General features: G+C 60.3%; 49 protein-coding genes and 1 pseudogene (1 of these 50 running past the window's edge). 24 read left to right on the top strand and 26 right to left on the bottom strand.

Translation table 11 applies throughout. The annotated features are described in order from the left end of the window. The first annotated feature begins 169 nt into the window (after window positions 1-169). Complete coding sequence (locus FXO12_RS07585) at window positions 170-1,249, top strand: 3-deoxy-7-phosphoheptulonate synthase (RefSeq protein WP_057978359.1); 1,080 nt, start codon at window positions 170-172, stop codon at window positions 1,247-1,249. A gap of 124 nt (window positions 1,250-1,373) precedes the next feature. Here the strand turns inward: FXO12_RS07585 and FXO12_RS07590 are convergent, their stop codons facing one another. The 9 genes from FXO12_RS07590 to FXO12_RS07630 all read right to left on the bottom strand — a co-directional run bounded on the left by FXO12_RS07590 (window position 1,374) and on the right by FXO12_RS07630 (window position 13,653). Then, window positions 1,374-1,796 carry a hypothetical protein gene (locus tag FXO12_RS07590; RefSeq protein WP_057978362.1) on the bottom strand — a complete coding sequence of 141 codons (423 nt, stop codon included), beginning with the start codon at window positions 1,794-1,796 and terminating at the stop codon, window positions 1,374-1,376. A gap of 134 nt (window positions 1,797-1,930) precedes the next feature. Continuing rightward, the gene (locus FXO12_RS07595) at window positions 1,931-5,545 is read right to left on the bottom strand and encodes a transporter substrate-binding domain-containing protein (protein ID WP_057978365.1); all 3,615 of its coding nucleotides are present in this window, start codon (window positions 5,543-5,545) and stop codon (window positions 1,931-1,933) included. Between the two features lie 6 nt (window positions 5,546-5,551). Beyond that, window positions 5,552-6,178: a response regulator transcription factor gene (locus FXO12_RS07600; RefSeq protein WP_034127079.1), complete on the bottom strand. Its 627-nt coding sequence runs from the start codon at window positions 6,176-6,178 to the stop codon at window positions 5,552-5,554. 288 nt (window positions 6,179-6,466) lie between these two features. Further along, window positions 6,467-7,183: an MgtC/SapB family protein gene (locus FXO12_RS07605; RefSeq protein WP_003190369.1), complete on the bottom strand. Its 717-nt coding sequence runs from the start codon at window positions 7,181-7,183 to the stop codon at window positions 6,467-6,469. Window positions 7,184-7,346: 163 nt separating this feature from the next. Then, a complete protein-coding gene (gene mgtA, locus FXO12_RS07610; protein WP_060772661.1) occupies window positions 7,347-10,052 on the bottom strand; it encodes a magnesium-translocating P-type ATPase in 2,706 nt (901 codons plus the stop codon). Window positions 10,053-10,861: 809 nt separating this feature from the next. Further along, entirely contained in the window at window positions 10,862-11,461 is a 600-nt protein-coding gene (locus FXO12_RS07615; RefSeq protein WP_057978368.1) for a GNAT family N-acetyltransferase, read from the bottom strand. Between the two features lie 11 nt (window positions 11,462-11,472). Further along, entirely contained in the window at window positions 11,473-11,817 is a 345-nt protein-coding gene (locus tag FXO12_RS07620; protein ID WP_034127076.1) for an FKBP-type peptidyl-prolyl cis-trans isomerase, read from the bottom strand. A gap of 168 nt (window positions 11,818-11,985) precedes the next feature. Beyond that, a complete protein-coding gene (locus FXO12_RS07625; protein ID WP_034127075.1) occupies window positions 11,986-12,606 on the bottom strand; it encodes a lipoprotein in 621 nt (206 codons plus the stop codon). Window positions 12,607-12,684: 78 nt separating this feature from the next. Continuing rightward, the gene (locus tag FXO12_RS07630; protein ID WP_019821429.1) at window positions 12,685-13,653 is read right to left on the bottom strand and encodes a hypothetical protein; all 969 of its coding nucleotides are present in this window, start codon (window positions 13,651-13,653) and stop codon (window positions 12,685-12,687) included. Between the two features lie 203 nt (window positions 13,654-13,856). Between FXO12_RS07630 and FXO12_RS07635 the strand changes: the two genes are divergently transcribed. Together FXO12_RS07635 and FXO12_RS07640 are read left to right on the top strand one after the other, a co-directional pair. After that, window positions 13,857-15,353, top strand: coding sequence for a PAS domain S-box protein (locus FXO12_RS07635; RefSeq protein ID WP_014717983.1), 1,497 nt, complete (start codon window positions 13,857-13,859; stop codon window positions 15,351-15,353). Between the two features lie 102 nt (window positions 15,354-15,455). After that, the gene (locus FXO12_RS07640; RefSeq protein WP_003190355.1) at window positions 15,456-15,728 is read left to right on the top strand and encodes a DUF1652 domain-containing protein; all 273 of its coding nucleotides are present in this window, start codon (window positions 15,456-15,458) and stop codon (window positions 15,726-15,728) included. Here FXO12_RS07640 and FXO12_RS07645 read toward each other — a convergent pair. The 3 genes from FXO12_RS07645 to FXO12_RS07655 form a co-directional block, all read right to left on the bottom strand. Further along, complete coding sequence (locus FXO12_RS07645; protein WP_034127072.1) at window positions 15,691-16,884, bottom strand: MFS transporter; 1,194 nt, start codon at window positions 16,882-16,884, stop codon at window positions 15,691-15,693. The genes FXO12_RS07640 and FXO12_RS07645 overlap by 38 nt on opposite strands. A gap of 88 nt (window positions 16,885-16,972) precedes the next feature. Next, window positions 16,973-17,281 (bottom strand): RcnB family protein, encoded by a 309-nt coding sequence (locus FXO12_RS07650; RefSeq protein WP_054895758.1) that lies wholly within the window; start codon window positions 17,279-17,281, stop codon window positions 16,973-16,975. Window positions 17,282-17,498: 217 nt separating this feature from the next. Beyond that, window positions 17,499-17,990 (bottom strand): transposase, encoded by a 492-nt coding sequence (locus FXO12_RS07655; protein ID WP_256678944.1) that lies wholly within the window; start codon window positions 17,988-17,990, stop codon window positions 17,499-17,501. A gap of 254 nt (window positions 17,991-18,244) precedes the next feature. On the opposite strand from FXO12_RS07655, the gene FXO12_RS07660 reads away from it, so the two are divergent. The 4 genes from FXO12_RS07660 (at window position 18,245) to FXO12_RS07675 (ending at window position 23,287) form a co-directional block, all read left to right on the top strand. After that, window positions 18,245-18,802 (top strand): helix-turn-helix domain-containing protein, encoded by a 558-nt coding sequence (locus FXO12_RS07660; RefSeq protein WP_057978391.1) that lies wholly within the window; start codon window positions 18,245-18,247, stop codon window positions 18,800-18,802. Between the two features lie 11 nt (window positions 18,803-18,813). Then, window positions 18,814-20,160: a glutamine synthetase family protein gene (locus tag FXO12_RS07665; RefSeq protein ID WP_057978393.1), complete on the top strand. Its 1,347-nt coding sequence runs from the start codon at window positions 18,814-18,816 to the stop codon at window positions 20,158-20,160. Between the two features lie 19 nt (window positions 20,161-20,179). Next, entirely contained in the window at window positions 20,180-21,280 is a 1,101-nt protein-coding gene (locus FXO12_RS07670) for a DNA alkylation repair protein (RefSeq protein ID WP_057978395.1), read from the top strand. Between the two features lie 147 nt (window positions 21,281-21,427). Then, window positions 21,428-23,287 carry a DUF3857 domain-containing transglutaminase family protein gene (locus tag FXO12_RS07675; RefSeq protein WP_057978397.1) on the top strand — a complete coding sequence of 620 codons (1,860 nt, stop codon included), beginning with the start codon at window positions 21,428-21,430 and terminating at the stop codon, window positions 23,285-23,287. 132 nt (window positions 23,288-23,419) lie between these two features. Here the strand turns inward: FXO12_RS07675 and FXO12_RS07680 are convergent, their stop codons facing one another. Continuing rightward, window positions 23,420-24,313 carry a LysR family transcriptional regulator gene (locus FXO12_RS07680; protein WP_034127066.1) on the bottom strand — a complete coding sequence of 298 codons (894 nt, stop codon included), beginning with the start codon at window positions 24,311-24,313 and terminating at the stop codon, window positions 23,420-23,422. Between the two features lie 128 nt (window positions 24,314-24,441). On the opposite strand from FXO12_RS07680, the gene FXO12_RS07685 reads away from it, so the two are divergent. The 6 genes and pseudogenes from FXO12_RS07685 (at window position 24,442) to FXO12_RS07710 (ending at window position 32,347) form a co-directional block, all read left to right on the top strand. Then, window positions 24,442-26,109, top strand: a complete 1,668-nt coding sequence (locus FXO12_RS07685; protein ID WP_057978399.1) for a GMC family oxidoreductase — start codon at window positions 24,442-24,444, stop codon at window positions 26,107-26,109. Window positions 26,110-26,203: 94 nt separating this feature from the next. Further along, on the top strand, window positions 26,204-27,826 hold the full coding sequence (locus tag FXO12_RS07690; RefSeq protein ID WP_054895765.1) for an MFS transporter: 1,623 nt from the start codon (window positions 26,204-26,206) through the stop codon (window positions 27,824-27,826). A 221-nt stretch (window positions 27,827-28,047) separates the two neighbouring features. Beyond that, window positions 28,048-29,997 carry a DNA topoisomerase III gene (locus tag FXO12_RS07695; protein WP_057978404.1) on the top strand — a complete coding sequence of 650 codons (1,950 nt, stop codon included), beginning with the start codon at window positions 28,048-28,050 and terminating at the stop codon, window positions 29,995-29,997. Between the two features lie 129 nt (window positions 29,998-30,126). Further along, window positions 30,127-30,567, top strand: a complete 441-nt coding sequence (locus tag FXO12_RS07700) for a CBS domain-containing protein (protein WP_034127063.1) — start codon at window positions 30,127-30,129, stop codon at window positions 30,565-30,567. A gap of 9 nt (window positions 30,568-30,576) precedes the next feature. Next, window positions 30,577-31,421, top strand: a pseudogene (locus FXO12_RS07705) (NAD-dependent protein deacetylase). Between the two features lie 596 nt (window positions 31,422-32,017). Then, on the top strand, window positions 32,018-32,347 hold the full coding sequence (locus FXO12_RS07710) for a hypothetical protein (RefSeq protein ID WP_003190335.1): 330 nt from the start codon (window positions 32,018-32,020) through the stop codon (window positions 32,345-32,347). A 58-nt stretch (window positions 32,348-32,405) separates the two neighbouring features. Here the strand turns inward: FXO12_RS07710 and FXO12_RS07715 are convergent, their stop codons facing one another. Continuing rightward, window positions 32,406-33,308 carry a LysR family transcriptional regulator gene (locus FXO12_RS07715; protein ID WP_034127061.1) on the bottom strand — a complete coding sequence of 301 codons (903 nt, stop codon included), beginning with the start codon at window positions 33,306-33,308 and terminating at the stop codon, window positions 32,406-32,408. 133 nt (window positions 33,309-33,441) lie between these two features. Here FXO12_RS07715 and FXO12_RS07720 point away from each other — a divergent pair, with 133 nt between their 5' ends. From FXO12_RS07720 to FXO12_RS07730, 3 genes are read left to right on the top strand one after another with little or no spacing between them, the layout of a single operon-like run. Continuing rightward, window positions 33,442-34,140, top strand: a complete 699-nt coding sequence (locus FXO12_RS07720) for a CoA transferase subunit A (RefSeq protein WP_003190329.1) — start codon at window positions 33,442-33,444, stop codon at window positions 34,138-34,140. 31 nt (window positions 34,141-34,171) lie between these two features. Further along, window positions 34,172-34,831, top strand: coding sequence for a CoA transferase subunit B (locus FXO12_RS07725; RefSeq protein ID WP_005786928.1), 660 nt, complete (start codon window positions 34,172-34,174; stop codon window positions 34,829-34,831). Between the two features lie 11 nt (window positions 34,832-34,842). Beyond that, window positions 34,843-36,024, top strand: a complete 1,182-nt coding sequence (locus tag FXO12_RS07730; RefSeq protein WP_057978401.1) for an acetyl-CoA C-acetyltransferase — start codon at window positions 34,843-34,845, stop codon at window positions 36,022-36,024. A gap of 241 nt (window positions 36,025-36,265) precedes the next feature. Here FXO12_RS07730 and FXO12_RS07735 read toward each other — a convergent pair whose 3' ends face one another. Beyond that, window positions 36,266-36,688, bottom strand: a complete 423-nt coding sequence (locus FXO12_RS07735; RefSeq protein WP_054895767.1) for a PaaI family thioesterase — start codon at window positions 36,686-36,688, stop codon at window positions 36,266-36,268. A 157-nt stretch (window positions 36,689-36,845) separates the two neighbouring features. Between FXO12_RS07735 and FXO12_RS07740 the strand changes: the two genes are divergently transcribed. Further along, a complete protein-coding gene (locus FXO12_RS07740) occupies window positions 36,846-37,640 on the top strand; it encodes a DUF4349 domain-containing protein (protein ID WP_057978402.1) in 795 nt (264 codons plus the stop codon). Here the strand turns inward: FXO12_RS07740 and FXO12_RS07745 are convergent, their stop codons facing one another. Next, the gene (locus FXO12_RS07745; RefSeq protein WP_034127058.1) at window positions 37,641-38,726 is read right to left on the bottom strand and encodes a DUF1615 domain-containing protein; all 1,086 of its coding nucleotides are present in this window, start codon (window positions 38,724-38,726) and stop codon (window positions 37,641-37,643) included. 273 nt (window positions 38,727-38,999) lie between these two features. On the opposite strand from FXO12_RS07745, the gene FXO12_RS07750 reads away from it, so the two are divergent. Both FXO12_RS07750 and FXO12_RS07755 read left to right on the top strand, forming a co-directional pair. Beyond that, window positions 39,000-43,739, top strand: a complete 4,740-nt coding sequence (locus FXO12_RS07750; protein WP_160049801.1) for an RHS repeat-associated core domain-containing protein — start codon at window positions 39,000-39,002, stop codon at window positions 43,737-43,739. 1 nt (window position 43,740) lies between these two features. Then, a complete protein-coding gene (locus FXO12_RS07755) occupies window positions 43,741-44,154 on the top strand; it encodes a hypothetical protein (protein WP_034125790.1) in 414 nt (137 codons plus the stop codon). Window positions 44,155-44,213: 59 nt separating this feature from the next. Here FXO12_RS07755 and hemB read toward each other — a convergent pair whose 3' ends face one another. The 3 genes from hemB to FXO12_RS07770 all read right to left on the bottom strand — a co-directional run bounded on the left by hemB (window position 44,214) and on the right by FXO12_RS07770 (window position 46,849). Beyond that, entirely contained in the window at window positions 44,214-45,188 is a 975-nt protein-coding gene (gene hemB / locus FXO12_RS07760; protein WP_057976639.1) for a porphobilinogen synthase, read from the bottom strand. A 116-nt stretch (window positions 45,189-45,304) separates the two neighbouring features. Continuing rightward, window positions 45,305-46,147 (bottom strand): PhzF family phenazine biosynthesis protein, encoded by an 843-nt coding sequence (locus FXO12_RS07765; RefSeq protein ID WP_038449690.1) that lies wholly within the window; start codon window positions 46,145-46,147, stop codon window positions 45,305-45,307. Window positions 46,148-46,150: 3 nt separating this feature from the next. After that, the gene (locus FXO12_RS07770) at window positions 46,151-46,849 is read right to left on the bottom strand and encodes a glutathione S-transferase N-terminal domain-containing protein (RefSeq protein WP_057976636.1); all 699 of its coding nucleotides are present in this window, start codon (window positions 46,847-46,849) and stop codon (window positions 46,151-46,153) included. A 250-nt stretch (window positions 46,850-47,099) separates the two neighbouring features. Between FXO12_RS07770 and FXO12_RS07775 the strand changes: the two genes are divergently transcribed. Then, window positions 47,100-47,801 carry a hypothetical protein gene (locus FXO12_RS07775; protein WP_034125794.1) on the top strand — a complete coding sequence of 234 codons (702 nt, stop codon included), beginning with the start codon at window positions 47,100-47,102 and terminating at the stop codon, window positions 47,799-47,801. Window positions 47,802-47,859: 58 nt separating this feature from the next. Next, the gene (locus FXO12_RS07780; RefSeq protein ID WP_057976633.1) at window positions 47,860-48,915 is read left to right on the top strand and encodes a permease; all 1,056 of its coding nucleotides are present in this window, start codon (window positions 47,860-47,862) and stop codon (window positions 48,913-48,915) included. A gap of 109 nt (window positions 48,916-49,024) precedes the next feature. Here the strand turns inward: FXO12_RS07780 and mnmH are convergent, their stop codons facing one another. The 4 genes from mnmH to FXO12_RS07800 all read right to left on the bottom strand — a co-directional run bounded on the left by mnmH (window position 49,025) and on the right by FXO12_RS07800 (window position 52,288). Then, on the bottom strand, window positions 49,025-50,128 hold the full coding sequence (mnmH, locus tag FXO12_RS07785) for a tRNA 2-selenouridine(34) synthase MnmH (RefSeq protein WP_054922271.1): 1,104 nt from the start codon (window positions 50,126-50,128) through the stop codon (window positions 49,025-49,027). After that, window positions 50,128-51,162, bottom strand: a complete 1,035-nt coding sequence (gene selD / locus FXO12_RS07790) for a selenide, water dikinase SelD (protein ID WP_019817516.1) — start codon at window positions 51,160-51,162, stop codon at window positions 50,128-50,130. The genes mnmH and selD overlap by 1 nt, the downstream gene beginning before the upstream one ends. Window positions 51,163-51,255: 93 nt before the next feature. Further along, window positions 51,256-52,005, bottom strand: coding sequence for a TerC family protein (locus FXO12_RS07795; RefSeq protein ID WP_014717958.1), 750 nt, complete (start codon window positions 52,003-52,005; stop codon window positions 51,256-51,258). A gap of 31 nt (window positions 52,006-52,036) precedes the next feature. Next, entirely contained in the window at window positions 52,037-52,288 is a 252-nt protein-coding gene (locus FXO12_RS07800; RefSeq protein ID WP_054898810.1) for a hypothetical protein, read from the bottom strand. A gap of 134 nt (window positions 52,289-52,422) precedes the next feature. Between FXO12_RS07800 and nhaR the strand changes: the two genes are divergently transcribed. Continuing rightward, window positions 52,423-53,325, top strand: coding sequence for a transcriptional activator NhaR (gene nhaR, locus FXO12_RS07805; protein ID WP_034125797.1), 903 nt, complete (start codon window positions 52,423-52,425; stop codon window positions 53,323-53,325). Between the two features lie 4 nt (window positions 53,326-53,329). On the opposite strand, the gene FXO12_RS07810 is transcribed toward nhaR, so the two are convergent. Next, window positions 53,330-54,484, bottom strand: a complete 1,155-nt coding sequence (locus FXO12_RS07810; protein ID WP_057976631.1) for an MFS transporter — start codon at window positions 54,482-54,484, stop codon at window positions 53,330-53,332. A 241-nt stretch (window positions 54,485-54,725) separates the two neighbouring features. Here FXO12_RS07810 and sstT point away from each other — a divergent pair, with 241 nt between their 5' ends. Continuing rightward, a complete protein-coding gene (gene sstT, locus FXO12_RS07815; RefSeq protein ID WP_057976629.1) occupies window positions 54,726-55,946 on the top strand; it encodes a serine/threonine transporter SstT in 1,221 nt (406 codons plus the stop codon). Between the two features lie 68 nt (window positions 55,947-56,014). Here sstT and FXO12_RS07820 read toward each other — a convergent pair whose 3' ends face one another. Then, on the bottom strand, window positions 56,015-56,524 hold the full coding sequence (locus FXO12_RS07820; RefSeq protein WP_003190292.1) for a DUF1993 family protein: 510 nt from the start codon (window positions 56,522-56,524) through the stop codon (window positions 56,015-56,017). A 116-nt stretch (window positions 56,525-56,640) separates the two neighbouring features. On the opposite strand from FXO12_RS07820, the gene FXO12_RS07825 reads away from it, so the two are divergent. Next, entirely contained in the window at window positions 56,641-57,291 is a 651-nt protein-coding gene (locus FXO12_RS07825; protein WP_054898808.1) for a YceH family protein, read from the top strand. Window positions 57,292-57,438: 147 nt separating this feature from the next. Here the strand turns inward: FXO12_RS07825 and FXO12_RS07830 are convergent, their stop codons facing one another. Further along, window positions 57,439-57,671: the 3' end of a shikimate 5-dehydrogenase gene (locus FXO12_RS07830; RefSeq protein WP_054922283.1), read on the bottom strand. It continues 586 nt past the right edge of the window; 233 of the gene's 819 nt are visible here — the last part of the coding sequence; its start codon lies off the right edge, out of view; its stop codon occupies window positions 57,439-57,441.

A 57,671-nucleotide genomic window follows, 5' to 3' on the forward strand; every position in this document is an offset into this window, starting at 1 on the left:
CTTGCACTGCATGGCGATTTAGCCAGCTCCGTTCGGGACAGCCTGCCGCCTCCGACCGGTCACCCCGTGGTGGCAAGCCAACACACGTAGCCGATACTGCCAATTGTCGAACACCCCAGTAGGCCAAGCGTGCGGGAATCGCCCGCCGCTTGCCCAGGAAGCCTTGAATATGAACTCCTCCGTCGCCGCTTTGCCCGTCTCTACCCTCAACAGCGCCAATGAAGCCTTGACCCAGCGTTTGCCCAGCGCTCTTGAACTCAAGCACCAACTCCCGCTCAGCCCGTTCCTCAACGAACAAGTCCACGCCCATCGCCAAGCCGTGCGCGCCATCCTCAATGGCGAAGACTCACGCTTGCTGGTGATTGTCGGCCCGTGCTCTATCCACGACCCGGAATCGGCCATGGAATACGCGCGCAATCTGAAGAAGCTCGCGCTTGAAGTCAGCGACCAGATGCTGCTGGTGATCCGTGCCTACGTCGAGAAACCGCGCACCACTGTGGGCTGGAAAGGCTTGGCCTACGATCCACACTTGGACGGCAGCGATGACATGGCCGCCGGCCTGACCCTGTCCCGCGAACTGATGCGTGAAATGCTGCGCCTGGGCCTGCCGGTGGCCACCGAGTTGCTGCAACCCATGGCCGCCGGCTACTTCGATGACCTGCTCACTTGGGTCGCCATTGGCGCACGCACTACCGAGTCGCAGATTCACCGCGAAATGGCCAGCGGCCTGGGCATGCCCGTGGGCTTCAAGAACGGCACCGACGGTGGCGTCGCCATTGCCTGCGATGCGATGCGCTCAGCCTCTCACCCGCATCGCCATTTCGGCGTGGACAGCCAGGGCCACCCGGCGATCATCCAGACTCCCGGCAACCCCGACACCCACTTGGTGCTGCGCGGCGGCCACCGTGGGCCCAACTACGATGCGCAAAGCGTGGCCGGCGTAAAGCACGACCTGGCCAAGTCCAAGGTGGCGGCACGGATCATGGTCGATTGCAGCCATGCCAACAGCGGCAAGAACCCGCTGCGCCAACCGGCGGTATTCAATGACGTGCTGGAGCAGCGCCTGCAAGGTGATACCTCGCTGGTCGGCATGATGCTTGAAAGTCACCTGTTCGAAGGCTGCCAGCCGCTGAGCGCGTCGATGAAATACGGCGTTTCGGTGACCGATGGTTGCCTGGGTTGGGACGGGACCGAGCAGTTGTTACGCAGTGCCGCCGAGCGGTTGCGGGAACACCGCAAAGCCGACTGATCGGTGAAAATCAAAATCCGGGAGGGAGCTTGCTCTCGCTGGACGGGGTGCAGGCCCCGTCATTTTAGACAAAAAGCGGGTCCGCTTCGCGCCCCAGCGGGGGCAAGCTCCCTAAGGGACGCGGCTAGGCCCTGGCCACCGGCATGCGGGATAACTCCCGCAGCCACGGCAACACTCGCAGGCCGTGGAAGACCTCCGAGGGGTCGACGATGCCCATGAAATGTTCAAGATTGACGTTGTCCGGCACGCCCGGCAGGCGCACCCGTATTACCGGCGTTACACCGCAAGGCGCACCCAGATCCAGGTGATCGTAGACCAGCACATGACGTACCTGAGGCTGAGCTTCGTAAGCCTGGGCCATCAGCGCCGCATTGATAATCAGCACATCGAATGGGTCGGCAGGAATAGCGGTGAGAATCCGTAACTCCTCGAACGTTTGCACCGGCACGATCCGGTAATAGCCCAACTGGTTGAGCATTTTCTCGATGTACAGGCGTTGCAGATGCTGTTCATCGGCAATCAGGATGGTCAATGCTTTGTTCGGCATGGCAAACCCCTGGGCAGGCAGTGCTCGACAGTGAGCGTCGCCCATTTTCCAGACATATGCCGACGAAAAAATCAGGCATATTCCCCCTTCATGTAAGAACTTTCCCAAATCCTCCGAAAGGCGATCAACCACAGTCAGAGCTGATTGCAATAAGCGCTTAAGCCATGATGCAAAACATCGATCGCCTCACCCACGCTTTCAACCGCTGGTCCCAATGCCTGACGGTCCCGCTGTTCACACGCCGCCTCCAATGCCTCACATACACTGATCAATGGGTTGGCCTTGACCATCCGCGCGCCTCCCTTGGCACGATGAGCCAGGTCGTGCAACTTGGCAAAGTCTGCCTGGCTTGCCAGCCGTGGCAGCAAGGCACGATCCGCCTCCAGGCTTTCGAGTAACGGCGCCAGCAATTCGACCAGCGCGGCATGATCATCCCCGGTCAGCGCAACCAGGGTGCTCAAGTTGAAGGTAACCAAGGGTCGCGGGCTCGTGCCAACTGAACGCGACGCCAATGCCGCCCGCAAGTCGTCCAGCCCGGTGGGCTTGAACAGGCAGCCATCCATGCCAGCCTGCCGACAGCGCTCGGCTTCCTCCGGCTGGGCGTTGGCGGTGAACCCGAGTAACAGGCAGGGCCCCAGACCCCGCTCACGCTCCTGTGCGCGAATCTCCTGGGCCAACTGATAGCCGTTCTTGAACGGCATATTGCAATCGGTAATGACGCCGTCGAACTGCCCCGTTCGCCACTGTTCAAGCCCTTGGACACCGTCTTCGGCCGTGATGATACGGTGGCCCAGAAAGCTCAACTGTCGGGCCAGCAGCAAGCGGTTGGCCGGGTAGTCGTCCACCACCAGAATGCTCAGCGCGCGCCCCTCAGGCGCCGCCTCTTGCACAGGCTCAATCGGGGCTGGCAGCGTGGCGGTCATGACCAGGGTCAACGTCACGTCCACCCGAGTGCCGTGCCCCAACACACTACTCAAGTGCAATTGGCCGCCCATCATTTCGCACAGGCTGCGGCTGATCACCAACCCCAGCCCAGACCCGCTGCGTGCCGATTGCTGGTTATTGCTGCCCTGGATGAACACACTGAACAACCGCTGCTGGTCGGTGACGCTGATTCCGATGCCGGTATCTTGCACCCATAACTGCACGGCCAAGCGATCGCCCTCGACCACCGCCTGCGCGACCAAACTGACCTGCCCATGGGGAGTGAACTTGATGGCATTGCTCAGCAGATTCGAGACCACCTGCTTGAATCGCAGCGGGTCGACCAGCACCGCCTGGTCAATCAACGGGTCCAGCTCAACCTGCAGTGCCAACCCCTTGGCTCGGGCCAGCCCCTCGAATACGCGTGCGACCGACGCCAACAACTCATGCAGGTTGGCGGGCTCCAGGGTCAGTGACAAATGCCCGGACTCGATCCGCGCTATATCGAGAATATCGCCGATCAGCTCCAACATACCCCGCGAAGCCACCGAGGCCACCTCCAGAGCATCGCGGTCGACCCGTCCCTGCTCGGCATTTTTCAAGGCCAGTTCGATCATGCCGATCACGGCGTTCATCGGCGTGCGGATCTCGTGGCTCATGGTCGCCAGGAAGGTCGTCTTGGCGCGATTGGCGGCGTCGGCATCGTCCTTGGCTTCCTGTAGCTGGCCGAGCAGCCGGTGCCGTTCGCTTACGTCTACCCAACCGGCAATCATGCCCACCACCTTCTCGTCGCCGTCGCGATACGGCAGCATCCACTGGTAAATGGTCAGCACATCGCCATTGGGCACCTTGAGGATTCGATCATGAATCTGCGGCTCGCCGCCGGCCATCAAGCGCAGGTAATCGTCATGAAACGACCGGGCCTGTGGCGGGTTTTCGATGTCGGTTTCCACTACGGTCCTGCCGATCACGTCTTCAAGTTTGTAGCCAAACACGTCGAGGTAGGCGTTATTGCAGGCCATCAATCGCCCTTGGCGATCACGCACGTAAATCGGGTGCGGCGTGCCGTCGATCAATACGCTCATGAACCGCATCTGATCGCTCAGCGCTCGCTCGGCCTGCAGGCGCTTGCGAATCAGGCTGCGCAGGTAAATCGCCCAGCCCAGCGTGATGGCCAACAACAACGCCGCCAACCCAAAGCCCTGAAGAATCACATTACGATAACGCAACCAATAGCTGTCCTCGATGATGACCTCGCTACGCCACTGGCCAATCAGTTCGTCCATTTCCTGAGGGGTGATGCTCAGCAGCGCCTTGTCGAGGATCGAATACAGCTCCAACTGACTGCGATTTACCCCAAAGGTCACGCGTGCAGGCTCAATGCCAACCGTGCTGCTGACACGCAAGCGGTCGCGGTAATACCGGGTGATCAGATAACGTGCGCTGATCAACGAGTTGACCGCGCCGTCGGCGTCACCATTGGCCACCAGCGCCATGGCTTGCTGGGGGTTCTCCACGTCGACAAACATCACACCTGGAAAATTTTTCGCTATGTCCTCATGCAGGCCATTGCCGACCACCATGGCCAGGCGTTTGCCGACCATGTCCTCCAGCGTGAGCGGGCTGTGGGGACCGTTACGGGTTACCAGCACAAAGGGATTGGTCAGGTAGGGCCGGGTAAAGCGCACTTTTTCAGCACGCTCCGCGCTAGGCGTGACGACCGCCAGCATGTCCGCCGTACCCGCACTGACGATATTGATCTGGCGCGGCAATGAGCCGCCCGGGACCACATCGAACTTCAAGCCGGTACGCAAGCTGATACGCGATAGTACCTCGGCACTCAACCCTTCGAACTGGCCTTGATCACCAATAAAAGATAACGGTAGAAAGTCATTGAGTACCGCGACTCTGACCCTTGGATTCTTTTGCACCCAGCGTTGTTCGCTGGCACTCAAATGCAACCGGTCAACGCCGATTATCCCCAGGTTACCTCCGCTCCAGCGGCGCAGGATTTCCATCTGCTCGCTGGCGGGAATCGCCTCCAGCGCGGCATTGAGAATGGGCAGTAAACGTGTATTTTCGCGGGCGACGGCAAACGCAAACGGGTTGACTTCCAAGCCGGAAAAATCCGCCATACGTACATTGTTGAGGTGATTGCGATTGATCAGATAGTTGCTGCTGATAGCATCCCCCAAATAGACGTCGGCGCGACCAAACGCTACGGCACCAATGGCTTCGAAAGTCGAGGCAAACAACTCCAATTGGGCCTGGGGGTAAAACGCCCGAACGGCGTCGGGCTGCATATAGTGATACAGCATCGCTACGCGCTTGCCCGCCAGGTCGTCGTTCAACACCTGGCTATCGCCGCTGCGAGTCACCAGGGTCGGTTGATCGTTGGCGTAGGAGCGAGACAAAAGCAGTTGTGGGTCGGCCGCTTCGTAGCCATTGGCGGAACCGAGAAAATCCACGCCCCCCTGCTTCAAGGCTTCGATCACTTCATCGCGGGTATCGTAACGCCGTACCTCTATGGAGATATGCAGGGCCTGACCCACCAGTGCGGCAAAATCGGCGGTGATACCTTCGAGCTCGTCGTTGTTATTGGTCAAGTCAAAAGGCGCGTAATCGGGAGCAGAAACCCCCATCAACAATGTGCGCCGCTCGCGCAGCCAGCGCCAATCAGACTCGTCCAGTGCTACCTGCGGGGTGTCAATACGTGAGTGCCCCAACAGCCGCAAAGCATGGGGCTCATCCAGGGCCACCGCGATCTGAGGTAACAGGCTCATCCAGAAGATCGTGGCGAACCTTATAAACGCGGTGGTGATCATCTCAATTCAGATCAGATGGTTGCGCTGGGCAAACTTGGATAAGTGCACTACCGAAGACATGCGTAACTTCTCCTTGAGTCGAGTCTTGTAAGTGCTGATGGTCTTGTGGCTCAGCAGCATCTGTTCGGCAATTTCCTTGTTGCCCAGCCCCAGGGCCAACATTTGCAATACGGTTAACTCACGGTCCGATAAGCACTCGATCATCTGCCGTTCCGTTTCTTGCAGATCATCGCGGCGCACCGAACTGGTCGGCAAACTGGGGAAGCAGCTGTAGCCCGACATGATCGCTTTGATAGCCTTTTGCAGCTCATCCAGCTCACCGGTCTTGGCGACGAACCCCATCGCACCGGAACGCATGCAACGGGTAGAAAAAAATACCGCCAGGTAGGAGGTCAGCACCAGAATCTTGCACGGCAAGCCCAACGCCTTGATGCGGCTGATAACCTCCAACCCGCCTAATTTAGGCATCGCCAGGTCGAGGATAATCAGCTCGGGACGTTGCTCCCTCGCCAACTGCATGGCGTCAGCGCCATCCCCCGCCTGAAAAATCTCATCAAACCCCTCCAATTGCAGGAGGTGTTTGACCGTTGCCCGGATAAACGGATGGTCATCCACAATTAATGCTTTGCTCATAAAACTTCCTTATGTGGACAAAATACCCTTACACATCACGCCGGACCTGGGTACCTGTGAGAAATGACAGTTCCGACAAGCGGCACTGCTTCCTTGAAGCGGTAACCAAGCAGTGTCTGGCCCTTTCAATTAACTCAACAGAGCGACGAACGCCGGGCCTCAACGGCGCAACAGCCGCAAGTACCCAACTTTAGCAATGCAATGATGTTTCAACCGAAGGGATAATCCGGACAACATGTAGGATTTTTCCACATGCAAGCTTAGCCAATCCTGGCCAGCCCATAAGGATCAGTCGGTGGTGCTCGGACTCCAGAAGGCCTGCACCACCAGGGTTGACGTTGAGAGGCGCGCCACCAGCGCGTCCAGTTCGTCGCCATCCACCGACGTGGCGGCCAGGATGGCCTCGATTTCCACTTCGTCACTGCCGAACGGTCGCACGTCGACGTCGCTGGCAGGGTAGTTGCAGCGTGCCAACTCGGCTTCCAGTAACACCATCACGGCCTGTTGCTGACTGCGGCGCGCAATGACATAGAGGATATTGGTGACCTCTGCCGACACCACGTCCAAGGGCTGACGATTGATGTTGTTGACGATCGGCCGCAGCAAGGTGTTGGCCGCCAGCACAAACAGCGTGCCCAGCAACGCCTCGAGGATCAGGTCGGCGCCGGCGCAGGCACCCACCGCGGCCGAAGCCCAGAGGGTGGCGGCCGTATTGAGCCCGCGCACATTGCCCTCCTCCCGCATGATCACACCCGCCCCCAGGAAGCCAATGCCCGACACCACGTAAGCGACCACGCGCACCGCGCCTTCCGCACCGCCCAGTCGGTTGGCCATGTCGACAAAGATCGCCGCGCCCACCGCCACCAGCACATTGGTACGTAAGCCGGCGGTGCGCTGGCGGTACTGGCGCTCGAACCCGATGAGGCCACCGAGAATAAACGCAGCGCTGAGGCTGACCACGGTGTCGACCAGGGAGTTGAGGTTGATGTTGTTGATTGCCTGCATAAGAAATCTCCATGAATGCAGCGGCACATTGGTAACTCGCAGGTCCCTGTAGGAGCTGGCTTGCCTGCGATAGCGGTACACCACCAATGAATCTGGCGACTGATACACCGTCATCGCGGGCAAGCCCGGCTCCCACAGGATTTGCGATGTTGCATGGAACCTGTTACTGCCAGCCAAACCTGCGAATGTAGTAGCCCTTCACTGCCTGAGTCAGCGCCATGTACGCCAGCAAAATCACCGGCAGGAACACGAAGTACAGCGACGGCAGCGCCTGCAATTTGAAGTAGTGCGCCAAAGGCCCCATCGGCAGGAATATCCCCACGGCCATGATCACGCCGGTCATCAACATCAACGGCAGCGCTGCGCGGCTTTGCAGGAATGGGATTTTTGGCGTGCGGATCATGTGCACGATCAGGGTCTGGGTCAGCAGCCCCACCACAAACCAGCCGGATTGAAATAGCGTTTGGTGGTCTGGAGTGTTGGCATCAAACACATACCACATGAGTGCGAACGTGGTGATGTCGAAGATCGAACTGATCGGCCCGAAAAACAACATGAAGCGCCCCACTTCCCCCGGCTGCCAGCGTTGCGGCGTGGCAAGCATCTCGTCATCGACGTTGTCGAACGGAATCGCAATCTGCGAGATGTCATACAGCAGGTTTTGCACCAGCAGGTGCATCGGCAGCATCGGCAAAAACGGGATAAAGGCACTGGCCACCAACACCGAGAACACGTTGCCGAAGTTCGAACTGGCGGTCATCTTGATGTATTTGAGCATGTTGGCGAAGGTGCGCCGGCCTTCCAGCACGCCCTCCTCCAGGATCATCAGGCTCTTCTCCAGCAGGATGATGTCGGCCGCTTCCTTGGCGATGTCCACCGCACTGTCCACCGAAATCCCGATATCCGCCGTGCGCAACGCCGGAGCGTCGTTGATGCCATCGCCCATAAAGCCGACCACATGTCCGTTGGCCTTGAGCAGCCGCACGATGCGTTCCTTGTGGCTGGGCGTGAGCTTGGCAAACACATTGGTGGTTTCCACGGCCAGGGCCAGTTCGGCGTCGCTCATCGACTCGATGTCGTTGCCCATCAGCAAGCCTTGTTGCTCCAGGCCCACTTCGCGGCAGATCTTCGCCGTGACCAGTTCGTTGTCGCCGGTCAACACTTTCACCGCCACGCCGTGGGCCTTCAGGGCCTTGAGGGCGGGCGCGGTGCTTTCCTTGGGCGGGTCGAGAAACGCCACGTAGCCGATCAGCGTCAGGTTGTTTTCATCGGCCAGGGTGTAGGTGTCACGTCCTGCCGGCATCGGCTGCGCCGCTACCGCCACCACCCGCAGCCCTTCTTCGTTAAAGGCCGCGGTCACCTGGCGAATGCGCGCCAGCAGTTCGTCGGTCAGTGCCTCATCGACGTCACCATGACGCACGCGATTGCACACCGACAAAATTTCCTCCACCGCCCCTTTGCAGATCAACAGGTGCGGTTGGTGCTCCTCGGCCACCACCACCGACATGCGGCGGCGGTTGAAGTCGAATGGGATCTCGTCGACCTTGTGGAACGCGGTACCGACTTTCAGCTCACGATGGATGTCCACATGCTCGAGCACGGCCACATCCAACAGGTTTTTCAGGCCGGTCTGGTAGTAGCTGTTGAGATAGGCCATTTCCAGCACGTCGTCCGACTCCTGGCCCCACACGTCCACATGGCGCGCCAGGAAAATCTTGTCCTGAGTGAGCGTGCCGGTCTTGTCGGTGCACAGCACGTCCATGGCGCCGAAGTTCTGGATCGCGTCCAGGCGCTTGACGATGACCTTCTTGCGCGACAGAAACACCGCGCCCTTGGCCAAGGTCGAGGTGACGATCATGGGCAGCATTTCCGGGGTCAAGCCTACCGCAATCGACAGCGCGAACAGCAACGCCTCGGTCCAGTCGCCCTTGGTGAAGCCGTTGATGAACAGCACCAGCGGCGCCATCACGAACATAAAGCGAATCAGCAACCAACTGACCTTGTTGACCCCCTGCTGGAACGAGGTGGTCGCACGGTCCGTCGCCGTGACGCGTTGCGCCAAGGCACCAAAATACGTGCTGTTGCCGGTGGCGAGGATGACCGCCGTGGCGGCGCCGGACACCACGTTGGTGCCCATGAACAGAATGTTCTCCAACTCCAGCGGGTTGCGCGTGTGGGCGTCCTGCTGGTGGGCGAACTTTTCCACCGGCATGGATTCACCGGTCATAGCCGCTTGGCTGACGAACAAGTCCTTGGCGCTGAGCACGCGGCAGTCCGCGGGGATCATGTCGCCGGCCGACAACACAATCAGATCGCCTGGTACCAGTTGTTTGATCGGCAGTTCAATGCGCTTGGCAGCATCGCGGCGCAGCACCGTCGCGGTATTGCTCACCATGGCCTTCAAGGCGTCGGCGGCCTTGTTCGACTTGGCCTCCTGCCAGAAGCGCAACAGGGTCGAAAGCACCACCATGGAGAAAATCACCGTGGCGGCCTTCATGTCTTCGGTCAGCCAAGAGATCACCGCCAACAGGGTCAGCAGCAGGTTGAACGGATTCTTGTAGCAATGCCACAGGTGCACCCACCACGGCAGCGGCTGTTCGTGCTCGACTTCGTTAAGGCCGTATTGCACGCGCAAGGCGTCGGCTTCCTGAGAGCTCAAGCCCTCGGCGTGGCTGCCCAGCACGCCCAGCAATTGCACAGTGCTGCGGTTGGCAGAGGCCACCAGTGTCTGCGCCAGGCTGGGCGGTACTTCGCGGCTGACGCTGGCATCGGTCACGGTCTCCAGCATCGCCAGGCGGCGAAAATGCCGGGCGATATGCCGGGTCCGCAGGAAACCGGCGAAGAACTCTTTGAGCAAAGTGAGGTTCATGGTGTAACTCCTGCGCGAGGAAAAACCGTCGTGCAGGTACTGCCCGTCCACACCGCGCCCGTCACACAGGCACAGCCGAACCTGGCCCGCCCGCCGTAACAGGCAGGCGCGTCCGTAGCATCCAGGCGTTACCCAGGTGCTGGTCAGCGTCGATGAGAGGGAATCAGGCAGGTGCCAGGACTGGCCACCGCCGGGATGCCGCTTCTCGCTTTATGAGGCGAGACAACGGCATCTGGAAAATGCGCGTTACCTTGCCAAGTAGAGGCCGGTTACCGAAACCGGCCGACGACTGTCACTCGAACAAGTACCCACTGAGGGTCTCCGCTATTGATGAAAACGCGCGAAGCTTACGCCCCGATGTTGGCGGAGTAAACCGTAGGAAAGTGGCAGGCTGGTGAATAAGAAGGTTCTTCAGGATGGGTTCAGGAAAGAGCGTTTTGCTTACTTTTGTCTGGGCCGGCAGTCCGGCTTTTCAAAAGTGAGCCGCTGTAAAAGCGGAACCCTGAGTAGCCGTTACCGCAGGAATGGATATGTACACGGTCCAACTGTGTTGACTGTCAGGCCGTCTTCGCAGGCAAGCCAGCTCCCACATTTGGATCGCGGTGCGTCAGCTCGATCAGCGTCGACTGCCAGGCCGTCACGGGAGCAAGCTCCCTCGCCACAGGTCCAGCGTCGCGCCGAAGTTGTGTAGATACCTATGCTGCGATAGCGGTGTGTCAGCTACAAATTCACTGCCTGGCACTCTGCATACGCAACGATACGGCAGCACGCCTAATCAGCGTCTACATGGGATTGATGTACATCCCTGGCTATGGCGTATCAGGTCGATCCCTTTCAACCAACGCCACGTAGTCTTCAATGCTCGCGCTGGCAACACCCTTTACCTGGATAGACACCTTATTCACCTGCCGACCCATCGTGATGCCCTCGCGGGTACGCACCTGTACATAGCCAAGTCTGGGCCAAAAACGCTCGGCCCTGGTATTGCCCACCACTACCGTCAGCCGCAGCCACTGGGCGCCCTTCGCCACCGCCCAGGCCTCAAGGTCCGCGTGCAAGCGCTGCGCCAGCCCGCTGCCGTGCCAGCGCGCATGCACCAGCAGCAACCCGATGTGCCACACCCCGGTGGCGAGCAAATCCGCGGCGATATTCACCACGGCGACCAGGTGGCCCTGCGCATCTCGGTAACCCAGCCAGTACAGGCGGCTGCAATGCCAGCCGGCGGGTAATTGGCCGCGTAATTCTTCCCGTGCTTCGGACGGGGTAGCCGGTTCGCCATTCACCGCGATGAAGTAAGCCGGCGCCTGTTCAAAAAACTGCTGCAGCTCAGCTTCATCGCAGCCAAGCAGCTCAACCACCCGAATGCCTTCGAGGAAACTGCCAGGCAACACCTGTGGATCAACGTCCATGTTCAACCTCTTCAATCATCCCGTGTCAGCACTTCCAGCAATTCAATTTCGAAGCGCAGATTACTGTTGGGTTTGATATGCGCACCCATCGAGCGCTCGCCATAGGCCAGGTGCGCCGGTACATACAACGAGCGTACACCGCCAACCTGCATGCCCATCAAGCCCTGGTCCCACCCCTTGATCACGCGGCCAGTGCCGATCACGCACTGGAACGGTTTGCCCCGCTCCCAGGAGGAATCGAACACCGTGCCATCTTCCAGGGTGCCGGTGTATTGGGTGGTGATCAGCGCGCCCTTGACCACGGCTTTGCCGTCGCCCAGGCGGATGTCGGTGACCTGTAGTTCGTCGTTGCTCATGGGGTTCTCATTGAAGGGGACAACGGCTGGGGTTTTCCCAGAATCGGATGGGTTTGGCAAGTGCAGGGGAATGGCCAGCGTGATGGTGGACCGTTCGCTGGAATGCATACAGCCGCGTCAGCTCCCACATTGAATCTGCATGCATTCAGAGGTCGCCGTGTCGACCCTTTACAACCAATGCCAGAACCGGCTCCAGAACCCGCGCCCCAACTCATCCTTGCACCCGGCATATTGGCGCGCATACATCTGCGAACGCGCCTGTACCTTGCTCGCTACCGGCGGCAGCCAGGCTTTGCTGGCATAGGTGCGCTGGCGGTAGCCGCCCCAGCCTTCGTGGTAGTTCAGGTACTGGCCGTAGGCATCGTATTTGTAGACGCCGTTGATGGTGTAGGTCTTGTCCATGTACCAGCCGATAAAGTCGATCGCGTCGTCGAAGTCTTCGCGATCAGCGCCGCTGCGGCCGGTGGCTTTGCGGTAGTCGTTCCATACTTCATCCTTGGCCTGGGCATAGCCGGAAGCGGTGGAGACGCGGCCCCATGGGATGATCCACAGCAGGTATTTACGCGGGGTCTTGGCGTCGTGGCGAAAGCCCGACTCCTGATACATGATGGCAAACGGCACCTGGATCGGTACGCCCCAGCGCTTTTGCGTGACCTTGGCGGCGTCGTACCAGTCGTCTTTTTCGCGGAAGATACCGCAGAGGTCGTTGGGCGTGCGTGGCGGCGAGGTGCCGCACGCCGCCAACAGGGAAGTGAGTAATAACAGTCCGACGGCTTTGCCTGCGCTCAAGGGTCACCTTTGTGGGATAAGGGTAAAATGCCAGCATTTTACCCCTTCACACAGGCGGCGTCCTTGCCGCAGACATCTTTAAGCCAAAGGCACGCGACGGGTAGTCAGCGCGATACGACCAATAAAGAAGCTCAATGCCGCACCCAACAGCAGCATGGCCAAGGTGCTCCAGGCCGCGCGGGACAGTTGCTTGGCAGCGACTTCACCGGCTTCACGGGCTTTCTGTTCAGCCTGCTTTTTCAGCTCATCGACCTTTTGCATGGCTTGCTGATAAGCCTGGGCATAGTTGTCGACGATCTGCGTGGCTTCTTCTTTGCTCTTGCCAGTGCGGGCCGCGACGATGTTGACCAGCGCCTCTTTATCCGCTGCATTCAATGCTGGCTCGCCGGACGCTTTCACACGTTCGAACCATTGCTTGAGCTCATCACCGGCCTGGGCAGGATTGGTCGCTGCATCGGTAGCCGACTGCTTGCCATCGGCAGCTGCCTGATCGGCTTTCTGCTCGACATTGGCAGGGTCCAGTTCAGCCTTGCCGCTCTGCTTGAGCAAGGTATCCAGTTGGCCTTGCAGGCTGTTCCAGTCCAGCTCGATGCCCTGCTCGTTCAACTGTTGCTTGATGCTATTGCCAATCCCTGGCGCGGCGGCAGCAATGCCACTGCCCGCAGCAGACAGACCTTTACCCACCACGTTGCCGGCCGTACCGACCACGCTGGAAGCCAGGCCCGCCAACAGCCAAGTGGTGAGCAAGGTGGTCAAGGTCCAGGTCAGCACCCCATGCAGGCCGCCACGATCCGGCGCGGTGCGGCCGGCCACGAACGCGCCCAACGCGATGGCGACCAGTGTCGATACAAACAGCCAGATACCCGCACCTGTGCCAAAACCGCTCAACGGGTTGCCCGCTTCCATCGGGTCAACGGCACTGGCGCCAATGGCGGTGCCCAACACACTCAAGACCAGGTAGGTGACCAGTGCGATTGCACTACCGGCCAATACCGAGCTCCACGACACTCGAAACAGCGATCGATTGGTTTCATAGACAGTGGTCATACAAAGGTCCTTTTCAAATTGAGGAGCAAGGCAATGTGCCTTGATGGGTGTGAGTGTGGCGAAACGACATACGTTCAGTCCTGGCCCATATGCACCAGGTGGTCTGGTGCATTCGCACTGCCCCGTGGGTAATTACTCTGCACTATCCTGAAGCCAGGATGTCGTAACCCAATGTGCCTTGCCCTGCCCTAATCGGAGACGTTATGACCCAGGATGTTCTCGCCAAAGAAACCAACCGCCGCCAACTGCAAACCATCATCTCCGGGCTGTCCGACGGTGTGATTCTGGCCGAGGTCGACCAGACCATTCTCTGGGCCAATGAAGCGGCGTTGACCATGCATGGGGTCAGCGAGGTCAAGGAACTGGGCGCCAATACCGAGGCGTACGCCAAACGCTTTGCCCTGCGCTATCGCAACAACCATCCCTTGCCACTGGACAGCTACCCCCTCAGCCGCGTGGCTGCCGGCGAAGAGTTCAGCGATGTGGTGGTGGAAGTCACACCCGCCGACGACGAACACCGCAGTTGGGTACATCGCCTGCGCAGCCTGGTGCTGACCGATGCCCAGGGTGAACCTGAGTTGCTGGTACTGATCCTCAGCGACGCCACCGAATGGGCCAGCGCCGAGCAACGCTTTGAGAAAACCTTCAACGCCAACCCGGCGCCCGCGGTGATCTGTCGCCTCAGCGACCTGCGCTACATCAAGGTCAACCAGGGTTTTCTGGAGATGACCGGCTACAACCGCGACCAGGTCATCGGCAAATCTGTGTATGAACTGGATGTGCTGGAACAGGCCGAGCGCAAGGACCTGGCGATCCAGCGCCTGGGCGAAGGCGCGACCATCCCGCAGATGCAGGCCGAACTTAGACTGCCCGAAGGTGGCAGCAAACTGGTGATCGTCGCCGGCCAACCGCTGGACATGAACGAGGAAGACTGCATGCTGTTTTCCTTCACCGACCTGGAGCCTCGGCGCAAAGCCGAGATCGCCCTGCGCCAGAGCGAAGAACGCTTCGCCAAATCCTTCCGCCTGACGCCCGTACCGACCCTGGTATGCAGTGCCGACAACCGCCAGGTGGTAGACATCAACGAAGCCTTCATGAGCATCACCGGCTACATCAGCGAGGAATTGATCGGCAAATCCATCGAAGACATCAACTTCATCGACAGCCCCCAGGCCGGCGCGCAGTTGTTCGCCACCCTGGAAAAAGCCGGCAACCTTGAAGGCCAGGACCTCAAGGTGCGCAAGAAAGGCAACGAGGTGATCGACTGCGTGGTATCCGCCGACACCGTGATTATCCAGGACGTGCCCTGCTACCTGATGGTGCTGATGAACATCACCGAGCGCAAACGCTCGGAGCTGGAACTGGTGGCGGCCATTGAGGAAGTCATGCAGGACGCGTCCTGGTTCAGCCAGACCCTGATCGAGAAGCTGGCCAACGCCAAGAGCGTCAACAGCCCCAACCTGCCGAATGTTTCCTTCACCGACCTCACCGCCCGCGAGCGCGATGTATTGGGCCTGATCTGCGAGGGCCTGGCGGACAAAGAAATCGCCTCGCGCCTGAAACTGGCGCCCAACACCGTGCGTAACCATGTGGCCACGGTGTATTCCAAGCTGGGGGTGCACAGCCGTAGTGCTGCGATCGTCTGGGCTCGTGAACGCGGGCTGTTTGCCGGTGATTTGCGCCTGAAAAACAAGCCCTGACCCTGCAAATGCACTAGTGCGTCTAGTGCGAATTCGCCTTATTGAGCGGCGGTGCAAGCAATAACCTTCAAGGGATCGTATTTATGCCTAGAAGGAACCCGCATGTTTACCCTCTCTCAGCTGCGCAACTGCATCGAAGAAGGCCTGTCACCGCTGACGTGCGAATTCACCCTGTGCCGGGACGCGTCCTTGACCCTCAAGGTCTACGATGCCGAGACCGGCCGCGTCGACCTGGTGGTTACTGGCATCAGCACCAACCGCCTGCAGACCCCGCAGGAAGTAGCGAAAATGGTGGATGAATTGCGCTACGAGCTGCAAAGCAACAACGTCGGCAAGCTCACGCTGGATGATTTGCCTTTATCGCCGCTCCCATGAAATAAAACACCCCGCCGGCAACGATAAACGCCCCCAGCATGTAGAACATGTAATGGGCCGGCAGGCTGGCCAACACCAGCCCACACAGCACCGGCCCCAGCGCCGCACCGAGGTTGGACAGGTTTTGCGCCCCGTAATACATGCCCCGCAGGTGGTCCGGGGCAATTCGGTCGATAAACATGTATTCGGCCGGAAACACGATGATCTCCCCGACGGTGAACACCGCCATCGCCAGCACCCAGCCCACCACGCTGGTGGACAGCCCGAAGCCAATCAACCCCAGCATGAACATGCTCAAGCCAGCGATCAGCCACTGGCTCAGGTAACGGTGCGAGATGCGCCGGCCAATCAAGTACTGCAAGGCAATCACTAGCACGGCGTTGGTGGTCAGCACCGCGCTGATCACCGTGTAGGTGTATTCGGCGGTCGTGGTGGTCACCAGGTATTGCGACAGATAGGCCGTGAACTGGCCGAACACCACCGCGCTGAGTAAACCGCCGAGGGTGAAGCACACTAGGCGACGGTCCTGCAGCAAAACGCGGGCGACGGCAAGGAACGGCAGCGGCTTTTGCGTGGCGTCCACCGTGGCCAAGTTACGGTCACCCCAGCGCCCGTACAGCAGAAAAAACCCCAGCCCCAACAGCGCCGACAGAATAAACGGCAGGCTGATATCCAGCTTGGCCACCATCGCGCCAAAGAACGGCCCCACGGCATAGCCGATATTGGTAAGCGTGTATTTGATGGAAAACACTTCGCTGCGCGCGTCTTCGGGCAGCAGGCTGGCGAAGCCGGCTTTCACCGCAATATCGATGACGGCGTAGGCCAGGTTGATCAGGATCAGGCAGCCATAGAACGACCAGATATTTTGCGCCAGCACCGTGCCGATAAACCCCAGCACAAACACCAGGCTCAAGCCGAGCAACAGGCGATAGCTATTGATGCGGTCGACCAGGAAACCACCGTAGACACTGAGTAGCGAACCGACGATCAGCGAACTGCCGATTACCAGGCCGACCTGGGTAATGTCCAAGGCGAAATGGCTGGTGAGGTAGATCACGAGATAAGGAAAAGTGATGGCCTTGGCCAGCGTAAGCAGCAACGTGGCGCACAGCAACAGGTTCACGGTGCGGGGGTAGTTTCTGATGGTGGCAAGCATCCTGCTCTCGTTCTTCAAAGGTAACGCGACTATTGCGGTCGGTTACCTTAACGCAAGAAACATGAAACGAGCAGATGCCCCGGCGGGATTATTTCTTGACTGGCGTAATCTCGAGGATGGTGCCGTTGGTGGTCTTGAGCAGGACGTACTTGTCGCCTACGCGCGCCCACTGGCTTTCTTCTTCGGGCTGCTTGAGGCCGCGCTTTTTCCAATCGCTGATGGCCGACTCCTTGCGCATCAGGATATCCGGAGCGCGGTCGCCTTCTTTCAAATCACGAGCGTTGATGTTTGAAGGTTGCACGGTTTCCTGAGGGGTATCGCCGGCCTGCACTACAGCGCTGACGGAGGAAAAGCTGGCAGCGACCAGCAGGCAAGCGGCTAAGGTTTTCGACTTCATGGGTGCTCCTTCAATTAATGGTGCGTACCCAGATTCCGACCGCGGCGGCGCGTAATCATTCAGCCGTATTTCCCTGTGGCCAGAGATTGCTCCCGCCAGGATGCGCAGCGGCCCCAATCCATTCACCGCATGTTTTCAGTGGGTACGCGGTCGGGCTTTTTGGGGCCGCTTCGCGGCCCAGCGGGAGCAAGCTCCCTCGCCACAGGGGGGTACACCGTTATAGCCAGGCGGCGTCCCAGAGCGAGTAGTCGCCAACATGCTCGACCAGTCCGGCTCGCAGTGGGTTGGCGATGATGTAGCGAGCAGCCTTGATAAGGTCTTCATCGGCCCGCTCCGCACGATCATGATAGCCGTACTGCCAAAAAGCACCGTGCGTGCGACGGGCTCGGTTGATGGTCAGTGTGCTGCGCGACTTCACCCGTTTCATCACTTCAGGCAGCGTCGCGCCTCGCAATTCAAATAACCAGTGAAGGTGGTCCGGCATAATGCCCCAAGCCAGCGAGTTGACCAGTCCAAGGTCATGGGCTCGTTTGAGCTCGGCAACCAATAGCCGCCCCAGGTAAAGATCGGCAAATACCGGGCGACGTTGATAAACCACGGCAGTCACCAAATAAGCTCGACCAGGTTCTGAATAACGGCCACGTCGCAACAAATGAGAGTTGGGCTTGTGAAGCAATCCTTTGCTCCCCTGAATGGTTGAATGGTCCATTCAACCTAGCAGGCACCTGAGATGTCCCTGCCCAATACAGTTTCCCCATATTTCCCAATCCTTTGTGGCGAGGGAGCTTGCTCCCGCTGGGCTGCGCAGCAGCCCCAAAAAGCCACACCGCGCATCCACTGAACGCATGCGGTGAATGGGTTGGGGCCGCTTCGCTGCCCAGCGGGAGCAAGGGTTTGTGCATAGGGTTTGCGAGCGTGAAAATAATCGTGTAATTTTTCATGAAATTATTCGAATTAAATTTCATGAACCAGCAACAAGAACTCGCCACCCTCGCGACCCTGATCCACGACTTGCGCAAGCACAAGAAACTCACCCTGGCGCAATTGGCGCAAAAGATCGAGCGCTCGGTGGGCTTTCTGTCTCAAGTGGAACGTGGGTTGTCGCAACCCACCGTAGCCGACCTGACCGCCATCAGCCACGCCCTCGATGTGCCCACCACCTATTTCTACAGCCTGCCCAAACCCAAGGCGGTGGATTGGGTCACACGCCCCAACGAGCGGCGCACGGTGTATTACGCCAATGGCATCACCGACATCCTGGTGTCGCCGAGCATGAACGGTGCGTTCTCGATGCTTGACAGCCTGTTGGCCCCCGGTGCCAACAGCGGCGAACAGAGCATGAGCGACCGTGCCGAACAGGCCGGATTTGTGCTCGAAGGCGAGTTGACCCTGTGGGTGGATGACGAAGCCGCGCCAGTCACCCTCAGCCCCGGCGACAGTTTCCACCTCGCCAGTTTCGCCCACTGCCGCTACGCCAACCTGACCGACCTGCCCGCCCGCGTCTTGTGGGTTTACAACTAGGAGCTGCACCCGTGAAAAGCCATTCCTCCACGTTGCTGGCCGAAGTACGCAGCTTTCGCCAGAACCACCCCGACGTGCGCTATGTCGACCTGATCGCCCTGGACATTCCCGGGCATTTCTACGGCAAGCGCTACCCGGTGGAGATGCTTGAGAAAGTCGCCGCCGGCAGCCCGCTGAAGCTGCCGCAGAATGCGGTGCTGCTGGGGGCTCAAGGTGGACTGTTCAAGATTGGCGACTACTGCTTCAACGATGGCGACCCGGACGCCAATCGCCGATTGGTGCCCGGCACGCTCAAACCGGTGAACTGGGAGTCGCAGCCATTGGGGCAAATGCTCATCACCTCGGACGGCACCGAAGCGCCCATCGAGTTCGAACCCCGCGAAGTCCTGGCCAAGGTCCTGGAACGCTTGCAGCATCAGGGCATTCATCCCGTGGTGGCGTTTGAGCTGGAGTTCTACCTGTTCGATAAACAGCTGGAAAACGGCCTGCCGCAATTCGCCCGCGACCCGCTCAGTGGGGATGCCGACGACCAGCCCAACCTGCATATCGAACGGCTGTCGCGTTTCAGCGACGTGCTCGACGACATGGCGCAAACCGCCAAGGACCAAGGCATCGACATCACGGTGATCACCGCCGAGATCGGCCCCGGCCAGTTCGAGATCAACTTCGGCCACTGCGATGACGGCCTGCGCGCCGCCGACTGGGCCGCCCTGTTCTGCCGCAGCACCCGTGGCGTTGCGCTCAAGCATGGTTACCGCGCCAGCTTCATGGCCAAACCCTATCTGCAATTTCCCGGCAGCGGCATGCACGTGCATGTCAGCCTTTACGACGCAGCGGGCAATAACTTGCTAGCGGCCCATCAGCAGCAGCCATTGCGCCACGCCGTAGCCGGTTGCCTGGAATTGCTGCCCCACTGCATGCCGATCTTCTCGCCCAACCACAACGCCTTCCGTCGCCTGGGCGGCACGGTCAACGCTGCGACGCGGGCGAGCTGGGGCTTTGAAGACCGCGATGCCTGTGTGCGCATCCCCGAGTCCGACCCGCGCAACCTGCGGATCGAGCACCGCCTGGCCAGCGCCGATGCCAACCCTTACCTGGTGCTGGCGGCAATCCTGGTGGGCCTGGAGCACGGGCTTGAGGCCAAGCGCGAACCCATCGCGCCATTGAACGAAGACCGCAACAGCGGCACCGATTTCCCGGTGGAAATGCTCGACGCCGTGCGTGCCATGCAGCAGCAACCAATACTGCGCGACAAGCTGGGCGCGGAATTTGTCGACGTGTATTGCGAGAACAAACGCCAGGATCACCTGGCCTTTCAACAAGAGATCCATGCGCGAGAATATCGCTGGTTTCTCTGACCCCACCATGGAAATGCAGATGAGCGACCAAGCCGCCCCGGCCCTCAAGGAAATCTTCAACATCGAACGCCTGCAACACATCGCCACCGAAATGACTGTGGTGTACCCGGCGTTCGACGCCAAGGGTTTTCTCCAGCACGCTTGCGTCGGGCTGGCCGAGTTATCGGTGATGCAACGCATGGCCCGGGTCAGCGAGAGCCTGCACGCGGTGATCCCGCTGGATTATGCGCAAACCCTCAAGCTGCTTTACGCTCTGGCACCGCGCATCAACAGCGGCTTTGTCAGCCTGTTCCTGGCGCATTACGTGGCGAGTTATGGCCTGGGTGATTTCAAACGTTCAATGGCCGCGCTGAAGTTTTTCACCACCTTTGGTTCGGCCGAGTTCGCCATTCGCCACTTCTTACTGCACGACTTCGAGCGCACCTTGGCAGTGATGCAGCAATGGTCGCTGGATGGCAACGAACACGTACGCCGCCTGGCCAGTGAAGGCTCACGCCCTCGCCTGCCTTGGTCGTTTCGCCTCGCCAACGTGCAGGCCAACCCCGAGTTATGTGCGTCGATCCTGGATAACCTCAGGGCCGACAGCAGCCTCTATGTGCGCAAGTCGGTGGCCAACCACCTCAATGACATCACCAAGGACCACCCCGGCTGGGTGCTCAACGTGATCGAAGGCTGGAACCTGGCCAACGCCCACACCGCCTGGATCGCTCGCCATGCGTTGCGCAGCTTGATCAAGCAAGGCGACACCCGCGCGCTGACGATCATGGGGGCCGGAGCCAAGGCTGAGGTGACGATCCGTGGACTGAGCGTCACCCCCGCCGTGATCCGATTGGGCGAGCGGATCAATCTGTCATTCCAGCTGGAATCCACCGCCAACCACGCGCAAAAACTGGTGGTGGACTACGCCATCGACTACGTAAAAAGCGCTGGCCACAGCGCATCCAAAGTGTTCAAGCTCAAGGCTTTTACCTTGGGCGCCGGCGAACGGCAGACCATCAACCGCGAGCAGCACATCCGCGAATTGACCACGCGCAAGCACTACCCCGGCACGCATCGGATACATGTTTTGATCAACGGTGAACGCCTGGCCAGTGCAGAGTTCGAACTGCTGAAACCTTGACACAAATCAAACAAAAGGCTCTAGCACGGGCCTTTCAGCCCGATAAATTGTCGAACAATCCTGGCCTTTGCCGTTGAGATCCATTATCATCCGGCGCCTTCTCGCTACCCGCCGGGTAGCTGTTTCAATGTGTCACCCGAGGCGCCCATGTACCGTTTTTCGTTTCACCGCCCTTTGATTGCCATCAGCCTGGGGCTGGTTTCCCATTCCGTCAGCGCAGCCCTGCAACCCATAGCCGAAGCCCCGCTGGCCAGTGACACCGAGCTGCACTGCCACTTCAACCGCGACGCCAGCACAGACTGCACCACCACTTACCGCTACACGATCCTCAAGGCCAACGGCCGCGAAATGCTTTCGCGCATCGACTTCGACTACTCCGAAGCCGACACCTTTGAAGTGGTCAGCGCTCAATCCACCCAGCCTGGCGCCAAGCCCGTCGCCCTGGCCGCCACGCAAATCGATACCCGCAGCGCACCCAACCCGGACCAAGGCTTCAGCCGCGACAAGCAAACCTCCCTGGCCTTCCCCAACCTGCGCGTGGGCACGCAGATCCGCTACACGGTACGCCAGCATTACCCGGCCAAACCGCTGATGACTCAGTTCCACTATGTGCTCAAGTTCGGGCCCAGCTCAGCCCGTCGCGATCGCTTCAAGGCGCGCTTTACCGCCGAACGACCGATGCAGTGGCGCAGCGAATTGTTCGACGGTTTCAAGGTAACGCCTTCGAGCAACGGCAAGACCCTGGATGTGGTGCAAAAAGCCCCGACCTACCTCAACTACATCAATGAATCCTCCGCTGCCACCCTGCTGCGCGTCCCACGCCTGGAAGTGGGGAGCGCCGTGGACCGCCAGGCGTACTTCGGTGATTTCGCCCAGCGTTACAACCAGATCCTCGGCGCCACCCTGCCGGCGCAAGCCGCCGCCGCCGTGGCCGCCGCACGCAGCCTGGCGCCAGCTGAGCAAGTCGCGGCAATGATGCAGCACATCAATGATCACTACCGCTACCTGGGTGACTGGCGCGCGACCGAGCGCGGCTATGTGCCGTTCAGCCTGGCGGAAATCGAGCAGCACGGCTACGGCGACTGCAAGGACCTGGCGACGCTGCTGACGGCCATGCTCAAGGCCAGTGGCATCAAGGCTGAGACCGCGTGGGTCAGCCGTGGCGACGTGGTCGATGCCCTGCTGATTCCTGGCACCCAGGCGCCGAACCACGCCATCGTGCGTGCCGAAGTGAATGGCCAGGTGTGGTGGCTTGACCCGACCAACCCGGTCTTCGCCCCTGGCCAGACCATGCCCGATATTCAGGACCGCTGGGTATTGGTCAACGATGCGCAGGGCCAGGTGCGCGAAGAACACATCCCACTGGAGCGCCCCGAAGTCTCGATACGCCTGGACAAACAGGTGCAGTACGGCAAAGAGGGAGATGGCGCGGTCAAGGCGACTATTACCTTCAGCCGCCTGCCGCTGATGCAACTGAGCGTCGCAGACCGCCAGCAAGGCACCACCGCCACCGACCAGAACATCTGCGCCAACTTCGGCAACGATATCAGCGACTGCCAGATCACCCGCGAACCCACCCGCTTTGTGGTACATGACGGCTACAGCGTCACCGCCCGCATGAACGATCAGCGCGCCCTGGAAAAACTGGCCAATGACTATGTCTACACCGACCCGTCCTTGAAAGACCGCTGGGAGGGCTACATCAACTATCGCCGCCAGGGGCAACAGGCCGACCTTTACCTGGGCAATCCTGAAACCTATGACTACACCTACACCCTGGCAGGCGGGAAGATGGAAAAAGCCATCCCCGGCTGCAAGGTACGCTCGCCCTGGTACGACCTCGACCTGGACGGAAAACTGGAGGACGGCTCGCTGCGCTATCACTATCGCCTGAGCCAGAAAAAGCGCTGGCTGACCCATGCCGAAGTCACCAGCGATGCGTTCGGAAAGATGATTGAAGAGGCCCGGGCCTGTGCCGAGCAGGTGCATCAGGTAGTAAAGCTCTAGACTGTCCCTGACACACCACGATCCAAATGTGGGAGCTGGCTTGCCTGCGATGATGGCCGGTCAGCTTGCCCATCGGTGACTGACACACCGCCATCGCAGGCAAGCCAGCTCCCACATTTTAATCCGTGTGTGTCAGCGGGACTCGCCGAGCAACAAGCCCTGCTCCCTTGCGCACAGCTCCACCACATAATCCCACAACACCCGCAACCGCACCGACTTGTGCAGCTCCCGGCGCGAACTGATCCAATAGCTGCGCTGGATACCCTCCGCCGGTAGCAACGGCACCAACTCTCCATCCCCAGCCGCCATGAAACATGGCAACACCGCAATGCCCAACCCCGAACGCGCCGCCTGGTGCTGGGCGATCACGCTGGTGCTGTGGAACACCACCCGGGGGCTACGGCAGAAGCTGTTGAGGAACTTCAATTCCTGGCTGAACAGCAGGTCATCGACATAATCGATCCAGGCATGGGCAGAGAGGTCTTCACGTTTTTCGATGGGCGGGTTACGCGCCAGGTAGGCACGGCTGGCGTACAGCGCCAGACGATAATCGGTGAGTTTGCGCGTCACCAGTTGATCGGCGCTGGGGCGTTCCAAGTGAATGCTGATCTCCGCTTCGCGATTGAGGATGCTGACGAAACGCGGCACCGCGACCAGCTCCACCTCCAAACCTGGATAGCGTTCAAACAACCCGCCCATGCGTGCGGCCAGAAACATCACGCCCAGCCCTTCGGCTACACCAAGGCGAATCTTGCCCAGGGGCGCCGCAGAGTGGGTGAGCTCGTCTTCGGCCAGCAGTGCCACGTTTTCCATAGCTTCGGCATGTTTGAGCAATGCTTCGCCGGCAGGCGTCAGTTCATAGCCCTGGGCGTGCTGCACGAACAGCGCCGTGCCGAGGCTTTTCTCGATGGCGTCGATGTGCCGCGCCACGGTGGCATGCGTGGTTTTCAGGCGTTGGGCGGCGGTGAGCAGGCGGCCACTGCGCTGCAACTCGAGAAAAAACCGCAGGTCATTCCAGTCGAACATATCGCCTCCAGAGCCTGGGCCCGCCGGCGTTGTTTAAAAACGCACAGCGGGTGGGTAAAAACTAACATTTTTAAGACGAAAACTAACAACTAGGATGGGCCCAATAAGAAAAACAAGCGAGACCCCAGATGCCCAATGCAACTGCTGAATACGATTACATCGTCGTCGGCGCCGGCCCTGCCGGATGCCTGCTGGCCAATCGTCTGTCCGCCAACCCGGCTCACCGTGTCCTGCTGCTGGAAGCCGGTGGCCGCGACAACTACCCCTGGATCCATATCCCCGTCGGCTATCTGTTCTGCATCGGCAACCCACGCACCGACTGGTGCTTCAAGACCCAACCCCAAGCCGGCCTGCAGGGGCGCGCCTTGAGTTACCCACGGGGCAAAGTGCTGGGCGGCTGCTCGTCCATCAACGGCATGATCTACATGCGCGGCCAGGCCCAGGACTACGATGGCTGGGCGGCGGCGGGCAACGCGGGCTGGGCTTGGAAAGACGTACTGCCGCTGTTCAAACAGAGCGAAAACCATTTTGCCGGCGGCTCTGAATTCCACAACGAGGGCGGTGAGTGGCGCGTCGAGCAACAACGCTTGTCGTGGCCGATCCTCGATGCGTTTCGTGAGGCGGCTGCCCAAAGCGGCATCGCCAATATCAATGACTTCAACCAGGGCGACAACGAGGGCTGCGGTTACTTCCAGGTCAACCAGAAAGCCGGAGTGCGCTGGAATGCGGCCAAGGCGTTCCTCAAGCCGATCCGCCAGCGCCCCAACCTCACCGTGCTGACTGAGGTAGAGGTTGAGCGTGTGCTACTGGAAAACGGTCGTGCCTCGCAGGTACTGGGACGCCAACACGGCCAGGCACTGAGCTGGAAGGCGCGCAAAGAGATCGTACTGTGCGCCGGCTCGGTGGGTTCGCCGGGCATTCTGCAACGCTCAGGGATCGGCCCTTCCCATGTGCTCAAGCCGCTGGGCATCAACGTGGTGCACGAGCTGCCAGGCGTTGGCGGCAACCTGCAAGATCACCTGCAACTGCGCCTGATCTACAAGCTGGAAAATGCCCGCACCCTGAACCAGATCGCCGGCACATTGTGGGGCAAGATGGGCATGGGCCTGCGCTACCTGTACGACCGCAGCGGCCCGCTGTCGATGGCGCCCAGCCAGCTTGGCGCGTTTGCCCGCTCCGGCCCGGAGCAGACCTCGGCCAACCTGCAATACCATGTGCAGCCACTGTCCCTGGAACGCTTTGGCGAACCGTTGCACGGCTTCCCGGCGTTTACCGCATCGGTCTGCGACCTGCGCCCGCAAAGTCGCGGCCGGGTGGATATCCGTTCGACCAACCCGGCGGATGCGCCGCTGATACAGCCTAATTACCTCAGCCACCCCGAAGACTTGCGCGTGGCCGCCGACGCTATTCGCCTGACCCGGCGCATCGTCGCCGCTCCGGCCCTGAGCCAGTTCAAACCGGTGGAATACCTGCCCGGCGAAGCCCTGCAAACTGAAGAACAACTGCACGAGGCCGCTGCACGGATCGGCACCACGATTTTCCACCCGGTGGGCACCTGCCGCATGGGCGATGACAAAGACGCGGTGGTCGACAGCCAGCTGCGCGTACACGGCATTCCCGGCCTGCGCATTGCCGATGCGTCGATCATGCCGCGCATCACCTCCGGCAATACCTGCTCACCCACGCTGATGATCGCGGAGAAGGCCGCGCAGCTGATCCTGTCCCCAAACACTGTAGGAGCGAGCTTGCTCGCGAAAAACCCAACGGCACCGCGCACTACAAGGCACCCCGCGTAATCATTAACGATATTGAAGACGTTGAAAAAATAGCGGCGCCGAGGTCAGCGCCGACAGTGGAACAACAATAAATAATCACTGTGAGGGACACCCGATGTCAGAACATGCTCAACCCCTGGGCTCGGCGGCCAGTGCAAGTACCGCCAACGAATCAAGAAAGGTCATCTTCGCCTCCTCCTTGGGGACGGTGTTCGAGTGGTATGACTTTTTCCTCTACGGCGCCCTGGCGGCGGTGATCAGCAAGCAGTTCTTTGCCGGGGTCAACGACACCACGGCGTTTATCTTTGCCTTGATGGCCTTTGCCGCAGGCTTTGTAGTGCGGCCATTCGGTGCGCTGGTGTTCGGCCGGCTGGGCGATATGATCGGGCGCAAGTACACCTTCCTCGTGACCATCATCCTGATGGGCGTGGCAACCTTCTGCGTCGGGTTGCTGCCGACCTACGCCAGCATCGGCATCGCTGCGCCGATCATCCTCATTGTGCTGCGCATGCTGCAGGGCCTGGCGCTGGGCGGTGAGTACGGTGGCGCTGCTACCTACGTGGCCGAGCATGCGCCACCGGGCAAGCGCGGCCTGCACACCAGCTGGATTCAATCCACCGCCACCCTCGGCCTGCTGCTGTCGCTGCTGGTGGTGCTGGCCTGCCGTTACTTCACCGGCGATCAGTTCGAAGTGTGGGGCTGGCGCATTCCGTTCCTGTTTTCCATCGTGCTGCTGGGCATCTCGACCTGGATCCGCATGAGCCTGCACGAGTCGCCCGCCTTCTTGAAGATGAAAGAGGAAGGCAAGGCCTGCAAGGCGCCGATTCGCGAGTCCTTCGGCAAATGGGAAAACCTCAAGGTGGTGCTGATCGCGCTGTTCAGCATCAACGGCGGGCAGGCGGTGACCTTCTACGCGGCGCAGTTTTATGTGCTGTTCTTTCTCACCCAGTTCCTGCGCATGGACCCAGCCCTGGCCAATATGCTGTTGATCATCAGCGTGGTGATCGGCGCGCCGTTCTTTATCCTGTTTGGCTGGCTGTCGGACAAGGTCGGGCGCAAGCCGGTGCTGATGCTCGGCCTGCTGTTGGCGACCGCGCTGTACTTCCCGATCTTCAAGGGCCTGGCGCACTACACCAACCCCGCAATGGACCAGGCCAGCCGACAGGCGCCGATCACCGTACTGGCCGACCCGGCCACCTGCACCTTCCAGTTCGACCCGGTGGGCAAAGCTCGTTTTGACAGCCCCTGCGACAAGGTCAAGACCTTCTTGGTCAAACAGGGTCTGCCCTACAGCAGCGCCGCCGCCCCTGCGGGCAGCCCGGTGCAAGTGAGCGTGGGCGATGTGCGTATCGACGGCTTTGATGAAGCGGCCCTGCGTGGCGCCGTGGCCCTGGCCGGTTACCCGTCATCGGCGGATGTGGCCCAGGTCAACAAGCTGATGGTGGTGGTGCTGATCGTGGTGCTGATCTTCATCGCTGCTATGTGCTACGGGCCGTTGGCAGCGCTGATGGTTGAGCTGTTTCCGACGCGCATCCGCTACACCTCGATGTCCCTGCCCTACCACATCGGTAACGGCTGGTTTGGCGGGTTCCTGCCGACGGTGTCGTTTGCCTTGGTGGTGTACACCGGCGATATCTTCTATGGGTTGTGGTACCCGGTGGTGGTGACGGGCGTGAGCCTGATCGTCGGGTTGTTCTGCCTCAAGGAAACCCGGCACGTGGATATCGAAAACAACTGATACCTCTGCCCTGTGGGAGCGAGCTTGCTCGCGAAGAACCTGAGAGCAACGCGGGGCACCAGGCGCCCCGCGTCATCGTTAACGACCTTCGCGAGCAAGCTCGCTCCTACAGCGGCGTATGGCACCCACACAAATTGCTGTACATCCATACAGATAATGGTTGCTCAAACCCCTTCAAATAAGCATCCTGCAAGGCATCAACCCGATCTGATGTGATGACCATGCGGCTGTACCTCTGTGAAAAACCCTCCCAGGCCAAGGATATCGCGGCCGTGCTCGGCGCCAGCCGCCGTGGCGATGGGTGCTGGCTGGGTAATGGAGTCACGGTCACCTGGTGCATCGGCCACCTGCTGGAAACCGCCCCGCCCGACGCCTACGACGCCAAATACAAACGCTGGGTGCTGGCTGACCTGCCGATCGTCCCGGATAAATGGAAGATGCTGGTCAAGCCCAAGACCGCCAGCCAATACAAGGCCGTCAAGCGCTTGCTGGGGGAAGCCCAGGAACTGGTGATCGCCACCGACGCCGACCGTGAAGGCGAGATGATCGCCCGTGAACTGGTGGAACACTGCCGCTACCGCGGGCCGATCCAGCGGTTGTGGCTGTCGGCACTTGACGACGCCTCCATTCGCAAGGCCTTGGCGGCGCTCAAACCCGGTGCAGAAACCTTCAGCCTGTATCACTCGGCCCTGGGGCGCTCGCGCGCCGACTGGCTGATAGGTATGAACATGAGCCGCCTGTTTACCCTGCTGGGGCGCCAATCCGGTTACCAGGGCGTACTCCCGGTAGGCCGGGTGCAAACCCCGACCCTGCGCCTGGTGGTGGACCGTGATCGCAGCATTGCCGACTTCGTGCCGGTGGCCTACTGGGCCATTGATGTCGACCTGCGCCACGAGCACATGACCTTCACCGCCCAATGGCGCGCCCCTGAGGATGCCTGTGACGACCAGGGCCGTTGCCTCAACCCGCAACTGGCGCGGGACACCGCCGACGCCATGCTCAACGCCGCCACGGCGCGGCTGGTGAAGCTGCGTACCGAGCGCATGCGCGAAGTGGCGCCCCTGCCCTTCGACCTCGGCACCTTGCAGGAGATCTGTTCGAAGAAGCTCGGCCTGGGTGCCCAGGAAACCCTGGATATCGCCCAATCCCTGTACGAAACCCACAAGGCCATCACCTACCCGCGCAGCGATTGCGGCTACCTGCCATTGAGCCAGCACAGTGAAGCGCCGAAGATCCTTGCGGCGCTGGGCCGTGCGGACACGGCGGTCAACGAGCTGATGTCGCACATCGACCCTCGGCGCCGTTCGCGGGCCTGGAACGACGCGAAAGTCAGCGCCCACCACGGCATCATCCCCACCGGAGCCGGCAAGGAGGTCAGCCAACTGACCGGCAAGCACCGTGCGGTCTATACGCTGATTCGTGCGCGCTACCTGGCGCAGTTCCTGCCCAACCATGAATACGACCGCACCCAGGCCGATTTCGACTGTGCCGGCCAGGCGTTGCGCGCGGTGGGCAAAGTCATTATTGAACCGGGCTGGAAACGCGCCTTGCCCGAAGCGCTGGCACCCGCCAAAGGTCGCGAAGCGCCTGCGCCCCAAGCTTTGCCGACGCTGGTGCAGGGCCACGACTATGCCGTGGCCAAGGTCAACCTCAAAGACCTGTGGACCCAGCCGCCCAAGCCCTTTACCGAAGGCGACCTGATCAAGGCCATGAAAAACGTCGCCAAGCTGGTGGAGGACCCGTTGCTCAAGCAAAAACTCAAGGACACCACTGGCATCGGCACCGAGGCCACCCGCGCCGGGATCATCCAGGGCTTGCTGGATCGCGGTTATCTGGTGAAAAACGGCAAGGCCCTGTCGGCAACCCCGGCCGCGTTCAGCCTGATCGACGCGGTGCCCCGCGCCATCGCCGACCCCGGCACCACCGCCATCTGGGAACAGGCACTGGACATGGTGCAAAGCGGCGAAATGAGCCTGGAGGAATTCGTCGCCAAGCAAGCGGCTTGGATGAGCAAGCAGGTGGCACGCTGTAACGGCATGCGCATGACTATCACTGGCCCCGCCAGCCCGGCTGGCCGAGGTGCGACGCCGTGGAAAAAGAAGCGCAAGGCCGCCCCACGTAAAGCTGGCACCAGCCCCAAGCGCGGAAAAAAGCCGGCAAATGCGGGATAAATACCAAAAAAGACTGGCACATGACGTTTTTCGACAGGTTTAACGCCGCATTGGCCCTTGCTCCGGCGGGTTCGGTCTAGGATTCTGTAGGGGATCTGGACTACCAACAACAACACCGGAGTGGCCGCCATGAAGACCGTTGCACAACTGCTGAAAGCCAAGGACCAGAAAAACCAGGACGTCCACACGATCAAATGGGACCACACCGTATTTGAAGCGCTGGTGCGGATGTCGGAGAAAAACGTCGGTGCCTTGCCAGTGGTCAGGGATGACGTGGTGGTCGGCATCATCAGTGAACGGGATTACGCACGTAAAATCATGCTCAAGGGCCTCTCGTCAGTTACCACCAAGGTCCATGAGGTGATGAGCTCGCCGGTGATCACTGTGGATACTCACAAGAGTGTCGAGGAATGCATGAACATCATGACCGACAGTCACCTGCGCCACCTGCCGGTGGTCGAAGACGGCAAACTGCTGGGCCTGCTGTCTATCGGTGACCTGGTCAAGGAAGCAATTGCCGAACAAGCGGCCTTGATCCAGCAACTGGAACAGTACATCCGCGGCGAATAGGGGGAACCCATGCTCGACACGCTGGACCATCAGGAAGACCACCTCGATACTCTGCACCGGGCCATGTCCGGCCGGCGTTTCCTGGTGCTGACCGGCGCAGGGATAAGTACATCTTCGGGTATCCCGGATTACCGGGACGGGGAAGGTGTACGCCGGGGCAAGCCACCGATGATGTACCAGGAGTTCCTCGCCACTCCCGAGGCGCGGCGCCGCTACTGGGCGCGGGCGATGCTGGGGTGGCCACGGGTGCGCATTGCCCAGCCGAACAAGGCCCACCTGGCGCTCGCGACGCTGCAGCACCGTGGCCATATCAGCGGGCTGATCACGCAGAACGTCGACACCCTGCATGACCAGGCCGGCAGCCAGGATGTGATCGAGCTGCATGGCAGCTTGCATCGGGTGCTGTGCCTGGATTGCCAACTGCGCAGCGAGCGCGACGTGATCCAGCGGCAGATGGAGGTCGATAACCCGCACATGGCACAGGTTCATGCGGTGCAAGCGCCGGATGGCGACACCTTGCTTGATCCGGCGTTTGAACAGCACTTCCAGGTACCCCGCTGCCCGCACTGCAATGGCGAACGGCTGAAACCGGATGTGGTGTTCTTTGGCGAAAACGTCGCGCCGGCGACGGCGCTCAAGGCAATGACGGCGGTAGAGCATGCCGAAGGGCTGTTGGTGGTGGGGTCGTCGCTGATGGCCTATTCGGCGTTTCGCCTGTGCAAGGCGATGGTTGAACAGGGTAAGCCGGTGATTGCCATCAACCTGGGCAAGACTCGGGGGATGAGTTGTTGCAGGTGAAGATCCAGGCGTCTTGCGAGCAACTGTTACCCTTATTGACCGAGAGATTGAGATAGCGACACATCAACATGTGGGAGCTGGCTTGCCTGCGATAGCAGTGTGTCAGGCATACATGTACCCACTGACGCACCGCCATCGCAGGCAAGCCAGCTCCCACAGGGTTCGGCGTAAATCCGCCACCAAAATCCCGCGACCCACCGCACAGAAAATGACGCCCAAGTCACGTTTTCGCGTATTCCCCCGTCCCCACGGCAATTTATGTAGTGAGCAAAAATAATCACTACATAACCGTTGACGTAACCTTTTTGTCCTTGCATGATCTAGACGTCTCCCGGATCGGGAGCGTTGGTAACAAGCGTTTTGAACAGGCTCGTCTGACCGCCGAGCTGTTTTTCCGGATGTGCACTGCCCACAAGGCAGATCGATGAAGCTGACCGGCCCCGGAAGGGGCAGGTACAAGGCGCTCAAACGCGGCTTGTCTTCGCAATCAGAGCATTGCGTAGCAGTTCATCAGCAAGACTACATGCATCAGCTTCAAGACCCTGCCCGCATTCGGCAGCCCGTCGCTGACGCCCGGTTTTAGTGACCGGAGACAACTTACTGGTATTAACGAATCAACTGATAGATCGCCAACTGGTCAAGGGGCTTACACATGAATCTGAACAACCAACCAACTATCGATGAATTGGCTGAGATGTTCGCAGCGCAGAAAGACACACTCGACGACCATATCCTGTGGATTGGCAAATCGGGCGAAGTGCAAATTGACTGCCTGGCGCCCCATACCGAAGAAGCCGAGTTTGACCGTAACAACCGTGAGCTGGCGGCGCGCCTGAAGATGTACCGCCGTGGCCAGGGTTATGTCGGCAAGAAGGCCGCCGCTGATCGCAACTTTATCGAGCAAGTGTTCGACACACTTAACAATGCCTGGGCGTCTTTCAAAGACAGCTCGCAAGTTAAAGTGATCGACCGTTACTACTAAGTAGTACTCAATCAATGTGGGAGTTGGCTTGCCAGCTCCCACATTTGTATTTACTGATTTAAAAAGTTGGAAACCTGCCCTTCCCCGCCTCATCCCGAAAGATATCAAACAGCACCTGCGCCGCCGCCGACAGTTCATGCCCCGGCTTGGTCAGCACCCCAATTGGTCGCTCGATCACCGGGCCAGTCAAGGTAATGCAATGGGCTCCCGCCTCCTCCATCTGCCTGGCGCATAACGCTGGCACTGCACTAACCCCCAAACCGCTGGCAACCATCTTGCCCACCGTCGCCAGTTGATGGCTTTCCAAGGCAACGGGCAGTTTCATCTGCAAGGCACCGAGGTGTTCTTCCAGCATCACTCGCACAGTGGAAGGCCGCTGCAGGGTGATGAACGGCTGCTCCAACAAGGCTTTCCAGTCGATTTCAGCACGCTGTGCCAAGGGTGAATCCCCCGGGACCACGGCGACAAAGCGATCCAGGTACAACGGCGTGAACGCCAATGACGAACCATCGGACGGCTCGAACGCCACCCCCAGCTCCACCTGACGGTCGCGCACCATCTCCAGCACCTGTTCATTGATCAGGTCATGCACCGTCACGTTCACCTGGGGGTAACGGGCGCGGAATATCTTCAGGATCGGCGGCAACAGGTTGCCGGCGAACGACGGCATAGCGGCCACCGTGACGCGGCCGCGTTGCAAAGTAAAACGCTGGCGCAGTTCGTCTTCGGCATTGTCCCAATCGGCAATCAACCGGCGGGCCAGGGGCAGCAGGGACTCGCCTTCAGGGGTCAACGCGACGTTACGGGTATTACGGCTGAACAGGCGCCCGCCCAAGCCTTCTTCCAGGCCCTTGATGGTCAAGCTCAACGCTGACTGGGAGAGGTGCAAACGCTCGCAGGCCGCGGCAAAACTCAGGCTTTGCGCGACGGCGAGAAAGGCACGCATCTGTTTAACGGTCATGACACAGCTCCGGACGACGATTGGACTATGCTGTTTTCTAAATCAATCAACCTTAAAAAACAACTTAACAAATCAATCCACTGGCGCAACACTCAACTCACTGGCTGGACCACAAACAATAAAAGAGGTGCATATGGCAGGTTTCGATAAACGCGTGGCGTCCTATGAAGAAGCGCTGGCAGGCCTGGAAGACGGCATGACCGTGCTCTCCGGTGGTTTTGGTCTGTGTGGCATTCCGGAAAACCTCATTGCCGAAATCAAGCGCAAAGGCACCCGCGACCTGACGGTGGTTTCCAACAACTGCGGCGTCGATGGCTTCGGCCTGGGCGTGCTGCTGGAACAGAAGCAGATCAGCAAAGTGATCGCTTCCTACGTGGGTGAAAACGCCCTCTTCGAGAAACAACTGCTCAGCGGCGAGATTGAGGTGGTGCTTACCCCTCAAGGCACCCTGGCAGAAAAAATGCGCGCAGGCGGTGCCGGCATTCCGGCCTTCTTTACCGCCACTGGCGTCGGCACCCCCGTTGCCGAAGGCAAGGAAACCCGCGAATTCAAGGGCCGCCCGTATCTGATGGAAGAGTCCATCACCGGCGACTTTGCCATCGTCAAAGGCTGGAAAGCCGACCACTTCGGTAACGTTATCTACCGTCACACCGCCCAGAACTTCAACCCGCTGGCCGCCACCGCCGGCAAGATCACCGTGGTCGAAGTCGAGGAAATCGTCGAACCGGGCGAGCTGGACCCGGCGCAGATCCACACCCCTGGCATCTACGTCGACCGGATCATCTGCGGCACCTTCGAAAAGCGCATTGAACAGCGCACCGTCCGCAAATAATCCCCGTCCAGAACAACAAGAGGAAACAATCATGGCGCTTACCCGCGAACAAATGGCTCAACGCGTTGCCCGCGAGATGCAGGACGGTTACTACGTGAACCTCGGTATTGGCATTCCGACCCTGGTGGCCAACTACATCCCCGACGGCATGGAAGTGATGCTGCAATCGGAAAACGGCCTGCTTGGCATGGGCCCGTTCCCAACCGAAGAAACCATCGACGCCGACATGATCAACGCCGGCAAGCAGACCGTCACCGCACGCATCGGCGCCTCGATCTTCTCTTCCGCCGAGTCGTTCGCGATGATTCGCGGTGGGCATGTCGACCTCACCGTACTGGGCGCATTCGAAGTGGACGTACAGGGCAACATCGCTTCGTGGATGATCCCCGGCAAGCTGGTCAAGGGCATGGGCGGTGCCATGGACCTGGTGGCCGGCGCAGAAAACATCATTGTGATCATGACTCACGCATCCAAAGACGGTGAGTCCAAGTTGCTCAGCCAATGCAGCCTCCCGCTGACCGGTGCCAACTGCATCAAGCGTGTGCTCACGGATCTGGCGTACCTGGAAATCGAAAATGGCGCTTTTGTCCTCAAGGAACGCGCACCTGGCGTCAGCGTTGAAGAGATTGTGAGCAAGACCGCCGGTAAACTGATCGTCCCGGACCACGTTCCAGAAATGCACTTCCAGTGAGGACAGATTCCATGCAAGACGTCGTGATTGTTGCTGCCACCCGCACCGCCGTGGGCAGCTTCCAAGGTTCGCTGGCGAACATTCCGGCCCCGGAACTGGGCGCCGCCGTGATCCGTCGCCTGCTGGAGCAGACCGGCCTGGACCCGGCGCAAGTGGATGAGGTGATCCTCGGCCAGGTGCTCACCGCAGGCAGCGGCCAGAACCCGGCGCGCCAGGCTTCGATCCTTGCCGGCCTGCCCCATGCCGTGCCGAGCCTGACTCTGAACAAGGTCTGCGGTTCGGGCCTCAAGGCCCTGCACCTGGGCGCCCAGGCCATTCGTTGCGGCGACGCCGAGGTGATCATTGCCGGTGGCATGGAGAACATGAGCCTGGCCCCGTACGTACTGCCTGCCGCACGCACCGGGTTGCGCATGGGCCACGCGAAGATGATCGACAGCATGATCACCGACGGCCTGTGGGATGCGTTCAACGATTACCACATGGGCCTCACCGCCGAGAACCTGGTGGACAAGTACGGCATCAGCCGCGAAGCCCAGGACGCCTTTGCCGCCGCCTCCCAGCAAAAAGCTGCCGCCGCTATCGAAGCCGGACGCTTTGCCGATGAGATCACACCGATCCTGATTCCCCAGCGCAAAGGCGACCCGGTGGCCTTCGCCGTGGACGAACAACCCCGCGCCGGCACCACCGCCGAATCCCTGGCCAAGCTCAAGCCTGCGTTCAAGAAAGACGGCAGCGTCACCGCCGGCAACGCCTCCAGCCTGAACGACGGCGCTGCGGCCGTGCTGCTGATGAGCGCCGACAAAGCCAAGGCACTCGGCCTGCCCGTACTGGCGCGTATCGCCAGCTACGCCAACGCGGGCGTCGACCCGGCCATCATGGGCATCGGCCCGGTCTCGGCCACCCGCCGCTGCCTGGACAAGGCCGGCTGGCAGCTTGCGGACCTGGACCTGATCGAGGCCAACGAAGCCTTCGCCGCGCAATCACTGGCGGTGGGCAAAGAGCTGGAGTGGGACGCGCAGAAGGTCAACGTCAACGGCGGCGCCATCGCCATCGGCCACCCGATCGGTGCTTCAGGCTGCCGCGTACTGGTGACCCTGCTGCACGAAATGATCAAGCGCGATGCCAAGAAAGGTTTGGCAACGCTGTGCATCGGCGGCGGCCAAGGTGTCGCCCTGGCGCTCGAACGCAACTGAATCGGATCGCTATTGTGGCGAGGGAGCTTGCTCCAGTTGGGCTGCGTAGCAGCCCCACGCCAATAGAGCAACATAGAAAAGGCCTGGCTCCACGAAAAGCCAGGCCTTTTCTTTTATCGATCCCCCTGAATGAACTCGATCAAAATGTGGGAGCTGGCTTGCCTGCGATAGCGGTCTATCAGTCAGACCATTGCTAACTGACACACCGCTATCGCAGGCAAGCCAGCTCCCACATTTGATCTCACTGCCTGTCAGCTTGCGGCACCGCGAACACCGCGCTCGCCCGCAGCACCACCCGCTCCACCACCTGCAAACTCAACGTGGCGAACGCCATCTGCCGTCCGCGCTTGTGGCTTTCCAGACGCACCACCATCCACTCCCCTACCTGCACGGCGCCCAGGTAATCCACGGTCATGCTGGCGGTAATCAACGGCAACGGCGGCTCACTGGAAAACGCCATGGCGTACCCCATGCCGATATCGGCCAGCGTCGCCAGCACCCCGCCATGTACCGTACCGCGCCCATTGGCGTGACGATGATCGGCGCGCAAGCCGACTTCCAATTGCAAACCTTCGCCACGGCAATACGCCGGGCCGAGCAGTTCCAGCAACGGACTGCTGCGCGGCAACGGGACAAAGCCTTGGGGGACAGTCTGAGCGTTCATGGCGGATGCTTCCCTGGGGTGAGGCCTGAGGTGTACGCCAGCCCCGACCCGGCAGCCACCACCATCAGCCGGGCAAATCCCGGGCAATGCTTTGCGTTAATGGGCCAGACCCGCTTTAATCTCGGCCAATTTCTCCTGCACATTTCAAGGAAACGCCATGCGCCACCTGGACGGCAACTCCCACCCGCTTCGCGCGCCGCTGTTGATCTTGCTCGCCGGCCTGGCCTTGGCCGGTTGTTCCCCCACGGACCACTCTCGCGCCACCGTCATCAATGGCGAACAGGGCAAGGCCGGGGCGCAACTGGCCTATGAGCATGAATTGACCCTGGCCCTGCCCGGCGCCCTGCTTGCGCCGCGTATGCAGGCCACTCGTGAGGTGTGTGAAACGGCGCGCTTTGGTGCCTGCAATATCCTGGGCATTACCGAAGACGGCCAGGGTGGCCAGATCATCCTGCGAATCGCGCCCACGGGTGTGGAGCCGATGGTCGCCCTGGCGGCCGAAGGCGGTAAGCTCGGCCAGCGCATCACCACTGCCGAAGACCTGGCCGATGCCGTGGCGGATGTGCGCCGTCGCCAGGACCGCCTGCAAGCCCAGCAGCAACGCCTCGATGAACTGGCCAAGCGCAAGGACATCACCGTCAGCGACCTGATCGTCCTGAGCAAAGAGCAAGCCGGCATTGAAAACGAGCTGCAGGAACTGGCCCAGGTTGCCGCCGGCCAGCAACGCCGCCTCGACACCAACCGCATGACCTTGAACTTCCGCTCCTCGGACGGCGCCAACCAGGTGTCAAGGTTCACCCGGATGTTCAGCAACCTGGGAGACAACCTGGTGAACGGCACCGCAGACGCCCTGGAACGTGCCAGCTATGTGCTGCCCTTCGTGATCCTGGCGTTCCCGGTGGTGTGGTTGTGGGTGGGCTTGTGGCGCCGGTTCGTCAAGCGCCGCAGTTGATCAACGCTTCATGCAGCGCTGGTAGCGCTCATCCACACGCTTGGCAAACCAGGCCGTGGTCAGGTTGCGGGTGATCTTCGGGCTCTTGAGCACAATACCCGGCAGGATCGCCCGTGGCAGCGGCTTGCCGGCCGCCTGGTCAGCCAAGGCGAAGACGCGCTTGTACAAGGTGGTGTCCTCGAAATCCAACTGCTCGCCCTGCTCCAGTTGGCTGCGGATGCTCGGGTTGCGCATATCCAACTTCGCCCCCAGTGAACGCACCGCCAGCTCGGTGGTGCCGGGCAACAATGAGCCATAGCGGATCAAATCCCCATCCAGCGCCAGCTCTTTGCCTGAAACACGGCTGACCGCGGCCTGGAACGCGGCATTGCGGCTGGCGTACCAACCGGCGTTGAAATCGGCAAAGCGGTACAGCGGCTGATCGTAGCTCACCGGGTAACCGAGCAAGTGGGCGATGCCGAAGTACATGCCGCCGCGACGGGTGAACACTTCGCGGCGAATCGTGCCGTCCACCGTGTAGGGATAACCCCGCGCCTGTTTCTGCGCAAAGTCGATACTGACCTGCATGGGGCCAGCAGTGTGTACCGGGTTGAACCCGCCAAACAGCGTATTGCCCAGGGGCACCATGCTGATGAAGTCGTCAAAAATCGCGCTCAGGTCCTTTTCCGTACGGGCGGCATTCAAACGGTCGGCGTAGGTTTTGCCGGTGGGCGAGCGCAGTTGCAAGGCGCTGCGCACCACGAATGCCGGCACGTGCACCTTGCCGGCGCGGCGCAGGATTTCATCCTGGGCGATCTTGCCCATGCCCGGCACTGGCGGGTCGACCTGATAGGTGGACTCCTGCTCCGTCACCGCCAGCACCGCACAGATGTTTTCGGTGCTGGGGTAGATTTTCTGGGTGTCGAACGCGGTGTAGATGTCCTGGGCCCAGCCGTTGCGGTCCGCGACCTTGGCCGGCAGCAGGCGCACGATCTGCGCCTTCACCTCGGCTTCACTGCGCTCGGGCTGCTGGGGGCCACGGGAAGTTGAGCACCCGGCCAGTACCAGTAAAGGAATAAGGCAGAGCAGCAGACGCGTTGAATACATGAGGCTTCCTTGGTTAACGACGGGCCGGGCAGTGCTGATATCGACAGGTAAGTCTAACCGGGGTTCGTCGGCATGCCGAACCCAGTGCGTGGCAGTAACTGAAACATCCCACACAACTGCCGGATAAGCTCTACTCCTCACCCCGGCAAACCTCTGCAAAGTCCCTCGCCTGATCAAACAGTGCGAGGGAGTGCAGATGGTTTTTTTCGTGACGCGTGCGGTTGACGGGGCCGCCACTTGAACCCGGCCATTGGCAGGCTGGCGCTGACGCCAATGAACGTGGAAACGGTCGACGTCGAGGGCGTCTTCCGTGACTTTCGCGATTGCTTGAACACCTTTGACGAGTGGGCCAAAAGCTTTTGGAGCTTCTCCGCGCTGGACGTCGAACAGGTGTTCAAGGTCGGGGATGACGTCGCGCTGGTTGCCCCGGTCAATCGCTCCCTGTTTCCCAGCAGCACCGTCGCCACCTGCCAGGCCACGGGTACCTTGACCCTGGTGCATATGTTCCAGAGCACGAGGTTCGTACCCATCGGCAACACCCCGGTGATCGTGCAACGCGTTGATCCAAACGGCGGCCCGCTGGGCGAGCCCCTCCATAAGACCATCGGCCCCAGTGGCATCCTCGAAGTCACCGAGTGCGATCGCAACCAGCAATACCGGGTGAGTTTCTACCCCAACGTTTCCCAGGATCACCTCAAGGCGCTGTATACGTCCTACCACTCAGTGATCACAGCGTTGGAAGCCCGGCTGCGCAAAGAGTGGACCGACACCTTCCAGGCCCAGTGGAAAAACTACACAGACGCCCGCCCGCTTGAGCGGCGCCGCCTGCTGGAAGCGGCTTTTGCCAGTGGGTTGGGCAAGGCGCTTTACGGCCTGTGGGACAACATTGGCGAACTGTCTGCGCTGCTGGCGGACCTCAAGCCCAACAGCGAAAAGCTACTGCACTACCTTTCGCAAACTGAGCTCGACGAACTGCTGACCCTGGGCAGTGATGCGATAGCCCAGGGCTTGTTGGTACTCAGTGACGAGCCGCTGCTGTTTATCTACCTGTCGGCGCTGGTCAGCTGGATGCGCATGCTCCCGCCGCCAGAGATGGCGGAACTGTGGGGTGAAATTACCGGTGAGGTGCTGATCAATCTACTGCTGATTCGCGTCTTGGGTGGGATGGGCGTGGTGGTGCGATTGGGGGCTCGTGTGCTCAGTCACGTTAAATCCGGGCGGGCGCGGGCGTTGTTGGAATTGCTGGCCAAGCAGGTGGCGGGGCCTCGGCTGGAAACCCATGTGGAGGCCGCCAAGCCGGTGTTGCTGAGCAGTGCGGCGACGCCGGTCAAGGCGGTGCCAGTGGTGCCGTTGAAGGCAGGCGACACGCTGGTTTCGAACCCGGTGTCGATGGTGCGCGGCAAGACCCAGCGCACCACGTTGGTTCGTCAGGAGCCTGTCGATGATGTGCCGGCTGTGGCGTCGAACCCGAAGGGGGATGCGGCGGCGCCAGCGGATAAAACCGTCACCCACGGTTGCCCGGTGTCGATGGTCACCGGCGAGGAATTGCTGACCCTTACCGACGGCGCGCTGGATGGGATCTTGCCGTTTGAGTGGACGCGGTTGTACCGCACCAGTGCGGTGGAAGTCGAGTGTGGGTTGGGGTTTGGCTGGAGTCATGGGCTGGCTCATCGGCTGGTGGTGTCGGGCGATTCGGTGGTGTGGACCGACCATGAGAACCGCTCGACTACCCTGCCCTTGCCCACCGTTTCTCGGCCGGCGATCACCAATAGCCTGGCCGAAGCGGCGATCTATTTGGGAGCCTCGCCTGATGAACTGGTGCTGGCCCAAGCCTCGCGTTTCTACCACTTCCGCGACGGTGTGCTGACAACCATCAGCGATGCGTATGACAACCGGCTGCGCCTTTGCCGGGATCGTTCTGGGCGGATTGAACGGCTGGATAACGGCGCGGGGCGCTCGTTGCTGTTGCGTTATGAGCTGGATCGCATTGTCGCGGTGGACTACCAGGTGCATCGCGCCAAAGGGCGTGAGCCCTACGTTTGGGAAACCGAGCAGAACATCGTTTCCTACGCCTATGACGAAGCTGGCCGACTGGTGTGTGCGACCAATGCCGTCGGTGAAAGCGAGCGTTATCGGTACGACGATCAGCACGTCATTGTCGAGCGGCAGTTAGCCGGTGGGGCGAGTTTCTTCTGGGCGTGGGAAGGCGCGGGCAAGGCGGCTCGCTGCGTGCGGCATTGGGCGAGTTTTTTGCAGATGGACACGCGCTATGCCTGGGGCGATGACGGGCGTGTCACGGTGCATAACGCCGATGGTAGCCAGGAGGTGTATGTCCATGACCAGCGGGCGCGGCTGGTGCAGAGGATTGATCCGGACGGCGCCACGCACTTTAAATCCTACGACGACCAGGGCCGGCTGACCGTCGAGCAAGACCCGATGGGTGCGGTGACGGCCTATCAGTACGACGATGCCGGGCGCTTGGTCGCGCTGTTTCCGGGGGATGATGAGCCAACGTCCTACGAGCATGACAACGGTTTTGTACGGGTTGTCAGGCGTGGGGAGGCGGTCTGGAAATACGAGCGTAATGAGCAAGGCGATGTTACGCGTAGGACCGATCCCGATGGTGAGGTTACTGACTACAGCTACAACAAGCACGGGCAACTGACTGGAGTTTGGTACCCGGATCACAGTTGCCATCGACTGGTGTGGAACGAACGTGGGCAGTTGCTTGAGGAGCAATTGCCCAATGGCGGGATCAAGCGTTATCGCTATGACGATCTGGGACGGCAAGTTGCCTGTGAGGATGAGCATGGTGCGCTGACGCAATATCACTGGGACTGCGTCGGCAGGTTGATTCGTCTTGTATTGCCAGGCGGTAGTTGTAGGGAATTCAGCTACAACCCCTACGGCAAAATCATCGCCGAACGCGACGAACTCGGCCACGTCACCCGCTACGAATACGCCGATGGCCTGCACCTGATCAGCCGCCGCCTCAACGCCGACGGCACCCAGGTCAAGTACCGCTACGACAACGCTCGGCTATTGCTCACCGAGATCGAAAACGAAGCCGGCGAAACCTACCAACTCGACTACCACCCCAACGGCCTGATCCGCCAGGAAACCGGCTTCGACGGCCAGCGCACCGCCTACGTCTACGACCTCAACGGCAACCTGCTGGAGAAGACCGAATACGGCGACGATAACAGTCAGCTAATCACCCGTTACGAGCGCGACCACGCCGGTCGCCTCGTCCGAAAAACCCTGCCCGATGCCAGCGTTGTCGACTATGCCTACGACCGCCAGGGCAACCTCCTTAGCGTCGAGGACGGCCACTGGGCGCTGGCCTACGAATACGACCGCCAAAACCGCCTCACCGCCGAACACCAGGGCTGGGGCACCCTGCGCTACGGCTACGACGCTTGCGGCCAGCTGAAAAACCTGTGCCTGCCGGACAATAACCGCGTCACCTTCACCCACGATAAAGGCGGCCACCTCGCTACCGTCGAACTCAACGGTGAAGTGCTCACCTCACATCTGTTCAAGAGCGGCCGCGAGCATCAGCGCCAGCAAGGCCAACTGCTCAGCCACTACCACTACGACGACCAGAATCGTCTGCACGCCCACGCCGTTACGCAGCAGCAAAACTACCTCTACCAACGCCAATACGACTACGACAAAAGCGGCAACCTCACCCGCCTGCTCGACACTCGCAAAGGCGAACACCTTTACCGCTACGACCCGCTAAACCGCCTGACCCGCGCCGACCACTCCCAGGACGTACAGGAACGCTTCGCCCACAACCCCGCCGGCAACCTGCTGATGCAAGACCGCCCCGGCCCGGACATCGTCGCGGCGAATCGTCTGATGATTCAGGGCGACCGTCATTACGACTACGACGCCTTCGGCAACCTCATCCGCGAACGGCGCGGCAAAAGCCAGCAACTCGTTACTGAGTACCGCTACGACTGCCAGCATCGGTTAATCAGCATCACAAAGCCCAACGGCGAAACCGCCAGTTATCGCTATGACCCATTTGGGCGGCGCATCAGCAAGACCGTAGACGGCAAGACCACCGAGTTTTTCTGGCAAGGCGACAAGCTGATAGCCGAACACCATGCAGAGCGCCATCGCAGCTACCTCTACGAACCCGACAGCTTCCGCCCATTGGCGCTGTTGGAAGGTTTCGGTCCACAAGCCACCACGCCCTACCACTACCAACTCGACCACCTCGGCACCCCGCAGGAACTGACCAACCCCGAAGGCGAAATCATCTGGTCCGCCCACTACCGCGCATACGGCCAGATTGCCCGGCTCGACGTAGGCAACATTGACAACCCGCTGCGCTTTCAGGGTCAGTATTTCGATCAGGAAAGCGGCCTGCACTACAACCGCCATCGCTACTACAATCCGGATATTGGTCGCTACCTGACACCGGACCCGGTGAAGTTGGCGGGTGGGATCAATGGGTACCGGTATGTGCCCAATCCGACAGGTTGGGTAGACCCGCTGGGACTGAACAGATGCCCAGGTACGGTAGGATGCGAACCATCCTTAGGCGCTGAAGATCCTTCAACTCCAGCATCAAGTAAGAAATCAGAACCCAACGTTCCGACTCCTCATAATGACGAAGAGTATCTTTTTCGCGGAGACAAAACCCCTCCAAACGAGGTATTCAAAAATGGCTTTAAAAGCAAAGGCGATAGCGAAGATTTGTACCTACACGCAATTGACAGTAATGACCCTCCCAGCAATTTCATAAGCACATCGCCATCACGGGCAGTCGGGATCACTTTTGCTACCAGCTACGGAGATAAAAAAGGCTATTTGTACACACTTAAGAGTATTGAGGGGCATGATATAAATACAGAACTAGGCAAGCAGGCGCCGTACCCTAAAGAGCTAGAATTCGCTATCCATAACAAAATCGACCCAGAGGATATATTAGGCGCCACCCCAGTAAAATCTGATGGAACTTACGTTGGATATTCCATACCAAACCCCAACAGGAAATAAAATGAAAACCAAAAATATAAAGGTGATAATCAAAAACGAGCACAAGGAGGTCACCGTCAAATATGACCCAAGGAAGCTCATCATGACATTTTCAGAGGCCGATAACTTTAAAAAAGTTTATGAAGGGCATGACCTATATATATGCCTCGCAAAAATCAGAGCAGACTTCCCGCATATAACTTTTTTATGCAAAGGGGCAAAAATAAATGTTAAACCTTCAAGAATGGCTTCTCAGATGAGCGCGGGGCTCGTCGCATACGAAATGACTTTAGGTCAGCAAGCTACCAACGACGACATAGTCCATTTGTTTGACTACGAAGAGGAGAACCTAACAAACGACCCACAGGAACAAATTGATTTCTTCAGGAAATGGTTGGTGTCACTAGGTGCGCAAGATTACGAAAAATTCAACTAAGTTATGAGTGCCCCTCCCCCTGTGATTAGCCAGCTCACCACAGGGGAGAAACGATATCCTTAAATCCCCGCCAACGCCAAATCCATCGCAAAATACGTAAATATCAAATCCGCCCCCGCCCGCTTGATCGACCCCAACGTCTCGCGCACCACTCGATCCTCATCAATCGCCCCGGCCTGTGCGCCGAACTTGATCATCGCGTACTCACCGCTCACCTGGTACGCCGCCACCGGCAGGCGCGAGGCTTCGCGGATGTCGCGGATGATGTCGAGGTAGGCACCGGCAGGCTTGACCATCAGCGCATCAGCGCCTTCCTGTTCGTCCAGCAGCGATTCGCGCACGGCTTCGCGGCGGTTCATCGGGTTCATCTGGTAGCTTTTGCGGTCGCCCTTGAGCGCGCTGCCGCCGGCTTCGCGGAAGGGGCCGTAGAGGGCCGAGGCGAATTTGGTGGAGTAGGCCATGATCGGGATGTGGGTGAAGCCGGCGTCATCCAGGGCACGGCGGATGGCCTGGACCTGGCCGTCCATCGCGGCTGACGGGGCGATCACGTCGGCGCCGGCGCGGGCGGCGGCCACGGCTTGTTTGCTGAGGTTGACCAGGGTCGCGTCGTTGTCGACATGGGCACCGTGCATCACACCGCAGTGGCCGTGGTCGGTGTATTCGCAGAAGCAGGTGTCGGACATCACGATCATTTCCGGCACGGCGTCCTTGATGATCGAGGACATGCGCGAAACCAGGCCGCGTTCTTTCCATGTGTCGCTGCCGCTGGCGTCGAGGTGGTGGGAGACGCCGAAGGTCATCACCGACTTGATGCCGGCGCGGGCGTAACGCTCGATCTCACCGGCGAGTTTTTTCTCAGGAATGCGCAACACACCCGGCATGCTGGTGATGGGCACGAAGTCGTCGATTTCTTCTTCGATAAAAATCGGCAGTACCAGGTCGTTGAGGGTGAACTCACTTTCCTGGAACAGGCCACGCAGCTCCGGGGAGCGGCGCAGGCGACGTGGGCGGGCTTGGGGGAACTGGCTGGTCATGGCAATCCTGAAAAATGGCTGAACACTTTGGGGCGAAAGCTTATGCCCCCAAGTCCCGGCAACACAAATGCCGAGGGGCCAATAGTGTATTGCCGGGTGCGTAACAATTCATTGATCTACAGCTGTAGACGCCCTTCGATGCACAACGCTACGGCACCGCCCACCCAGATTTCATCGCCCTGGCGCTCGATATGAATACGCCCCGCTCGCCCGATCGCCGTGCCTTGGCTGACCACGTAACGGCTGGGCGCCAGGCCCTCGGCGAGCAGCCATTGGGCCACGCCGGCATTCAAGCTGCCGGTGGCCGGGTCTTCGGCGGCGCCATCGCCAGCGACAAAAGCGCGCACTTCAAAGTGCGCGTCCACCGCATCACGCGTCGGATCACAGGGTGCGATCACCCCTACGGCCAGACCCAGCAGTTGCGCATAGTCCGGTTGCAACGCAAGCACCGCGTCACGATCAGCCAGCATCACCGCCAGCCAACCCGCACCATTGTCGACCCACTGGCTGCGCACAATCGCCTCGGGCGCCAGCTTCAATGCCAGGCGCACGCGCTCCAGCAACGGCGCCTCCACGGGCCCTGCACGCAACAATGGCGGCGCGATAAACGCCAGTTGGTCACCCTGGCGACGAATACGCACCAAGCCGATTTCGCACTCCTGGATAATCTCCTCCCCACGTGGCACGCCGCCAGCCTGCAACCAGGCGTGGCAACTGCCCAAGGTCGGATGCCCGGCGAACGGCAGCTCTTTGAGAGTGGTGAAGATTCTTACCCGATAGTCAGCACGTGGGTCGCGCGGCGTCAGTAAAAACGTGGTTTCGCTGAGGTTGGTCCAATTGGCAAAGTCCGCCATCTGCTGGTCGGTGAAGCTATCGGCCCCCAGCACCACGGCCAAGGGGTTGCCTTTGAGCGGCACGCTGCTGAATACATCCAGTTGTTGAAAATCGAAAGTCGGCATGCATCAGCTCGGAATGTTCAGGCCACGGATCACCGCAGGACGTGCGACAAAGCCGTCCAACGCGCGCAGTACGTTAGGGAAATCGGTGATGCCTACCAGGTCACCGGACTCGTAGAAGCCGATCAGGTTGCGAACCCACGGAAAGGTCGCAATGTCGGCGATGCTGTACTCGTCGCCCATGATCCAGGTGCGGCCCAACAGACGCTTTTCCAGCACGCCCAGCAAGCGCCGCGATTCGGCGGCGTAGCGATCACGCGGGCGCTTGTCCTCATACGCCTTGCCGGCGAATTTGTTGAAGAACCCCAGTTGACCAAACATCGGGCCAATGCCGCCCATCTGGAACATCAACCATTGCAGGGTTTCATAGCGTGTGGCCGGGTCTTCGGAGAGCAACTGGCTGGTCTTTTCCGCCAGGTAAATGAGGATCGCGCCGGATTCGAACAACGCCAACGGCTGCCCGCTCGGGCCGTTGGGGTCGATGATCGCAGGGATCTTGTTGTTGGGGTTCAGGGACAGGAACTCGGGAGACAACTGGTCCTGGGTGTCGAAGCTGACCTTGTGCGCCTCATAAGGCAGGCCCAGTTCTTCGAGCATGATCGACACCTTGACGCCGTTGGGCGTTGGTAGCGAATACAGCTGCAGGCGTTCTGGGTGCTGGGCGGGCCATTTGCTATTGATCGGGAAAGCGGCGATTGCGTTCATCGAGAACCCCCTGGTCGGAAAGCCCCATCATAGTCATCTGCCTGCCGTCGTGCATGGGTCATCGTTGCGCAACATTTGCCGGCTAGTATCCCGCGTGGGCGAACCAAAGCGCCCGAATGCACTCTTAAGAGCGCCCGAACAATGAATGGAGGCTGCTTGCTATATCGACAGGGAACACCGCAGGACGCTGATGCGTCACTGGGGCCGGGCTTGTCCGCCTTAACCCGACGCACGAAGACTCGAACCTATCATGAAGATCAAGCCTCTGCGCCTTGTGCCACAACTCAAACGTTATTCCTACATGGTATTGCCGCTGCTGCTGGTCAGCGCTGCCATCGTCACCGCCCTGGACGCCCGTGAAAGCCGTGCGCAACCGGTCGATGGCGTACAAACCCTGGTATTCCTGCGCCACGGCGAAAAACCGGCCGGAGGCCTGGGCCAACTCAATTGCCAGGGCCTGAACCGCGCCATGAACCTGGCGACTCTGTTGCCGGAAAAGTTCGGCAAAGCCAACTATGTGTTCGCTGCCAACCCGACGCGTAACGTCGAGGAAGGCGAACTGGATAACTCCTACAGCTACATTCGCCCACTGATCACCATCAGCCCCAGCGCGATCAAGCTCGGCCTGCCGGTGAATATCGAGTTCTCAGCGAATGACACCAGTGCCTTGGCCGAAGAACTGGTCGAGGACAAGTACCGCAACGCGACCATCTACACGGCCTGGTCCCACGGTTACTTGCCGGAACTGATCAACAAAGTCGCCAGCGAAGCCGCTGGCGAAAAACACACCATTACCGATGATTGGTCTGGCAATGACTACGACTCCCTGTACGTGCTGACATTGACCTGGCACAACGGCAAGGCTTCGCTGCTCAGCCGCAACTACAAGCAAGGGCTGAATAACGGCGGGGAAAACTGCCCGGACCCGACCCAGGTCAGCGCAGATATCTGAAGCTTGGGCCGCAGGGGCGTATGATGCCGGGCTATCGACTCACCTGCGGATCCTCTCCATGTCCAACCTCGCTTCCACCCAGCCCAACCGCGGCTGGGCATTCTGGTGCAAACCTGCGCTGTTTCTCCTGGTGGCCTGCATCGGCCTCTACTATGTGAAGTGGTCGCCCTACTACCTCAAGGCGTTTGTAGCGGCCGACAACCACAGCATTGGCGCCTCGATTCTCAATGACCAGCAAAGCTCGCCCCTGGCGGCGGCGCTGGCCTATGCCCAGGTGTATTTCCTAGCCATCTGGAAAGCCGCCGTACTGGCGGTGATCCTCGGCTCGTTACTGCAAGTGTTGATCCCCCGCGACTGGCTGCTGCGCCTGTTTGGCCGCGCCGGGCTGGGCTCGACCCTGCGCGGTGGGCTGTTCGCCCTGCCGGGGATGATGTGCAGCTGCTGCGCGGCCCCGGTGGCGGCGGGCATGCGCCGCCAGCAAGTGTCGGTCGGCGCGGCGCTGGCGTTCTGGATTGCCAACCCGGTATTGAACCCGGCCACACTGGTGTTCATGGGCTTTGTGCTGGGCTGGGGTTTCACCGCGCTGCGGCTGGTGGCGGGGATTGTGCTGGTGGTGGGCGTGTCCCTGGTGGCACAGCGCATTGCGCGCCCGGACCACGTGCCGGAAGCAGCACTTGAAGCCGTTGCCGACGTCAGCACAGTGGAGTCGCAACCGTTCTTGAGCCGCTGGTTACGCACGCTGTGGCAGCTGTTCTGGAGCACTATCCCGGTTTATATCCTGGCGGTGCTGATCCTCGGCGCGGCACGGGTTTGGTTGTTTCCCCATGTGGACGGAGCGATGGCCGACAGCCTGGTGTGGCTGGTGCCGCTGGCGATTGTGGGCACGCTATTTGTGATTCCGACAGCGGCAGAGATTCCCATCGTACAAACCATGATGGCCCTGGGCATGGGCAACGGCCCGGCCGTGGCCTTGCTGATGACCCTGCCGAGCGTGAGCCTGCCGTCGCTGTTGATGCTGCGCAAGGATTTCGATGCGCGGGTGCTGGTGACGGTGGCCGGCTTGACCATGCTGGTGGGGGTGGTGTGTGGGTTGATTGGAGCGGTAATTCTTTAGATTTTCAGTGGAGCCGATGGCCTCATCGCAGGCAAGCCAGCTCCCACCTTTGTATGTATTCACACTTCAAAAGGTGGGAGCTGGCTTGCCTGCGATGGCGTCCGAAAGGTCACCCCACCCGAGCTGCTCGCTCGCGCAAATACTCCACCACCGCACCCTGCTCCCCGGCAAACTCGATACGCGCGCCCTTGCTCTCGCGCTGGAACGCATACATCGGGTCGTAATACTCACGCAACAAGCCTTCAATCCATACCCGATGCAACTCCACTGCGCCGCTGCGTGCCTGTTCGGCCAGGGCATCCTGCAACACCGCCTGCAACCGCTGGAAACGCTCGCCCCCCAGTCGCTTGTGAATATTGGCCAGGCTCTGGGTCAGGCGCTCGGCAAATAATCGCTGGCCGGTTTCCCCAAACACCTCAATGAACTCGGCGCACAGGTCCACCACGTAATCCTTCAGGATGCGCTCGACACGGCCCTCGACGCTGTCTTCCAGCCACACCATAGGAAACGTCTGCATGCCCTTGTGCAATGGCAGCGGCAGCGCACAGCTGCCGATCATGCGGCTCTCGTCCTCCACCACAAACTGCTCGATACCACCTGCGCGCTTCTTCAGCAAATCCACCGCCAGGCGATTTTCGAAGTCGATATTGGAGGGTTGCGCCGTGGCGCGCTTGCCGAAACTGGAACCGCGATGGTTGGCGTGCCCTTCCAAATCCAGGGCATTGCGCAGTTGGCCGAGCACTTCGGTCTTGCCGGTGCCGGTCATGCCGCCCAGCAGTACGAAATCACACTGGGCAGTCGCCTGCTCCAGGGTTTCCAGCAGGAAGGTACGCATGGCCTTGTAGCCACCGCCGACGCGGGGGTATTCGATGCCCGCTTCGGTTTTCAACCATTGCTGCACGATCTGCGAACGCAGGCCGCCCCGAAAGCAGTACAGGTAGCCATTGGGGTTAGCCTGGGCAAACTGCGCCCACTGTTCTATACGCTCGGCCTTGATTGCCCCCGACACCAGTTCATGCCCCAGCACGATCGCCGCTTGCTGGCCTTGCTGCTTGTAACAGGTGCCGACTCGCTGGCGCTCATCGTCGGTCATCAGCGGCAGGTTGATCACCCCGGGGAACGCGCCCTTGGTGAATTCGACCGGCGCGCGGGTATCCATCATCGGCCGGTCGTTGAGGAAAATGTCGCGGTAATCGGTGATGTCCGTCGCCATCAAATCACCTCAACCGCGTTGGTCTGTCGCTCCAGCAGTTCACCGATAGGCTCAAGGGCCAAGCCCAGCTCGGCAGCCACGGCGTGGAACTCGGCATCACCTTCCGGGGTAACGGCGATCAGCAGGCCACCGCTGGTCTGGGGGTCGCACAGCACGCGCTTGTGCAGCTCCTGCACACGCCCCAGCTTGCTGGCGTAGCTCTCGAAGTTGCGCAAGGTGCCACCCGGCACGCAGCCCTGGTCCAGGTAATACTCCACCCCCGGCAGGCGCGGAACCTTTGCATAGTCGATACGGGCCGTCAGGCCACTGCCATCAGCCATTTCCACCAGGTGGCCGAGCAGGCCGAAACCGGTGACATCGGTCATGGCCGTTACACCGGCCAACTTGCCGAAACGGCTGCCCGGCTTGTTGAGGGTGCACATCCAGTCACGCGCCAGGCCGATATCCGCCTGGCGCAGCTTGCCCTTCTTCTCGGCGGTGGTGAGGATGCCGATGCCCAGGGGCTTGGTCAGGTACAGGCGGCAACCGGCGGTAGCCGTGTCGTTACGCTTCATATGGCGCTTTTGCACAATGCCGGTCACGGCCAGACCGAAGATCGGCTCCGGGGCGTCGATGGAATGCCCGCCCGCAAGCGGGATGCCCGCCGCGTCGCACACCGCCCGACCGCCGCGAATCACTTCGCGGGCAATCTCCGGCGCCAGCACATTGACCGGCCAGCCGAGAATGGCGATGGCCATCAAGGGATCGCCGCCCATGGCGTAGATATCGCTGATGGCATTGGTGGCGGCAATGCGGCCAAAGTCGAACGGGTCGTCGACAATCGGCATGAAAAAGTCCGTGGTGGACACCACGCCGCGCTCGTCGTCGATGGCGTATACCGCCGCATCGTCGCGGGAGGCATTGCCCACCCACAGGTTGGGGTCGAGGTTCTGTGCACCGCTGCCCGCAAGGATCACTTCCAGGACCTGGGGCGAAATCTTGCAACCGCAACCCGCACCGTGGCTGTACTGGGTAAGGCGAATCGGCTCGTTCATGGGGGACCTCAGGCTATCAAGTGGGCCGATTCTAGCAGACAGCAACAGGCCGGCTGGGCTCTTGTGAGCACAGCCGGCCTGTTTGTTCAGCGATTACTGGCGCGCAGCGAGCAAACGTGCGTGCCGGTTACGCCGGGCGATGTTCAAGCATTCGATCGCAGCCGAGAACGCCATGGCCGCATACACGTAGCCTTTTGGCACGTGGGCGCCGAAGCCTTCGGCGATCAGCGTCATGCCGATCATGATCAAGAAGCCCAGGGCCAGCATCACCACGGTCGGGTTGTCGTTGATGAACTTGGCCAACGGCTCAGCGGCCACCAGCATCACGATCACCGAGACCACCACGGCAATGATCATGATCGGCAAGTGCTCGGTCATGCCCACGGCGGTGATGATGCTGTCGATGGAGAACACCAGGTCGAGCATCAGGATCTGGCCGATGGCGGCGGCAAAACCGATGGTCACGGTGTTGCTGACAGTTGCCTTCTCTTCAGGCTCCGGGTCCATGCTGTGATGGATCTCGGTGGTTGCCTTCCACACCAGGAACAGGCCGCCGGCGATCAGGATCATGTCCTTCCACGAGAACGCCTGGCCGAACACTTCGAACACCGGTGTCGTCAATTGCACGATGAATGCGATGGTGCTCAGCAGGCCCAGGCGCAAGATCAACGCCATGCTGATACCAATGCGCCGCGCCTTGGCCCGGTGCTTCTCAGGTAGTTTGTTGGTGAGGATCGAGATAAAGATCAGGTTATCGATGCCCAGCACGATTTCCATGACGATCAAGGTAGCCAGTGCGACCCAGGCGGTGGGGCTGGCGGCCAGTTGTAGAAGGTAATCCATAGGTCAGTCCTGACGTGGTAGTGCTGGGGAATTAGGTTTCTTTGGTGTCGGATTCAGCAGCGTTTTCGGCGTCTTTTTCCTGCTTCTCAGGGCTGATCAAGCCCTGGGTGGCTTCACTCAATGCCTGCTCGGCGGCCTTGTGGGTCTCGTCGATGGCCTGCTTGGCCGACTCGGTGGCTTTGCCTAATACCTGTTGCGCGCTTTTCTCGACTTGATCACAGCCGCTGACCACTATCAATGAAAGCGCAAGCAACGACGCCGCGCCCAGGGAATTGAGTTTCATGATGTATTCCTCGTTAGAACCCTTGGGTCCAAGTAGTGGCCCCTCGATAGCGAGGCATTCTATGCAGGCGAACAGTTCAGGAAAATTCGTATTTTTCTCGCGTATACTTCGATTTTTACGAAGTGTAGGCCGTGATGCTAAATTATCGACAACTGCATTACTTCTGGGTGGTGGCCAAGACCGGTAGCATCGTGCGCGCCTGTGAGCAATTGAACCTCACGCCGCAGACCATCAGCGGGCAGATCAGCCTGTTGGAGCAGACCTTCGGTATTGCCCTGTTTCAGCGGGTCGGGCGCCAGCTTGAACTGACCGAAGCCGGGCGCCAGGCGCTGCCCTACGCCGAGCAGATGTTCCAGACCGGCAATGAACTGGAGGCGATGCTGCGCGCCCAGCCTGACGAGCAGCAGATCCCGTTCCGCGTTGGGGTGGCGGATGTGGTGCCCAAATCCATCGTGTACCGGCTGATCGCGCCGACCATGGAGTTGAGCGAACCGATCCGCATCACCTGCCGTGAAGACAAACTCGAACGTTTACTGGCCGACCTGGCGATCCAGCGCCTGGACTTGGTGATTTCCGACAGCCCCATGCCCACGCACTTGGACATCAAGGGCTACAGCCAGAAGCTGGGAGAATGCGGCATCAGTTTTTTCGCCACCCAGGCGTTGGCAGACCAGCATGGGGGGGATTTCCCACAGTGTTTGCAGGGCGCACCGCTGTTGATTCCGGGCGCTGAGACCGTGGTGCGCAGCCGTTTGCAGCGCTGGTTTGCCGAACAGCAGATTCAACCCCGCATCATCGGCGAGTTCGACGACAGCGCCTTGATGCAGGCCTTCGGGCAATCCGGCAGTGGGATTTTTATCGCGCCCAGCGTGATCGCCGACGAGGTGGTGCGCCAATACGGCGTGGCGCTGATTGGCCAGACCGATGCGGTGACCGAGTCGTTTTATGCGATCTCAGTGGAGCGCAAGGTCAAGCACCCCGGCATTGTGGCGATTACCGAGGGTGCCCGGCGGGAGTTGTTTACCGCCCTGCCCTGATCGCTCAGGCATTGAGCGCCGTGGGTTTGGCGGTCATCAGCCACAGTGCGAGCAGGATCGACACCAGGATAAACCCCGAAGCGGCAAACCCCAGGCTGCCCAGGCCCAGAGTGTCGATGACATGCCCGCCCACCATCGCGCCCAGGCCAATGCCGAGGTTGGCGCCGGCGATATTCAGCGACGCGGCAAACGCCGGTGCATGGGGCGCGGCCTTCATCAAGCGCACATGGCTGACCAGGAACATCGCCGCCTGGGTCACGCCCCACACCGCCATCGCCGCGGCCAGGCCGATGGTCGAGTGAATCGCCGGCACCACTGCCACCATGCCCGCGATCATGAACCCGCAGAACACCATGGACGCGATCAATGGGTGACGATCCACGGCGCGTCCGCCGAGGGAGTTGCCAATCAGCCCGACCGCGCCAAAGCCCATCAGGCACCAGCCCACCAACGTACCGTCGAACCCGGCCAGGCGCTCAAGGATATCTGCCAAGTAGGTATAGGCGGTGAACATGCCACTGAACACCAGGATCGACAGCAGGATATGCCCCTGCATCACGGGGCTGCGCAGGATCCTGAATTGTGAGCGCAAGCTGGCTTGCTGGTGCTTGGCCGCGGTAACCGGCAGGTAGACATACAGCAGCAATGCCTTGGCCAGGGCAATCACCGCGAGCACGGCGAATGCGGTGCGCCAGCCGAACATATCGGAAATCAGCGTGCCCACCGGAATACCAAATACGGTGGCGCAAACAATGCCAAAGCCGATTTTTTCAATCGCACGCCCGGCGAACTCAGGGCCGACAATGTCTACCGCCGTTTCGCTGGCGAGGGCCCAGAATACTGGCAAGCCCAAGGCGGGAATCAAACGGGCCACGGCCATCACCCAGATATTCGGCGCCAAAGCCGCCACGGTGTTGGCCGCTGCAAACATGATCAGGATGCTGATAAACAGGCGCTTGCGCGAAAAGCGCGCGCAGTAGGCCGTGAGGAACGGGCCGAACGCGGCCACGGTGAACGCGAACAGCGTCACCAGCAGCCCCGCCTGGGACACGCTGACGTTCAGGTCCCGAGCAATCGACGGCAACAGGCCGACGATGACGAATTCTGTGGTCAGCACGGTAAAACCGGCGGCTGACAGCAGCAGGATAGGAAACAACATGAAAACTCCAGAAACGACGATATCAACGACAGCCCGAAGGGCCCGCTGACGGAGAGGAAAGATGAGAGGGGGGAATCTTAACAGAACATGTCCGGATTTGACCAAGCCCGGCTGAAACGGGTGACGGAATGCCGCAGCAAACGAGACGTGCCCTACAGCATGCTAGACTTCGCGCCTACTTCCTACAGTACTTTCTGCCTGCAATGCTGTGCCCTACTAAAAAAACTAGAGACAACTCTTTATGACTGCTGCCCCTTCCCTGTTGCAACGTTTAATGCGCGTCAGCCTGGTCACCCAAATTGTCATCGGCCTGATTGCCGGGATCGTGCTGGCCTTGCTGTTCCCCGAGGCCGCGCGCGCCACCGGTTTTATCGGCAAGGTGTTTGTCACGGCGCTGAAGGCTGTCGCGCCGATCCTGGTGTTTGTGCTGGTCATGGCCTCGATTGCCAACCATAAGCATGGCCAGGAAACCCATATCCGCCCGATCCTGTTCCTGTATCTGCTCGGCACCTTTGCCGCCGCCGTGGTTGCGGTGGTTGCCAGCATGATGTTTCCGTCGTTCCTGGTATTGGCTACCCATGACGCCACGGTGAGCGCTCCTGGAGGCATTGGCGAAGTGTTGCAAAGCCTGCTGCTCAGTGTGGTGGATAACCCGGTCAGTGCACTGATGAACGCCAACTTCATCGGCATTCTCGCCTGGGCCATCGGCATGGGCATCGCTATTCGCCATGCCGGTGAGACCACCCGTACGGTATTGGACGACTTGTCCAACGGCGTCACCCTGATCGTACGCGTGGTGATCCGCTTCGCCCCGCTGGGTATCTTCGGTCTTGTGGCCTCCACCCTCGCCACCTCTGGTTTCGACGCCCTGCTCGGCTATGCCCATCTGCTGGTCGTGCTGATCGGCTGCATGTTGTTCGTGGCACTGGTGATCAACCCGGCCATCGTGTTCTGGAAACTGCGTCGCAACCCTTACCCGCTGGTGCTGATGTGCCTGCGCGAAAGCGGCATCACCGCGTTTTTCACTCGCAGCTCGGCGGCGAACATTCCGGTCAACCTGGCGCTGAGCAAACGCCTGGGCCTGCATGAAGACACCTACTCGGTGTCGATCCCCCTCGGTGCCACCATCAACATGGCCGGCGCCGCCATCACTATCACCGTGCTGACCCTGGCGGCCGTGCACACCCTGGGCATCGCCGTGGACATGCCGACTGCCGTGCTGCTCAGCGTGGTCGCTGCGGTGTGTGCCTGCGGTGCATCGGGGGTGGCGGGTGGTTCGCTGCTGTTGATTCCCCTGGCGTGCAGCCTGTTTGGCATCCCCAGTGAAATCGCCATGCAGGTAGTGGCCGTCGGTTTCATCATCGGCGTGCTGCAGGACTCGGCGGAAACCGCACTCAACTCGTCTACCGATGTGCTGTTTACCGCGGCGGCGTGTTTGGGCAAGGAAGAACAGGCCGCTTAACACAGCCCCATAAAAAAGCCCGGTGCCGTTCGCAGAGAACGGCACCGGGCTTTTTTGTGCTTGCGGGTTTAGAACGCGCCCATGTAATCGCGCTTGCCCACTTCCACACCGTTATGACGCAGCAGCGCATAAGCGGTGGTGACGTGGAAGAAGAACTGCGGCAGGCCGTAGGTCAGCAGGTAGGACTGACCGCTGAAGCGCTTCTCTTTCGGGGTGCCTGGGCGCGTGACGATCTCGATGCCTTCCTTGCCGTCGATCTGCTCGGGCTTGATGGTGTCGACAAAGGCCAGGACCTTGGCGATCAACGCTTGCAGGTCGGCAAAGGTGACTTCGCTGTCTTCGTACTTCGGTACTTCGATCTCGGCCAGGCGTGCCGACACACCTTTGGCGAAGTCCACGGCGATCTGCACCTGGCGCACCAACGGGAACATGTCCGGGAACAGGCGCGCTTGCAGCAAGGCGTTGGGCTCGATGTTCTTGGCGCTGGCATGGGCTTCAGCTTTGTTCAGCACATCGCTGAGGGCGTTGAGCATTTGCTTGAAGACCGGGATGGAAGCGGCGTACAGGGAAATAGTCATGACAGTCTCACGGTAATGGCGGGGTTGGAACCAGCCGCGATTATAGCCATGCCTGGCGCTTGTCTTTTATTTTTTCAAGCTTAGGCTAAGGGGCTTCACTGCATAGGGAAAGCGCGATGACCGCCGAGCACGACACCGACACCCCTGAGCCGCGCCTGAACAGCACGGAAATCCGCATCCTGGGCTGCCTGATCGAAAAACAGGCGACCAACCCGGAAACCTACCCCCTCACCCTCAACGCCTTGGTGCTGGCCTGCAACCAGAAGACCAGCCGCGAGCCGGTGATGAACCTCAGCCAAGGCCAGGTCGGCCAGAGCCTGCGCGCGCTCGAAGGCCAAGGCTTCACGCGCCTGGTGATGGGCAGCCGCGCCGACCGCTGGGAGCACCGTGTGGACAAGGCCCTGGAACTGGTGCCGGCCCAGGTGATCCTGACCGGGCTGCTGTTCCTGCGGGGGCCGCAGACCGTCAACGAGTTGCTCACCCGCAGCGGGCGCATGCATGACTTTGAGGATGCCGAACAGGTTGTGCATCAGCTCGAACGCCTGATTGCACGAGGGCTGGCGCTGCTGGTGCCGCGTCAGGCGGGGCAGCGGGAAGACCGGTATACCCATGCACTAGGGGACCCGGCAGATATTGAAGCGATTATGACCGCACGGGGGAATCCGGTAGAGCGTAGCGCGGGGGCTGTTTCGGTGGAGCGGATTGAAGAGCTGGAAGCGCGGATTGCCGCACTGGAAGAACGGCTGGCGCAGCTGGAACAGGCATAACGCAGATAAACATGTGGGAGCTGGCTTGCGGCCTTCGCGAGCAAGCCAGCTCCCACAGTTGGATCGTGGGGTGTCAGGTAGAGAAGCGTCGGCTGGCAAGGCGCTATCGCAGGCAAGCCAGCTCCCACAGTGGATTGGTGTAAGGCTTCAGCTGCGGGCGAAGGCCACCGCTGCCTCGAACTGCTCCTGAGTAGGCCGCACGCCGGTATAAAGCACAAACTGCTCCAACGCCTGGATAGCGATCACCTCCAGCCCGGTAATCACCCGCTTGCCCTGGGCACGACCACGCACGATCAACGGCGTTTCCGCCGGGATCGCCACCACATCGAAGACCGTCTCAGCCTGATCGATTGCCTCGGCCTCAAACGCCAACGCATCCG

It is taken from the genome of Pseudomonas sp. J380 (genome assembly GCF_009827115.1).
Lineage (GTDB): Bacteria > Pseudomonadota > Gammaproteobacteria > Pseudomonadales > Pseudomonadaceae > Aquipseudomonas > Aquipseudomonas paracarnis.

Coding starts and splice junctions, on each gene's coding strand:
- FXO12_RS07735 (WP_054895767.1), bottom strand. CDS start 36,688: ATGAACGCTCAGACTGTCCCCCAAGGCTTTGTCCCGTTGCCGCGCAGC.
- FXO12_RS07615 (WP_057978368.1), bottom strand. CDS start 11,461: ATGGACGTTGATCCACAGGTGTTGCCTGGCAGTTTCCTCGAAGGCATT.
- FXO12_RS07640 (WP_003190355.1), top strand. CDS start 15,456: ATGTTTACCCTCTCTCAGCTGCGCAACTGCATCGAAGAAGGCCTGTCA.
- FXO12_RS07655 (WP_256678944.1), bottom strand. CDS start 17,990: ATGGACCATTCAACCATTCAGGGGAGCAAAGGATTGCTTCACAAGCCC.
- FXO12_RS07680 (WP_034127066.1), bottom strand. CDS start 24,313: ATGTTCGACTGGAATGACCTGCGGTTTTTTCTCGAGTTGCAGCGCAGT.
- FXO12_RS07820 (WP_003190292.1), bottom strand. CDS start 56,524: ATGACTATTTCCCTGTACGCCGCTTCCATCCCGGTCTTCAAGCAAATG.
- FXO12_RS07650 (WP_054895758.1), bottom strand. CDS start 17,281: ATGAAGTCGAAAACCTTAGCCGCTTGCCTGCTGGTCGCTGCCAGCTTT.
- FXO12_RS07635 (WP_014717983.1), top strand. CDS start 13,857: ATGACCCAGGATGTTCTCGCCAAAGAAACCAACCGCCGCCAACTGCAA.
- FXO12_RS07800 (WP_054898810.1), bottom strand. CDS start 52,288: ATGAAACTCAATTCCCTGGGCGCGGCGTCGTTGCTTGCGCTTTCATTG.
- FXO12_RS07795 (WP_014717958.1), bottom strand. CDS start 52,005: ATGGATTACCTTCTACAACTGGCCGCCAGCCCCACCGCCTGGGTCGCA.
- FXO12_RS07675 (WP_057978397.1), top strand. CDS start 21,428: ATGTACCGTTTTTCGTTTCACCGCCCTTTGATTGCCATCAGCCTGGGG.
- nhaR (WP_034125797.1), top strand. CDS start 52,423: ATGCTAAATTATCGACAACTGCATTACTTCTGGGTGGTGGCCAAGACC.
- FXO12_RS07775 (WP_034125794.1), top strand. CDS start 47,100: ATGAAGATCAAGCCTCTGCGCCTTGTGCCACAACTCAAACGTTATTCC.
- selD (WP_019817516.1), bottom strand. CDS start 51,162: ATGAACGAGCCGATTCGCCTTACCCAGTACAGCCACGGTGCGGGTTGC.
- sstT (WP_057976629.1), top strand. CDS start 54,726: ATGACTGCTGCCCCTTCCCTGTTGCAACGTTTAATGCGCGTCAGCCTG.
- FXO12_RS07730 (WP_057978401.1), top strand. CDS start 34,843: ATGCAAGACGTCGTGATTGTTGCTGCCACCCGCACCGCCGTGGGCAGC.
- FXO12_RS07590 (WP_057978362.1), bottom strand. CDS start 1,796: ATGCCGAACAAAGCATTGACCATCCTGATTGCCGATGAACAGCATCTG.
- FXO12_RS07585 (WP_057978359.1), top strand. CDS start 170: ATGAACTCCTCCGTCGCCGCTTTGCCCGTCTCTACCCTCAACAGCGCC.
- FXO12_RS07740 (WP_057978402.1), top strand. CDS start 36,846: ATGCGCCACCTGGACGGCAACTCCCACCCGCTTCGCGCGCCGCTGTTG.
- FXO12_RS07750 (WP_160049801.1), top strand. CDS start 39,000: ATGAACGTGGAAACGGTCGACGTCGAGGGCGTCTTCCGTGACTTTCGC.
- FXO12_RS07670 (WP_057978395.1), top strand. CDS start 20,180: ATGAGCGACCAAGCCGCCCCGGCCCTCAAGGAAATCTTCAACATCGAA.
- FXO12_RS07605 (WP_003190369.1), bottom strand. CDS start 7,183: ATGCAGGCAATCAACAACATCAACCTCAACTCCCTGGTCGACACCGTG.
- FXO12_RS07715 (WP_034127061.1), bottom strand. CDS start 33,308: ATGACCGTTAAACAGATGCGTGCCTTTCTCGCCGTCGCGCAAAGCCTG.
- FXO12_RS07745 (WP_034127058.1), bottom strand. CDS start 38,726: ATGTATTCAACGCGTCTGCTGCTCTGCCTTATTCCTTTACTGGTACTG.
- FXO12_RS07780 (WP_057976633.1), top strand. CDS start 47,860: ATGTCCAACCTCGCTTCCACCCAGCCCAACCGCGGCTGGGCATTCTGG.
- FXO12_RS07700 (WP_034127063.1), top strand. CDS start 30,127: ATGAAGACCGTTGCACAACTGCTGAAAGCCAAGGACCAGAAAAACCAG.
- FXO12_RS07755 (WP_034125790.1), top strand. CDS start 43,741: ATGAAAACCAAAAATATAAAGGTGATAATCAAAAACGAGCACAAGGAG.
- FXO12_RS07620 (WP_034127076.1), bottom strand. CDS start 11,817: ATGAGCAACGACGAACTACAGGTCACCGACATCCGCCTGGGCGACGGC.
- mnmH (WP_054922271.1), bottom strand. CDS start 50,128: ATGGCGACGGACATCACCGATTACCGCGACATTTTCCTCAACGACCGG.
- FXO12_RS07685 (WP_057978399.1), top strand. CDS start 24,442: ATGCCCAATGCAACTGCTGAATACGATTACATCGTCGTCGGCGCCGGC.
- FXO12_RS07630 (WP_019821429.1), bottom strand. CDS start 13,653: ATGACCACTGTCTATGAAACCAATCGATCGCTGTTTCGAGTGTCGTGG.
- FXO12_RS07595 (WP_057978365.1), bottom strand. CDS start 5,545: ATGATCACCACCGCGTTTATAAGGTTCGCCACGATCTTCTGGATGAGC.
- FXO12_RS07720 (WP_003190329.1), top strand. CDS start 33,442: ATGGCAGGTTTCGATAAACGCGTGGCGTCCTATGAAGAAGCGCTGGCA.
- FXO12_RS07765 (WP_038449690.1), bottom strand. CDS start 46,147: ATGCCGACTTTCGATTTTCAACAACTGGATGTATTCAGCAGCGTGCCG.
- FXO12_RS07660 (WP_057978391.1), top strand. CDS start 18,245: ATGAACCAGCAACAAGAACTCGCCACCCTCGCGACCCTGATCCACGAC.
- FXO12_RS07825 (WP_054898808.1), top strand. CDS start 56,641: ATGACCGCCGAGCACGACACCGACACCCCTGAGCCGCGCCTGAACAGC.
- mgtA (WP_060772661.1), bottom strand. CDS start 10,052: ATGAACCTCACTTTGCTCAAAGAGTTCTTCGCCGGTTTCCTGCGGACC.
- FXO12_RS07710 (WP_003190335.1), top strand. CDS start 32,018: ATGAATCTGAACAACCAACCAACTATCGATGAATTGGCTGAGATGTTC.
- hemB (WP_057976639.1), bottom strand. CDS start 45,188: ATGACCAGCCAGTTCCCCCAAGCCCGCCCACGTCGCCTGCGCCGCTCC.
- FXO12_RS07695 (WP_057978404.1), top strand. CDS start 28,048: ATGCGGCTGTACCTCTGTGAAAAACCCTCCCAGGCCAAGGATATCGCG.
- FXO12_RS07600 (WP_034127079.1), bottom strand. CDS start 6,178: ATGAGCAAAGCATTAATTGTGGATGACCATCCGTTTATCCGGGCAACG.
- FXO12_RS07725 (WP_005786928.1), top strand. CDS start 34,172: ATGGCGCTTACCCGCGAACAAATGGCTCAACGCGTTGCCCGCGAGATG.
- FXO12_RS07810 (WP_057976631.1), bottom strand. CDS start 54,484: ATGTTGTTTCCTATCCTGCTGCTGTCAGCCGCCGGTTTTACCGTGCTG.
- FXO12_RS07770 (WP_057976636.1), bottom strand. CDS start 46,849: ATGAACGCAATCGCCGCTTTCCCGATCAATAGCAAATGGCCCGCCCAG.
- FXO12_RS07645 (WP_034127072.1), bottom strand. CDS start 16,884: ATGCTTGCCACCATCAGAAACTACCCCCGCACCGTGAACCTGTTGCTG.
- FXO12_RS07690 (WP_054895765.1), top strand. CDS start 26,204: ATGTCAGAACATGCTCAACCCCTGGGCTCGGCGGCCAGTGCAAGTACC.